The organism is Mycobacterium sp. RTGN5 (genome assembly GCF_033804465.1).
In the GTDB taxonomy this organism is placed as follows: Bacteria; Actinomycetota; Actinomycetes; order Mycobacteriales; family Mycobacteriaceae; genus Mycobacterium.
On record NZ_JAPZLA010000001.1, the window covers coordinates 461,374 to 516,506 of the forward strand.

A 55,133-nucleotide genomic window follows, 5' to 3' on the forward strand; every position below is an offset into this window, starting at 1 on the left:
GTGGCCCAGAACAGCTCACTATCGGGTCCGTCTGGCGTGAGCGTGCGGACTTCGCTGTCGGCCATCAGCAGGTCCAGTGACAGCACGTGATTGCCGAAGCTGCCCGCGCTGTGGTGGTTCTTGCCGTGGATATCGGATCCGATGGCGCCACCGACGGTCACCTGCCGGGTGCCCGGCAGAACCGGTACCCACAGACCGAACGGAAGTGCGGTCTTCATGAGTTGGTCCAGGCTCACCCCGGCGTCCACGTCGGCCACGGCGGTGTCGGCGGACAGGGAATGGATGCGGTTCAGCCGGGTCATGTCGACGACGATGCCGCCACCGTTGCCGGCTTGATCTCCATAGGAGCGGCCCAGCCCGCGCGCCACAATGCCCCGGCGCAGGTACGACGGGCTGGTGGAATCGGCGTCGGCAACCTGCCGGATGGCAGCGGCGATCACCTCCACGTCGGGAGTCGACAGCACCTGCGCCACGCTGGGTGCGGTCCGGCCGAACCCGGTGAGGGAACGCTGCGTCAGGGGGAGTTCGGTAGCCATGTCAGTGCCAAAGGTTACCCGGCGGGATTACCGCAACCGGAATATCACTGCTCGCTGGACCACGAAGTTAATGACGGTGGCGGTGCCCTGCGCGATCACGAAGGCCACCGGAACCTGCCAGGAGTGGCCGGCGAACTTCAGATAGAACAGGTAATTGATGCCGACCTGGACCGCATAGGTCAGCGCATAAAGGGCGACCACGGCGATGAACCGGGCCGTGCTGGGCGCTGCCTGGAACGTCCATCGCCGGTTGATCAGGTACGCGGTGGTGGTGCCCGCGATGAAGCTCAGCGTCTTGGCCACGTTGACCTGCAGTCCGAGCTTGAGGAACAGCACGTAGAGCCCGAAATCAACGATCGCCGACAGTCCGCCGGTGAGGATGAATCGCACCACCTGGGTTTTGAGGCTCAGGGGCGTCGACGGGGCTAGTTCGGCCACGCCGGAAGCTTATCCATTGTCCCGGGTCGCTTCGCTCCTGCCCGCCGGTGCACGATGGTGGGGTGCAGGATCTCATTGACGCCTGGGCGACGCTGCTGTCCCGGCATACCGACAACCCGGCGGCGGCCGCGGTGGGTCGGGCCCTGGTGGCCTCTTGGGAGGAACCACACCGCCGCTACCACTCCGTCGAGCACCTGCGCGACATCCTCGGTCACGTCGACGAGCTCGCCGCATTCGCCGACGACGCGGACGCCGTGCGCCTGGCGGCCTGGTACCACGACGCGGTGTACGCCGGCCGTCCCGACGACGAGGAACTCAGTGCCCGCCGCGCCGAGCTGGACCTGTCTCGGCTGGGACTGCAGCCGCAGTTGGTCGACGAGGTCGCGCGCCTGATCCGGCTGACGATCACGCATGAGCCCGCGACAGGCGACCACAACGGCGAAGTGCTCTCCGACGCCGACTTGGCGGCGTTGGCGGTGCCGAGGGACCGCTACGTCCGCAACACCGCGGCCATCCGTGCCGAGTACGACCACGTGCCAGGCGACGCGTTCCGTCGCGGACGCGTACAGGTTCTGGTGGCACTGCTTGGCGGCGCCGGGGTGTTCCGCACCGAGTACGCGCGCCGCGAATGGGAAGCGTCGGCACAGGGCAACCTGCGTGCCGAGTTGGCGACTCTGACTGAGTAACGAGTTTTCGGGCCGTTCGGCCCTACAGGCGGTCTGTACTCGCCGGGGAAAATCTGCACATGACAGGCGAACAGGACGCGATCACCGTACTCAGCGATGACGAGAGCTGGGATCGGCTGAAGAGTGTCGCGCTGGGGCGGCTGGTGACGAACGTCGGCGGTGAGCTGGAAATCTTCCCGGTCAACTTCGTGACCCAGGGTCACACGCTGCTATTCCGGACCGCCGAAGGCACAAAGCTTTTTGGCACGGTGATGAATGACAAGGTGCTCTTCGAGGTCGACGATCACAACGTCGTCGAGGGCTGGAGTGTCATCATCCGCGGGACCGCACGTGTGCTCACCGCAGCCGATGAAATCCACGAAGCCGACCGCGCGCAGCTCTTGCCGTGGATCGCTACCGAGAAGCTGCGCTACGTGCGCATCACGCCACATGAGGTGTCCGGCAGGCGTTTTGTCTTTGGCCCGGAACCTGAGCACGGGTCATACCCCAGCTGACGCACCAGGACAGCTCGAACGTCGACTTGTTGCGCCGGGATGGCCGTTTCTGCGACAACAACTCGACGTTCGGCAACCACCTAGACCCAGTACGGCACGCGGGCCCGGTACTGCCGCAACGCAAATGCCGCGACCACCCAGCCGATCAGCGTCAGCGCAATCACGACTGCCCAGTGCCGCAAGTGTTGGTCTGCGCCCAACAGGGGAGCGCGCAGGATGTCGAGGTAGTGCAGCAGCGGGTTCAGCTCGATGATCTTCGCCCACTGGCCGGCGCCCTGCTGCTGGAGTGTGGCGTCGTTCCAGATGATCGGCGTCATGAAGAACAGCAGCTGCACGACCGAGAACAGCAGGGGGCCGATATCGCGGTAGCGGGTGGCCAGGATGCCGAAGCAGAACGACACCCACACGCAGTTCAACATGATCAGCAGCAGCGCCGGAATCGCCGCCAGATCGGCCCACGACCATGGTTTCGGGAAGATGATCGCGATCACCACGTAGATGACGATGTTGTGCCCGAACAGAATCATCTGCCGCCACACCAGCCGGTAGACGTGCACGCTCAACGGCGTTGGCAGCTGCTTGATCAAACCTTCGTTGGCGATGAACACGTCCGAGCCCTCGAGGATCGCGGCGTTGATCATGTTCCAGATGATCAGTCCGAGCGTCACATAGGGCAGGTGCTCGGACAGTTCGAGGTGGAACAGCTGCGAGTACAGCCCGCCCATCGCGACGGCGGTGGTGCCGGTGGCGATCGTGATCCAGAACGGGCCGAGCACCGAGCGACGGTACTTCTGCTTGATGTCCTGCCAGCCCAGGTGTAGCCACAGCTCGCGCTTGCGGAACCCGTCGTGCAGGTCGCCCCACGCACGGGTGAACGTCTTCGACTGTGCCGCGGCGTCAATGAATGTCATCTGCTGAACCTTTCCCGCCTACCCAAGCGCCGCAATCGAATCCATTCGGCGAATCCCGCCGGATCTCGGCGCTGCACCAAGAAGAACCATCCGAATCGCAGCCACTCCTGCGGCACCAGCTTGCGTTGACCGCGCTGTGCCTGCAGGTAGCCGCGGTTGCGATAGGTGAAGTACCGCTTGGTCGGATCATCCGGATATTGGGTGTGCATCTTCCCGCCGAGGATCGGCTTGAACTCATCACTACCTTGAGGATGCAGGTACGTCGCATCCAGGCATGTTCCGAACGGTAGACCCGACAAGACCAGTCGTCGGTGCAGGTCGACCTCGTCGCCCCGGATGAACAGCCGAATATCCGGTACGCCAACAGCTTCCAAAGTCGCCGCGCGGAACAGCGCCCCGTTGAACAGTGACGCGATGCCGGGAAGCAGATCACCGGAGCCGTCGACGCGCAGTTCCGAGACTCGCCGGCGCCACACCAGGCCGCGACGCAGCGGGAAGGCCAGCCGGTCAGGATCGTCGATATCGCACACCATCGGCGACACCTCGGCCAGCCCGTGACGGTCGGCGCAAGCCAGCAGCGTGGCGAGGACCTCGGCGTCTTTGGGGCGCCCGTCGTCATCGGCCAGCCACACCCAGTCCGCGCCAAGCGTCAGTGCGTGCAGCATGCCCAGCGCGAATCCGCCTGCGCCGCCCAGGTTTCGGCGTGAGCCGAGGTACGTGGACGGAACCGGCTGCCCGGCGACCAGGTCGCGTACCCGTTCGTCGGAGTCGTTGTCGATGACGATCAGGTGGTCGACCATGCGGCTCTGCGTGCTCAACACGTCCAGCGACTTGGCCAGCTCATCGGGACGGCGATGCGTGACGACGACGGCGCACACCATGCCGGTCACGGGGTGGCGACCCCGTCCGACCAGTCGCTCTTGTGCTCCTCGAGTACCTCGCGGACATGCCGTGCGGCGTCCTCACCCTCGTACGCCCGCACCACGTCCTCGATGCCGCCGGTCATCTTGATGGTGCCATGGTCGATCCACATCGCGTTCTTGCACAACCGCGCCAGGAACTCGTTGGAATGGCTGGCGAACACCAGGATTCCGGACCGCTCGACCAGGCTCTGCAGACGCGTTTGCGCCTTCTTCAGGAAGTCGGCATCCACCGCGCCGATGCCCTCGTCGAGCAGAAGGATCTCCGGGTCGATGCTGGTGACCACACCCATGGCCAGCCGCACCCGCATGCCGGTGGAGTACGTCCGCAGCGGCATCGACAGGTACTCGCCGAGCTCGGTGAAGTCGGCGATCTCGTCGACCTTGGCCGCCATCTGCTTTCGCGTCTGGCCGAGGAAAAGGCCGCGGATGATGATGTTCTCGTAGCCGGAGATCTCCGGGTCCATCCCGACGCCGAGGTCGAACACGGGCGCCACCCGGCCGCGAACGGTGGCCGAACCACGGGTCGGCTCGTAGATGCCGGACAGCAGCCGCAACAGTGTCGACTTGCCGGCACCGTTGTGGCCGACCAGGCCGATGCGATCGCCCATCTTCAGCGATAGCGTGATGTCCCGCAGTGCCTCGATGACGACGACGTTCTCGGTGTTGCGTCCGATCGCGCCACCGGCCGCCCCCAGGAACGTCTTCTTCAGCGAGCGCGCCTTGGCATCGAAGATCGGAAACTCAACCCAGGCGTCGCGGGTTTCGATGAAGGGATCGTCGGCAGCCACCGTGAGTCTCTTGTTAGAGGTACTGCCCGGTGCCGTGACCGGGAGCTCCGGGCGGGCCGGCCTGCGCGATACCGGGCGGCAGCGCGCCCTGGCCGCCGCGCATTTGCTCCAGCTGGGCACGGGCGGCCATCTGCTGGGCGAACAAGGCGGTCTGAATTCCGTGGAACAAACCCTCGAGCCAGCCGACCAGCTGTGCCTGCGCGATGCGCAGCTCGGCATCGGAGGGGATGGTGTCTTCGGTGAACGGCAGCGCCAGGCGCTCCAGTTCGTCACGTAGCTCGGGGGCCAGGCCGTCTTCGAGTTCGCGGATAGACCTGGCGTGAATCTCGCGCAGCCGGCTGCGGCTCGCATCGTCCAGCGGCGCGGCCCGCACTTCTTCGAGCAGCTGCTTGATCATGGTGCCGATCCGCATCACCTTGGCCGGCTGCTCCACCAGGTCGGTAATGGAGCCCTGGTCGTCGTCATCGGCGTCGGGCGCGTTGATGATCTCGATGTTGTCGTCGTCTGTGTTCGTCGTCATACGGGTGAGCGTTCCCTCGTGTCCCACTGTTTATTGGGTGTCCGGCGGTGAAGATCCGCGCCATTCATAGATACGGGCCTCGCCGTTGTCGTAGATCTTCGCCCACGACTTGGACTTGTCTAGTGACACTAGCCCGTCGGGCATGACGAACCCGCGGACGACCGGCGTACTGGTCAACACATAGCGGATGTTCAGCGCCTTCACGGCCTCCGCGATTCGCGGATCATGGTCGGCGTCGTCGGCGTAGGCCCAGAAGATGAAGCGGTTATAGCCAGGCCCCTGTTGCACGGGGTAGTCGTAGTGCGTCCACAGCGGGTGCAGTCCCGCCACCGCGTACATCCAGGCGGTGCCGTCGACATTGGCATCGCCGATCACGGTGTCGCGGGCCCCGGGCAGGGTCGCCAGGTAGGCCATCGCCTCCAGGTCTTTGTTGTCGACGATCACCCGGTCGTACTTCTCGCCGATCAGGTAGCGGTGCCGCGGGAAGTAGAGCCAGGCCAGCCCGGCGGTGACGGCCACCAGCAGCACCGCGGTGGCGCCGAGCCAGAATCCGCGGTCGGGATCCCGGGTTGCGGCCCAGCGCTGCGTCAACCGGCGTGCGCCGGCGACCACCAGCAGTGCCGCGGCATACAGCGCGACCCCGGCCATCGCGGTCAAGAGCAGCGTCACGACCGCGGACAGCCGGCGCGGGTCGCTGTAGAACAGGTCGCTGTACTTGCCGATGATCGCCCCGAAGGGGCCGCCGAACGGCGCTCCGGAATGCACGATCGCCACCATCATCAGCAGCCATACCGCGGCCGGCCACCAGACGCGCTTGATCAGCAGCAGCACGAAGCCGGCCGCTGCCAGCGCGATGAGGATGTTCTGGATCGGGAAGTCGTTGAGGTGACGGGTGTGCTGGACGATCGCGTTGAACAGCGTCCGCTTGCGGCCCTGATAAGTCAGGAAGGCATGTCCGGCGATGACCTCGGCCTGCTGCAGCACTCCGAGGAATTGCGGCAGCAGCACGGCCAGGGTGGGCGCCGCGACGGCGGCCAGCGTGATGAAGTCGCGCAGCCGGCCCTGTACCGGTCGCCACAGTGCATCCAGTAGCCACCACGCCACCACGAACGTGACCACGACCACGCCGCCGGTGATGTGCACCGAGAACACCCCGACCAGCGCGATCACCGCCAGCGGAATGCGATCGCGGTGCCGCAGCGACGACGTGATCAGCACGAACGCCGGGACCGCGAGGCCGTAGGCCACCATGTTGGGCATCGAGGCGGTGTCGAATTCGACGTAGGGCAGCGCGGTGAACGACGCCGACAGCGCGCCCGCGGTGGCCGCGGCGCCGGCCGTACGCCACTGCGTCGTGCGCGGGCGCAGCAGCTGCCACGTCAGCAGCGCGGCGCTGAGCGGAAACAGCCACACCGCTGCCGCCAGCGAGCTCAACGTGTAGGCGGTCGTTGGCGCGGCCCCGATCAGCTGGGCCAGGACGGCGCCCAACGCATGAAACACCGAGGGGTAATAGAGGGCGGCGTGGGTTTCGACGTTGCGGAGCTCGCCCATGTGGGTCGACGACGCCTGGCCGGTTTCGAGGATCCATCGGACGGTGTTGGCGTGCCAGACCGAATCCCAGTTGCTGGGGATGGACTGCCAGTTCGGCATGCCCCGCCAAGCCGCGACGGCGATGAAGAGTGCGCCGAAAATCACCCCTGCCGCCACCGTCAGGGCGGGCCACACCGAGGGCGCTCCACCAGCCGAGTCGGTGGCCCGATACCGGGCGAGCAGAATCCGCAAACCGAACACCGCCGCCGTCACGATGGCCAGGGCCAGCAGCGCCGTCCAGGTATTCCACCGGATGCCGATCGCGCCGAACGGGATGATGGCCAGGCCCACAACGCCGTACGTCAGCACCGGTCCAACCCCGAGTGCGACGAACCAACGAAGCCGTGCGGCCAGTGCCACCACCGCACCGGGCAGGATCAGCAACAAGACCGCGATCATCAGTCCGAACGCGAAGCTCACTGGACTAGTATGGCTGGCCAGGTGATCCTGCCTTCGGGGACCGCAGGCGCCCTTGCTGTCTCGATAGCGCTATCACCAACGCTTTAAGGTGGTCTCCATGGCATACGACGTCGCCCGGGTGCGTGGTCTGCACCCAGCGCTGGGCGACGGGTGGATGCGCTTCGACGCTCAGGCGGGGATGTTGATCCCCGAGTCGGTCGCGACAACGGTCTCCACGGCGTTCCGCGGTTCGGTGCCCAACACGGCCAGCCCGCACCCGGCCGCCCGGCGCAGCGTGGCAGTCCTCGAGGCTGCCCGCCAGGCGGTGGCCGACCTCGTCAACGGCGATCCGGGCGGAGTGGTGCTCGGCGCCGACCGCTCGGTCCTGTTGACCTCGCTGGCCGACGCGTCGTCCTCGCGGGCCGGCATCGGCTACGAGGTGGTCCTCAGCCGCCTCGACGACGAGGCAAACATCGCGCCGTGGCTGCGCGCGGCCAACCGGTACGGCGCCAAGGTCAAATGGGCCGAGGTCGACATCGAAACCGGTGAGCTGCCGCCGTGGCAGTGGGAGAGCCTGATCACCCCGCCCACCAAGCTGGTGGCGATGACCTCAGCGTCGTCGACCCTGGGCACGGTCACCGACGTCGGCGCGGTCACCAAACTCGTACACGACGTCAACGGACTGGTCGTGGTGGACCATTCGGCCGCGGCACCGTATCGGCTGATGGACATCGACGAGATCGAAGCCGACGTCGTCGCGCTCAATGCGCCGGCTTGGGGTGGACCGCCGATCGGCGCGCTGGTGTTCCGTAACCCGTCGCTGATCGACACGTTCGGGTCGGTGTCGATGAACCCGTACGCCAGCGGGCCGGCCCGGCTGGAATTGGGCGGGCACCAGTACGGACTGCTGGCCGGTGTGGTCGCCAGCATCGAATACCTAGCCGGTCTGGACGAGTCGGCGCGCGGCACTCGCCGCGAAAGACTTGCGCTGTCAATGCAATCCGCGGGTTCTTACCTCGGCGGGCTGTTCGACTATCTGATGTCGTCGCTGCGGTCGCTGCCCTTGGTCATGGTGATCGGCCGGCCCGAGGCGCACATCCCGGTGGTCAGCTTCGCGGTCACCGGGGTCCCCGCCGAGCGGGTGGTCCAGCGGTTGGCCGACAACGGAATCCTGGCCGTTTCCAACGCCAATTCACGCGTCCTGGACCTGATCGGCGTCAACGACATCGGCGGCGCGGTCACCGTCGGGTTGGCGCACTACTCGACAATGGCCGAGGTCGATCAGCTGGTGCGCGCGCTGGCGTCGCTGGGCTGACGCTGCGCCGGCGCACTAATCCAGCGTCAGCAGAACCTTCCCGAACGTCTCACCAGAGGCCAGCACCCGGTGCGCTTCGGCGGCATCGGTAATGGGGAACCGGGCACCGATGATCGGACGGACCCGGCCGTCGCCGATCATCGGCCACACCCAATCCACCACCGCGTCGACGATGGCGGCCTTGCCGTTGGCGCCATCGACGGGCCGTCCTCGCAACGACGTCGCCATCACGCTCAGCCTCTTGGGGACCATCTTGGCAATGTTGAGTTCGGCTTTGATCCCACCCTGCATGCCGATGATGACGAGCCGACCGTCCGGCGCGAGCGCGTCGAGATTCCGATCGAGATAGGCCGCGCCCATGATGTCGAAGATGACATCGGCACCGCGACCACCCGTTGCGTTATTGACGCGCACGACGAAATCCTCGTCGCGGTAAGAGATTTGCGTGTCGGCGCCCAGTTCAGCGCACAGTTCGAGCTTGGATTGCGAGCCCGCGGTCACCGCGACCCGGTTGCCGAGCGCCGTGGCCACCTGGATCGCGTGAGTGCCGATACCGCTGGCGCCGCCGTGGACGAGGAGCAGTTCACCGGGCGCCAGGTGCGCGGTCATGACGATGTTCGACCACACGGTGCAGGCCACCTCGGGCAGCGCGGCCGCGTCGGTCACGCTGATGCCGGACGGAATGGGCATCACCTGACGGGCCGGCACCGCAACGTACTGGGCATAACCGCCACCGGCCAAAAGTGCGCAAACCTCTTGTCCGACAGCCCATTCCGATACGCCGTCCCCAACGGACTCGATCACGCCGGAGACCTCAAGGCCCAGGATGTCGCTGGCTCCGGGCGGCGGCGGGTAGTGCCCGGCCGCCTGCAACAGGTCGGCGCGGTTGACGCCCGCGGTGCCGATCTTGATCAACACCTCGCCAGGTCCGGGTGAAACATCAGGAACTTCCCGCCAGATCAGGCGGTCGGTGGATTCAGCGACGATGGCCAGCATCGAATCAGGTTACTCCCGAGTCATTTCGACGACGTACGGCGCTGTGTCGCTTACGATTGCGCTATGGGAGGGATTATCGCGGGGCGGACCGCCAGTGAGATGCCGGGGTTGGATATAGCCGAGCAGAGAGCTTGGCAGAACTTCCTCGACGCAGCACTGCGGCTGTACGGAACACTGAATCGCGGACTCGTCGACAAGCACAAGTTGAGCTTGGTCGACGTCCGCCTATTGGAAATATTGGACAACTCCGAAACCGGCGCGGCGCGGATGGGGGATTTGGCCGAGCAGTTGATGTCGCTGCCAAGCCGGGTGACCCGTCAGATCCGCCGTCTCGAGGCGGCCGGGCTGGTCCATCGGGAGGCCAGTCCCGACGACGGGCGCGGAGTCTTGGCCGGGATCACCGACCAAGGTCGTGCGGTCGTCGAGGAGGCGATGCTGACGTACGCGACAGGTGTCCGGGAAAACTTCCTGGGCCCGCTGTCGCGTCCGCAGATGGCGGCAATGGGGGAGAACTGTCGCCGAATCAGCGCCTCGCTGAAGGGCGGCGGCAACTCGACCAAGATCGGCCGCGTTTAACCGGTTCGGTGCGGGGTCGCTACGCTTGTCGGCGGTGGCGTGGCAGAGCGGCCTAATGCACTCGCCTTGAAAGCGAGAGACGGCTAACACCGTCCGGGGGTTCAAATCCCTCCGCCACCGCCATTGTGGTTTTGCCGGGGTGGGTCGGGCCGGTTGTCGAGGCTGCGGTGAAGTTCGGCGTTGATGGCCTGGGCTTCTGCGAGTTGGTCCTCGAGGATGATGATGCGGCACGCGGCATCGAGTGCGGTGCCGTGGTCGACGAGTTCGCGGGCTCTGGCCGCGATCCGCAGTTGATAGCGGGTGTAGCGGCGGTGCCCGCCCTCGGAGCGTTGCGGTGTGAGCAGTTTCGCCTCGTCGAGGCTGCGCAGAAATCCTGGGGTGGTTCCCAGGATTTGGGCGGCGTTCCCCATGCTGTATGCGGGAAAGTCCTCGTCATCGATCTTGTCATTCGGGTGACCGTCGGCAGGTCCGTTATTCGCTTGTTCCACAACGCCTTTCAAAATACCTTGCTGGGCCTTTCAAATACCTTGCTAGCTCATGAAGAAGGGCCGGCACCCCGGAGCGCATATCGCACCGGGGCCGCCGGCCCTGAGGAGATAACTACCATCTATCGACACTGCTGAAAAAACTGCGGCATCGACCCGACTGACAATCGCGGGCGATCCGACGGTGACTCCTCCCTTCTTCCACGATGTGCGAGACGTATTGCACTCGCTGGTATTGCACTTGCTGTCACGGGTAGTTCGTCTCTCCCGTGCCCCACACCCTCTGCTCTGTCTACGAGAGAAACTATAACCATGCTGACAGCGCATGTCTATCCCCGTCGGATGAGATTTTCTCCGTCAAGGTGGGGAAATGTTCTAAGATCCGGATATGACGACTTCGCAGGACGCCGGTGACGTCGGGACGGATGCGATCCTGCGTCACATCGACGCCGAAGCTGATTGCGTGAGCATCGAAGTGACGTTGTACCTGCCTTGGGGGGTGGTGACGGGAATAACGGTGCCCAGTAAGTACTTTGGGCACTACGTCGCGAACTTCTTCGCCAGAAACGAAGCCCGAGATGTCGCCGGGCGCTTAGAGGCGCTGGAGGCTGAGCAGGACAGGGTGTTTCTTCATCTGCGCAAAGCCCGCTGTTACGTCGCTGGCACCGTGGTCGAGCATGACTCGCTGCGCATCCGGCTTGCCGATGTGTCCGCGTGGACTGTCGCCGGTATCTCCGCACGGTCAGCCGGAACGCCGGTCCCGCGCTAAGCGCTCCTCCTGACCCCCGCCCCGATCGGAGCCACCTGTGGGGCTGGCTCCGGACTTCTGTGGATCCGCTGGGGACGCGTGCTTTTTGGGCCAGGTGGGGCATACAAAGGTAGAAAGGCGTACGAATGCTTGCCCGGACTCCTCATGACCAGGGGCCCGGCTAGCCGGTGTCGCCCCGAGATGTTCTGAAAGGTGCTGGTCAACATGTCCTCCCCCAAGAAGCTTCGGAAAAGCTTAGCTCTGGATAAGAGGTTGCTGGGTACCGTGGTGGGTGGCAGCGCTATCGCCATACTCGGCCTGTTCGGGCTGACGCATCCCGCCCCGGTCTCGATAACCGGAAACGTCACCGCCGACTCTGGCGACGAAACAAAGTTCCCGGCCTTCTCCTCGCCGGCGGTCCCCGCGATGAACGCTGGTGCGACGATCGTCACCCAGGCCACCGACGAACCGTCGGCGCTGGCGACGTCGAAAGCAGTGCCGGCCATCAAAGCCGGCAGTTAGCAGCCGCTATTCGCCGGTGAATTCCGGCTTCCGCTTGCCGAACATCGCCGAGATGCCCTCGGACAGGTCCTTGGACGGCAGGAACGCTGCGTTCCACGCGGCCACATAACGCAGGCTGGCCGCCACGTCGGCGGTGCGCTGCTCGTCGAGGACGTCCTTGATGCCGTGGGTGACCAACGGTGAGTTGGCGGCGATCTCTGCTGCCGTGGCGTGCGCGGCGGCCAGCGTGGCCTCGGCGTCTGAGTAGACGTCGTTGACCAGACCGATCTTCTCGGCGCGCGCGGCGTCGATGTCCTTGCCGGTCAATGCCAGTTCGCGCAGATGCCCGTCGGACAGGATGTAGGGCAACCGGGCCAGGCTGCCGACGTCGGCGACGATCGACAACTTGACCTCGCGCACCGAGAACTTCGCGTCGGCGCTGGCATAGCGGATGTCGACCGCGCTGATCAGGTCGACGCCGCCGCCGATGCACCAGCCGTGGATCGCGGCGATGGTGGGGGTCCGGCAATCCGCCACCGCGGTGATCGACTGCTGCATCCGCTTGAGCTTGGTGTGGAACTCCTTGCGCGGGCGGGCCGACACCTCGGTCGACATCGCGCCGCCGACGGTGTCACCCATGGCGACCAGGTCCAGCCCATAGCTGAAGTTGCGGCCCGAGCCGCTCAGCACGATCGACCGGACGTCGGGATCGGCGTCGAGGTCGGCGAAGACCACCGGCATCTCGGCCCAGAACTGCGGGCCCATCGCGTTGCCCTTACCCGGGCCGATCAGCGTGACGTGGGCGACGTGGTCCTTGACCTCGACAGTGAGGGATTCATACGGCTCGCTCATGACCATGAAGGCTACGGCGCGACGCCGCCTGCGTCACTCGAGGGTCACGTGCGGGCGCCGGGCCGCGATACCGGCACCGAGCGCGAAGAACGCGACCAGCAGGGCGACCACGCCGATGGCGATGGGCGTCGAGTTGCCGACCAGGCCGGGCAGGTTCTGCAGGATCAGCACGAAGGAGATCACCAGGCCGACCAGCCCCAGACCGGGGGCGATGAACGCGCGCCAGGTGGACACCTCCAGCTCACCGGCCCGCTTGCGCCGGGTGAAGAAGACGAGCACGGCGACGGTGGTCGCGATCAGCAGGGTGGTGACGCCGACCGTGGAGATGCCGGCCAGCCAGGTGTAGAACTGCGTCACCGGGTCGAGCTGGAACAGGATCGCCACTCCGATGGCCACCGCAACGACGATCGCGTCCACCCCGGACGCGATGTGCGGGGAGCCGTGGGTGGCGTGTGCCTCGCCGAACTGACCGGGGAACACCTTGCGGTTGGACAGCGTGAACACGTAGCGGGCGACGATGTTGTGGAACGACAGGATGCAGGCGAACAGGCTGGTGACGAACAGCACCTGGACGATGTGCAGCCCGGCCGTGCCGAGGTACTGCTCGGTGGCGTTGGGCAGCAGGGCGGACGGGTCGGCCTGTGCCTTCTCGACCGCCGTGCCGTCGCCGACGGCGGAGATCAGCGCCCACGTCGAGACCGTGTAGAACACCCCGATCAGGATGACGGCCAGGTAGGTGGCCTTGGGGATGGTGCGCAGTGGGTCGCGCGCCTCGTCGCGGAACACCGCGGTGGCCTCGAAGCCGATGAAGCTCAGGATCGCGAACAGCAGCGCGATACCCGGTGCGCCGGAAAGGATTTCGGACGGCGTCACGATCCCGGTGGACAGGCCGTCCTGGCCGCCGCTGAAGACGACGGCGGCATCGAGCGCCAGCACGATGGCCACTTCACCGATCAGCAGGACGCCGAGAATGTTGCGGGACAGGTCGATATTGAAGTGCCCGAGCCCCGTCACGATCGCGAACGCAACGAAAGCCCAAATCCCCCAATGGATACTGGGCAGGCCATACGAGGTGAACAGCGCTTGGGCGCCCTGGCCGATCAGGCCGTAGACGGCGACCTCCAACGTCAGGTAGGAGATCAGCGCGACGAACGCGAAGCCGAAGCCGGTCACCCGGCCCAAGCCCTTACCGATGTAGGAGTAGAACGCACCCGCGTCCGGGACGTAGGGCGTCAGTGCGGTGAAGCCGACCGCGAACAGCAGGATGATCAGCGTGCTGACCACGAAGATGGCGGGAAAGCCGATCCCGTTGCCGCTGGCGATGCCAAGCGGCACCGGACCACCCATGACGCCCAGTGGCGACGCGGCGGCCACGACCAAGAAGACGATGCCCCAGACACCAAGCGTCCCCCGAAGCTTGCGGTGTGGGCGGCCGCCGGCCGTATCCACAGCAGCGGGAGCGCTGCCAGATTCCTCGATTTGGTTCGACATGATGCCCTTTCACGCCCTTTCAGTGGGCTCGCGCCTGCAGACGCTAATCCCGAAGGGGGTTGGATCAGACACTTCGGATCAGCCGGATTCGATGCGCGAGCCCAAGCGATCCCGCTGGTCCCAAACCTTGCTGGAACTCGCGTTCTCGCGTATCCCCAATTAGGTGAGTGGAACAGCGCCGTCGCCGGCCAGCGCGACATTCGGCGCGGAGGAGGAGTTCTTCCTCGTCGACGCGGTCTCGGGGGCGCCGGTCGGGCACAACCTGGCGGTCATTGACGCGGCCCGTGCCGAAGGGCTGCGACTGACCGCCGAGTTTGCCAGTTGCCAGGTGGAGACCGACACCTCTGTGCACACCTCGTCGGCAGAGCTTCGGACGGAACTGACGGAGTTGCGTAACCTTGCCGCCTTGGCGGCGGCCGGTGTCGGCGCCAGACTGCTGCCCGCTGGGGTGCCTCCGGTCGGCACGCCGCCCTTCACGCTCACCGACAGCAGCCGCTTCGAGTGGATCACCGAGTCGTTCGGCAGCCTGACCTATGGTCAGCCGATCTGTGGCTGTCACGTGCATGTTGGGATGCCCGACCGTGAAACCGCCTTGCAGGTAGGCAATTACCTCCGGCTGTGGCTACCCGCGTTGTTGGCGCTCACTGCGAACTCAGCGTTCTACGCCGGTTTCGACACCGGCTATGCGAGTTGGCGTGCGGTACAGCAGACGGGGTGGCCGGTGTCGGGACCGCCGCCGTACTTCCGCTCGGTGGAGCACTTCGACGAACTATTCGCGGTGCTGCAGGAGACCGGGGCGGTCCTCGATGAGCGGATGCTCTATTGGGATGTTCGTCCGTCCAGCCACCTGCCGACGGTCGAAGTGCGGGTCGGCGATGTGGCGGCCACCGTCGAGGAGGCCGTCACCCTGGCGACGATGATCCGGGCGTTGGCCATCACCGCGCTCGGCGAACTCCAAAGGGGCCGCACGGCACCGGATATCGGCACCGAAACGGTGGTGGCCGCCAAGTGGAGGGCCGCGCACGACGGGCTGACCGGTCATGGGTATGACCTTGTGCACGGCCGGATCGCGACGGCGCAGTCGGTACTGGAGTCGCTGGTCGAGTGGGCCGCGCCCGCGTTGGAGGATCTCGGCGAACTCGGCAGTGTCAGGCAGTCGTTGCAGCGCCGGTTCGTCGACGGCAACGGCGCGGTGCGGCAGCGTCGCGCGGGTGGCCTGGACGCTCTGGTGGCGCAGCTGGCGGTGACACCTGTTGCGGTGGGCGCGCTTTAGATCGAGAAGTCCTCGCCGTGCCAGACCCCGGCCTCCGGGGGACGGATCACGCGTTCGGTTCCCGGGCCGTCGGCCTTAGCCTCCAGCTTCGAGACGCGGCTGAGCAACGTATGCAGGCTGACGCCGAGCGGGTCGGGAAAGTTGGATTGATCAGTGCCGGAAGGTGTTCCACCCGGGTGCCCGATGATCTGTCCGGGGACCCCGACCACCACCGAACCTGGTGGCACTGCCTTGACCACGACGGAGTTTGCGCCTATCTGACTGCCCTCGCCAATCGTGATGGCGCCCAGCACTTTTGCGCCCGCACCGATGATCACGTTGTCTTCGACGGTGGGATGACGCTTGCCCTTGTCGAGGCTGGTGCCCCCGAGGGTGACACCGTGATAGATCGTGACGTCGTTGCCGACGACCGCGGTTTCGCCGATCACCACACCGGTGGCGTGGTCGATGAACACGCCGGTGCCCAGCACCGCGCCGGGGTGGATCTCAACCCCGGTCAGGATGCGGCCGATCTCGGCGAGTACCCGCGCGGGAAGTTTGGCGCCGCGCTGCCACAGCCGATGGGTGATGCGGTGGGTCCACACCGCGTGCAGTCCCGGGTAAACCAGGATGATCTCCAGCGTCGAGCGCGCGGCGGGATCGCGTTTTTTGACGGACCGGACGTCGCTGAGGATCTTCCAGGGCATGGGTCAGTCGGCCAGGTCGGAAAACAGCACGGTGCTCAGGTAGCGCTCGCCGAAGTCGGGCAGGACGACGACGATGAGCTTGCCTGCGTTCTCCGGCCGGCGGGCGATCTCGCGGGCGGCCCAAACCGCCGCGCCCGAGGAGATGCCGACCAGCAGGCCTTCTTCGCGAGCCAGGCGCCGGGCCAGCTCGAGTGCGTCGTCGTTGCCGACGGTGACGATCTCGTCGACGATGTCGGTTTCCAGCACGGGCGGGACGAACCCGGCGCCGATGCCCTGGATCGGGTGCGGACCCTTCTGCCCACCGGACAGGACCGGTGACGCGGCCGGCTCGACGGCGACGATCTGCACCGACGGCTTGCGTTCCTTGAGGACATCGCCGACGCCGGTGATGGTGCCGCCTGTCCCGACCCCGGCGACGAAGATGTCCACTTTCCCGTCGGTGTCCGCCCAGACCTCCTCGGCGGTGGTGGCGCGGTGGATGGCCGGGTTGGCCGGGTTCTCGAACTGCTGCGGGACGAAGTAACGCTGGTCGGACTTGGCCAGCTCCTCGGCCTTGGCGATCGCTCCTGGCATGCCCTCGGGGCCGGGCGTGAGAACGAGTTCGGCGCCGTAGGCGCGCAGCAACATCCGGCGTTCGATGCTCATCGTCTCCGGCATCGTCAGCACACATTTGTACCCGCGGGCGGCGGCCACCATCGCCAGCGCGATGCCGGTGTTGCCACTGGTCGGTTCGAGGATGATGGTGTCCGGCTTGATCAGGCCGGCCTTCTCGGCGGCGTCGATCAGCGCAACCCCGAGGCGATCCTTGACGCTGCCCGCCGGGTTGAAGGATTCCAGTTTGGCGACCACATCGGCCACCGCGCCATCGGTGACCCGACGCAGCCGCACCAACGGGGTCTTACCGGTCAGCTGAGTGATGTCATCGGCGATGCTCATGAACCTTCTCCAATGAATTGACGCAAGGACCGCCGGTCCGCTTGGCCGCAGCCTAACAGGTAGCCGCTATGGGAGCCGTGGTGTCTGCGCGGGATCGAATCACGCCGATGAAAACCCTTGAGCGTCGTTGCCATTCGCGGTCTAGTCGTTTCCCTATTCGAAGGCATGGCCGTGAAGTTCCTACTCCTAACCCTCATCACCCATCACCCGGATCCCGCTACGGGGGAGAAGGCGAGCGCCGCTGACCGGCTGCGTGCGGTCGTCGATTCCGCGGTGCTCGCCGAAGAGCTCGGATTCGACGGTTTCGCGGTGGGCGAACGACATGAGGACCCGTTCATTTCGTCCTCGCCGCCGGTGGTGCTGAGCAATATCGCGGCGCGGACGTCGAAGATCGGATTGTTCACCGCGGTAACGACGTTGAGCCTGCTGGACCCGGTGCGGGCCTTCGAGGACTACTCGACGCTGGACAACCTGTCCGACGGCCGGCTGGAGCTGATGATCGGCAAGGGCAACGGGACCGCACAGGCCGAGCTGTTCGCCGTCACCACCGACGACCAGTGGGATCGAAACCGCGAGGGGTACGAGCTGTTTCGATTGTTGTGGGACAGCGACACGGTGACGTGGTCCGGCCGGTTTCGGCCCCCGCTGGTCGATGCGAAAGCTCTGCCGCGGCCGCTGCAACCCCGGATCCGGATCTGGCACGGCAGTGCGACGAGCGCGGACTCGGTCGATCTCGCCGCACGCTACGGAGACCCCATATTCTCGGCCAACGTGACGTACCCGGTCGAGCCCTACGCCGAGCTGGTGCGCCACTACCGGCAGCGATGGGAGTTCTACGGGCGTGATCCGCAGGATGCCCTCGTCGGTGCGGGCACTGCCGGGTTTCACATCGCCCCGACGTCCCAACAGGCGCTGGCCGAATACCGGCAGGCCTTCGAGACGCGGCTGGCGTTCCAGCGGCGGGTGGGGTTGCCGGTGGTCTTCGAGTCGATCGAGGATTTCGTGGAGCGCAGTTCGGCGCTGATTGGCAGCCCGCAGCAGGTGATCGACAAGGTCGGTCGCTATCACGAGCAGCTCGGCCACGAGGTGATCCACCTCAGTGCCGACAACGACGGCGTCACCCCCGCTCAGAAACGGCGCACGCTTGAGTTGTTCCAGTCCGAGGTGGCACCTGCACTACGTACCCAGATACCAAGCAGGCCATTGGCATACGGCAAACAGGGTGTCGGGTGTCGGTGAGCGGTCGTACGGTGGGGGCATGGAAGCTCCTCCGACCGATGAACTGGACAGTGCCGAAGCATCGCTGAAAGTGCTACAGCAGGTGGTGCACGGTATCGCGACCGCCGACCTGACGAAGCAGACTCCGTGCCGCGAGTTCGATGTCGCCGGGCTGACCGATCACCTGTTGAACTCGATCACCCTGTTGGGCGGGGCGGCCGACGCGGAATTGCCGGAGCGCAACCGCGACGACTCCGTCGAGGAGCAGATCATCGGGGCCGCTCGGGCGACGCTGGATGCCTGGCATCGGCGGGGGCTGGACGGCAGGGTTCCGTTCGGCACCAACGAGGCGCCCGCCCAGTTCATGGTCGGCATCCTGTCGCTCGAATTCCTGGTTCACGCTTGGGATTACGCGTCAGCGGTCGACCGAACGGTCGATGCGCCGGACGTGCTGACCGAGTACGTGACGGAGTTGGCGCGGCGCATCATCACCCCGGAGGGGCGGGTCAGGGCGGGCTTCGACGATCCCGTCGACGTCGCCGCGCACGCCTCCAAGCTGGACCGACTGGTTGCGTACACCGGCCGGGTGCCTGTCAGCGGGTCGTGATCCAGGTCCGGGCGAAGGCCAGGAACGCGTCGTTCTCCTCAGGGGCGCCGATGGTGACCCGCACGCCGTCGGTGCCGTACGGGCGGACCAGCACGCGCGCGTCGGCGGCCTGCTCGACGAAGTCGGGCGTCTGCTCGGGGGACAGGGGCAGCCAGACGAAGTTGGCCTGCGACGGCGGGAAGGCGTAGCCCAGCTCGGCCAGCGCGGCGCAGACCCTGCGGCGTTCCTCGACCACGGCGTCGGTGCGGGCCAGAAGCTCGTCGGCGGCGTGCACCGAGGCGATCGCGGCGGCCTGCGAGATGGTGGTCGCGGTGAACGGCACGTAGACCTTGCCCAGCGCGGTAATGATGTCGGGATCGCCGACGGCGTAGCCGATGCGCAGGCCCGCCAGGCCGTAGGCCTTGGAAAAAGTGCGCAGCACAACGACATTGGGGTGGCTTCGGGCCAGGCCGAGACTGTCGGGCAGCATTCCGTCGCGGATGTACTCGACGTAGGCCTCGTCGATGGCGATGAGGATGTCCGACGGCACTGCGGCCACGAAGCGGGCCAGCTCGTCGGGGTCGACGACGGTGGAGGTCGGGTTGTTCGGGTTGCAGACGAAAATCAGCCTGGTGCGGTCGGTGATCGCAGCCAGCATGGCGTCCAGGTCGAAGGTGTAGTCGCGCAGCGGCACCTGAACCGCGGTGGCGCCGGCCACCCGCACCTGTAGGGGATAGATCTCGAAGCTGCGCCAGCCGAAGACGACCTCGTCGCCGACCGACGAGGTGATCTGGATGAGCTGCTGGCACAGGCTCACCGAACCGGAGCCGACGGCGATGTGCTCGGGGGCGAAATCGACGTGCTTGGCCAGCTGCTCCTTGAGCTCCACGTAGCCGTTGTCGGGGTAGCGGTTGATGGTCTCGGCGGCCGCGGCGATGGCGGCGCGCACGCTGGGCAGCGGCCCGTCCACGGTCTCGTTGCTGGCCAGCTTGATGGCGCCCAGCACCGTCTTACCCGGGGTATAGGCCGGTAGATCGGCCAGTTCGGGGCGCAGGCGGGCGGTCATTCCGTCAAGTCTAGGGGGCAGTGCGTGCTGCTTTGCCAGGACCTATGGCGCCTGTGTACTCTCATCCATCGGCGGTTCGGGGCATCAATCAGGCTCCGGTACGCTCAGGTAGTTCAGGAGGCGTGCCAGAGCGGCCGAATGGGACTCACTGCTAATGAGTTGTCCCTCTTAAAGGGGACCGGAGGTTCAAATCCTCTCGCCTCCGCCGCGGCTGATTCGTCAGCCACGAACAATTGAAGATGTACGGCGCCCGTAGCTCAACGGATAGAGCATCTGACTACGGATCAGAAGGTTGGGGGTTCGAATCCCTTCGGGCGCACTTTGCGGTACCAGAGCCCCGGCCCTCGGCCGGGGCTCTTTCTGTCGGCGGCCCCCGGTGGGCGGCCCGTTGCTCCGCTGTTGGGACGGGTGCCCTCCACGCCGCGAGTGATGGATTCTGGCAACTTGGTATTAATTTGCCATCCATCGATGAGGGCGGCGTCTTTGCCAAGAACGACAATGTCGGATATCCAGAAGGGGACGTCATCGCCCGAAGATATCGCAGCGTATCGAAGTACACGCTTTTCCTCGACCGAAGGCGCAGCGGCATTTGATCGTGGATCGAGAATGCTCAAAAGCGTTGCTGAAATAGAACGCCAACGAGAGGTCTCGCGCACAAGTCCGGTGACGCTGGCGTTAGCTGCTGGACGAGTTCGTGAAAACTGGCTCAGTTCAACGACTTCACGCATCTTGTTGCGCAGTTATGGATGTGCGTACCACCCCGCGGTGAGTCAACGCCATCCCTTCTTGTCGCTGCTGATCCCTGCCAGCCAAGTAGTGGCTGCGATTTGAATTCATTTATCCGGCGTCGTTAACGCGACTTGGCCGAATACAGGCCCGCGTTCGCTTCGAGGTGTACTTTCATGAACTAGCTTGACTTGTCGGGGAGGACATCTGAAATGGAAATTCGACCTATCTATCTCACAACGGGGATGGCAGCAGCCTCGGCAGTGGGGATTATCCTTGCTGCCGCCTTGACGGCCAGCCCGGTATACGCCGATGTTGGGTCCTTCGGGCCCCGCCCGGAAGCGCCGGGCCCCAATATTCCTGGCCCCAATATTCCCGGACCGGACATCAACGTCCCCAACGTTGATGTTCCCAACGTCAACTTGCCGAACGTCCCTGGCAATATCAACATCCCCAACGTTGATGTTCCCAACGTCAACTTGCCGAACGTCCCTGGCAATATCAACATCCCCAACGTTAATGTTCCCAACGTCAACTTGCCGAACGTCCCAGGCAACGTCAACGTCCCCAACGTCAACGTCCCAGACGACATCGTGAATCTTGACATCCCAGATGTCGACATCCCGGACCTCAACGTCCGAGATGACATCGCGGACATAGTCCCGAATTTCAACCCTCCGAATGTCAATGTCCCGAATGTCCGTGGCGGTGGTGGTGGCGGCGGCGGCCGCGGTCGCCGGTAGATCCCGTCCCACGCTGATCGCAGTATGTGCTGCCGCACGGCAATAAACCCTGCTGGCAATGGATCTTCGTCCCTAATTGATCAAAGGAGTCCGTCATGTTGCTCAATGCCCGTCTGGCCCGCCGCGCTGTTGTCGGTGCGCTCGGCACCGGCGCAGTCGTCGGTGCGATGTTCGCCGCTGCTCCGTCTGCGCTGGCCGATCCCCCCAATTGCACTGCCGGTGATCTTGCACAGGTAGCGGCGGGTGTCTCAGCGGGAACGTCGGTTTACCTGTTCAGTCACCCGTGGGTGAACGACTTCTTCACCGGCCTGCAAGGCCAGCCCCGTGACCAGATCCGGACCCAGGCGCAGGACTACCTTGACGCCAATCCGCAGGAGAAGGCCGAACTTCAGGCCATCCGCCAACCACTGGTCGACCTGAAGGCCCGCTGCGGCTCTGGCACCGACGCCGCCACGTCTTGAGCTGGTTTCCACTCGGGTGACGAACGCCGGAGTAACCTTCCTGGCTGCGGGCTCGCCGACGAACGCATACGAAATTGAGAGACTGCGACTCGGCCTGGAATGACTTCTGGCGCAAGCGGTTGCCGTCACTACTCGTTTCCACGAGCGCTTGCGACCCGACATCACCGCCGTCCCCATGGAAGGCGTCGAGCCCTGTCATGTCGTTGTGACGAGCCGCGCCGGTGACCGCAGCCATCTGGTGGCGGCATGTCACAGACTCGCCGCGGTACACCTCGACGCCCCAGCGCTCTACTAGCGTCGCCGCGACACCGTGAGGACAGATTGCTACCGTAGAGCGGTTCTTCTCATTCGAAGCTAATTTTCTGCGCCGTTTAGACGGGGGTGCTGGACGGGCGGCTCAACGACGGGCCGCTTGCAGGGACTGCTAATAGGGGCAACGCCTTGCCGGCATATTTGGAAGCTTCCGCCGTGTTCAGCCGCCATCTCCGTGACTGGTGGAGCGAGCCGGTCGACTACCCCGCGCAGGTGCAGTACTTCACCAAGCGGGTGATGTCCGCGCCGATCAAATTGGGGATCGGCGTGGGCACCGGGATCAACGGGGTGATCTCGCTGCTGATCCTGCTTCCCTCGGCACATACCGTCGCCGCGCGAGCCGTCGTCGCCATGTTCGCCGTGCTGCAGCTGTTCTGGGGGTGGGTATGGTGCAGCCGACCGTGGCCGTCGCGGCGCACCTCTCTCGCGTTCGTCATCTCCGCCGACATCGGCATTGCCGCAGCTGCGGTGGTGGGCGCAAGTTGGCTGTTGGGCTTGTTCGCGTTCAATGCCTTCGCGATGATCTCGGTGTATCTGCTGTTCTTCGACGGACCGAAAGTCCTTGCCGGGCACACATTGTGGATACTGCTGTCGACGACAGCCTTTGCCGTGCAGTTCAGCAGCGGCGCCCACCTGGATGGTATTGCTTTCACGGCAAAGACACTCGCGTCGGTGTCGCCGGTGGTGGCGACTTCCCTTGGCATCCAGTTCGGGATCTGGGCTCTTCGCAACGACGCCAATGATTCGGTCACCGATCCCCTGACCGGCTTGCTGAATCGACGTGGCCTGCACCTGAATGTCGGCGATCTGTTGCGCGACGCCACCCCGATGGCTACCGAACTGGCGGTGGTGGTCGTCGACCTGGATCGCTTCAAGGAAATCAACGACACGTTCGGCCACGCAATCGGTGACCAGGTGTTGATCCGCACCGCGCGATGCATCACTGCTGCGGTTAGCAGCAGCGCCTTGGTAGCCCGCACCGGCGGAGAGGAATTCGTCACCGTCGATCTCGTCGGTCCCGGACAAGCACAGGGGGTCGCCGATCGCGTGAGGGATGCGATCGCCGCGCCGACCGATCACGCGGTCACCGCCAGCGTCGGCGTCACCAGCGTTCCCGTTGTGAGCTTCGCCCCGGGAGTCGATCCCGTGGCATTGCTCGAGTCGATTGTCCAGCGCGCCGACCACGCGATGTTCGAGGCAAAACGCAACGGCGGCAACGCAACAATTCACGCGCCGTCAGTCGGCGAAAAGGGATTGCGCTAAGCGCACTTTGTGCAACTGCACCGACTCCTCGGTCGGCAGCCACTCCGCGAGAACATCCCGCCACTCGGTGTCGGTCGAATCACCCGTCCACGCGATGTAGCCGTCGGGCCGAGCCAGCGCAGCAGGCCCGTCGTCGGTGCGCTCGGTCTGCAACACCCCGGAGACCTCGACGGGTGCTGCACCGCGCTCGCGGATCAAGACGAACCACGGGGTGCGCTGCAATTCCGTCAGCCGCTCCTCACCAAGTGGGATCTGGGTGGCCCGGGTGCCCACCGGCCCCCGCCGCCCGTAGCGCAACCCCGTACCCGCGAAACTGCCGGCCACCGCGTCCCGCACGAACGGCACACGAAGCAGCCTGGGCGCCAGCAGGTTCCGCATCGCCCGCGCCACCCGGGAATGCAGCGTCACCCCGCGGGCCATCAGTCCCGATTGGCGCAGCACCCGTCGGCCGATCGGATGACGTTCGTCCTGATAGCTGTCGAGCAGACCGTCGTCGGCACCACCGAGCACCGCGTCCAGTTTCCAGGCGAGGTTGGCCGCATCCTGGATACCGGTGTTCATGCCCTGCCCGCCAATCGGGGTGTGCACGTGCGCGGCATCGCCGACGAGGAACACGCGGTCGTGCCGATACTGCGCGACTTGTCTTTCATCGCAATGGAATCGGGACTTCCAGCTGATCTCGCGCACACCCATGTCGGCCTGCATGGCGCGATTCAGAACGTCGATCACCTCGGCGGAATCCACCGATTCGGTATCGGGCACCTGGTGGTCGCGATCCCACACCATCGCGCGATACCAGGTGCCGTCGGCGTCGCTGCGCCCGTAGGGCGCCAGGAACCCGAACACCTGCTCCGTGCTGCCCAGCTTCAAGCCGCCAGCCGGCCCGTGCGCAAGCTTCACATCGGCCAGTACCACCGACGACAGGACCGTCTTGCCAGGGAAATTCGCACCGACCAGTCTGCGCACCGTGCTGTGCGCGCCGTCGGCTCCGATCACGTACTTGGCGCGCCAGTGGCTCACCGGGCCGTCGCCGCCGTGCGCTCGTGCGGTGACGATCACCGCGTCGGCGTCCTGCGCCAGGCCCACGACCTCGATGCCGCGGCGGATGTCGGCCCCCTGCGCGTCGGCATAGCCGGCCAACTCCGCGTCGACATTGGTCTGCGGCGTGATCAACACGAACCGGTACGGCGAATCCAGATGCGTGAGATCGAGGCGCGCACCGCCGAAGATCGACACCCGCTCCGCGCGTTGCCCCTGCGCCAACAGGCCGTCAGCCAGCCCGCGGGCGTCGAGCACCTCCAGCGTGCGAGCCATCACGGCGAACGCGCGGCTCGACGGATTGGTCGTGGCCCAGCGTTCCAGCACGGTCACCGAGCGCCCGACCCGCGCCAGGTCACCGGCGACGGTCAATCCCGCCGGGCCCGCGCCCACCACCAGCACATCAACGTCATAGTCAGTCATCGGACCGCTCCTTCCGGGTCGGGGTACCAGCGTCGGATGTCGTCGGGCGTGGCCTTGGCCGCCTGGTTGAACACGAACCGGCAGTCCGGCTGGGCGACATGGGCGGCGTTGACGATCGACTCGAACAACAGCGTGTTGTCCGCGACCAGACGCACCCCGGCGCCGATGAGCACGGCGTCGTAGCGCTTGGCATCCAGCCACTGGCGGGCCTTCTCGGCGCCGGCTCCGCCGAAGTCGATCAGGCAGTTGTCGACCTGGTAGCCGGCCGCGCGCAGCGCCGCCACATTCTCGTCGTTGGCGGCCCGCAGCGCGGTCTTCGACAGCCCGCGGAACTGCGCGAAGTCTGGCGATGAGTAGTCGATCACGTCGGGATCGAGACCGATCTGGATGGCAGTGACGGTCATGACGAACACCTCCTCAACAGTTGTTGAATTCGACGTTAGAGCGAAGTCCTAGGTCTGTCAACAGTTGTTGAATACACTGGCCGTCATGACGGCGAAAACGCGCGACGGCGAGGCGACCCGGGCGCGAATCCTGGCCGAGGCGCGGTCGCAGTTCGGCGAGCGGGGTTTCGAGCGCACGACCATCCGCTCGATCGCGTCGGCGTCCGGCGTGGACCCCGCGCTGGTGATGCACTACTTCGGCAACAAGGCCGAGCTCTTCGCCGCTGCCTCCCGAGCCGCGATCACCTTCCCCGATCTGACCGGCGTGACGCCCGACCGCGTCGTCGACCAGGTGTTGCCGATGTTCGTCGAGGTGTGGGGGCCACACGGACCGTTCCTGCCGCTGTTGCGCTCAGCCGCTACCAACCGGGTGGCCGCCGAAGCACTACTCAGCGTCTTCGTCGACCAGGTGGCCCCGGCGCTGGCCGCCGTGGTGCCCGACCGGCCGGCCGAGCGAGCGGCCCTCGTCGGCTCGCAGATGCTCGGTGTCGCGGTGGGTCGCTACGTACTCGGGATACCGCCGTTGGTGGCCATGGACGACGCGACGCTCGCCGAATGGCTACGCCCCGTCCTCGCCCATTACCTCAGCGATCCGGCACCGTGACGGAGATCAAATTGACGAGGCCCTTCCCATGGCCCAGAGTTAACAGAGTGGGAAACGTAAGTGAAGTTATGTTGATCGAGCAGCTGGTGGATCGCCTGGCGGCGGCCTACTCCGACGTACCGCGTAACGACGTAGCCCAAACGGTTGCCAACGCGCACAATCATTTCCAGCGCAGCACGATTCGCGAATTCATCCCACTACTGGCCGAGCGTCGCGCTCGCGCTGAACTCGCGCGCCGAGAATCGCTGCTGGTCTGGTCGTCGTAGCCGGCCGGAGCTAGACAGCCCCGGCGTTCTCGCCCTCATCGGTGTACTCAGGACCGCTCGGCTGGGGCGCATTGCCCGTGCCGCCGGCGTCCTGGCCTTCTTTCCAGTACAGATCGTCGGTCGGCAGCGGCGCGGGGCCGGTACCGCCGGCATTCTCATTGGCGTCCCAGTAGTACGGCTCGTTGGGATCCGGCCACAACAGGCCGCTGCCCGAGTCATCAGCAGAGGCCGTCGCGGCGGCCGAGAGCGTGATTGCGGTCATCGCCAGGGCCGCAAGCCCCACCGATGCCAGTTTTGCGCGCACCACCACGAACGGATCTCCTCCTCGTTAGGCGTCAATAGTCGCCGATTTCGCCCTGCGGCAGGAGAATTCTGCACCAATTCGGGGGCGAGGGGAACCCGATGTGCGCTAGGGACGCAAGCTGACGTCGTGCAGCGCGGCGCGCGGAGCCAGATGCATGTCCGCGGAGTGGGTGGGGCGCAGGCGCCGCGCGACGTAGCGGACGGCGAAGATCTGAGCCGCTCCGATGACAACGAAGGGCCACAGCGCACCGGCCGCGGCCGATAAGAAGCCCCGCGCGATGTCACCGGGTGGGTCATAGGACTGAAAGTGTGGGCTGACCAACCACACGGCGACCGCGACGAGCAACGCTGCCACCACGTACATGTCCATCCACATGACTTGAGAGTCCCAGAGACTTCTTAAAGGGAGGTGTCCCAATCGTGTGAAGGTACTGAGAGGCACCCAATCGGCACGTGATCGTTATCACTACGTGATGGTCAGGCCGCCGTCGACGACAATTGTCTGTCCCGTCACATAACCCGCGGCCGGAGACGCCAGCCATATTGCGGTAGCGGCCAATTCGGCGGGATCGCCGAGTCTGCCCACTACGATCCGTGGCAGCTTCTCTTCCAGATAGCCGGGCTGGTATTCGTCGGTCATTTCGCTCTTGAAGAAGCCCGGCGCCAGAGCGTTGACGCGAATTCCCTTGCGGGAACCCCATTGTTGGGCCAAATCCCTGGTCAACCCCATCACCCCGGCCTTCGACGCGCTGTATGCGGCTTGCGGCAGACCACCCGTCGTGAGGCCAAGAATGCTGGCAATATTGATGATTGAGCTTCCGGGCTGCATCACCCGCCCACACGATTGGGCCATCCAGTACGAGCCATTGAGGTTGACGTCGATCACCTTGCGGAACTCGTCAGGAGTTTCACGGGTGGCCGGCACCGCGGTGCCGACCCCGGCGTTGTTGACGAGCACATCAACCCGGCCGAACTCGTTGATCGCCGCGTCGACCAGCTGTTGGCATTGCTCCGGGTCGGCGACGTCGGTCTTGTGGATGTGCACCTTGCGGCCGGCCTGTTCGACGAGGGCCGCCGTGCTGGCCAGCTGCTCTACCCGCCGGGCGCCGAGCACCAGGTTGGCGCCCGCTTCGGCGAATCCCTGCGCGAACGACACGCCAAGTCCCGACGAGGCGCCGGTGACGATGACGACCTTGTCGTCGAGGCGGAAGGAATCCAAGATGGTCATGACGGGTTCCTCAGCACTTGGCGGGCAATCGCATACTTGTGCACCTCGGTCGGGCCGTCGTAGATGCGGAACGCCCGCATGTCGGAAAAGATCATGCCGACCGGGGTTTCGTCGGAAATGCCCATACCGCCGAGGACCTGCACGCAGCGGTCGGCGACCTTGAACAACTCCTCCGACACGTACGCCTTGACCATCGAACTCTCATGGCGGCCCTTGGCCCCGGTGTCCAGCGCCCAGCAGGCCCACCAGATCGCCAGCCGACATTGCTGCAGCGCAATCTCGTTGTCCGCCAACATGAAACCGACGCCCTGATGCTCACCTAGTGGCCTGCCGAAACCGGTGCGGGTGCGGGCATGCTCGATCGCGATCGAGTGGGCCCGCGAAGCGGCGCCCAACCATCGCATACAGTGCGTCAATCGCGCTGGCGTGAGCCGCAATTGGGCGTAGCGCAACGCCTGGCCGACCTCACCGAGTACTGCTGACGCCGGCAACCGCAGGTTGTTGAACTGGATCACTCCGTGACCCTCGACGTAGTTGCGGTCCATCGTGTCCATCACGCGTTCGAGCTCGATGCCCGGTGTCTGTCCGTCACAGAGAAACAGCGTCGGGCCGTCCGCGCCATGGGAATTCGGCGCGACCCGCGCCATGATGATCCAGGTTCGGGCCTTGTTGGCCCCGGTGATCAGCCACTTGCGCCCGTTGATCACATAGTCGGTGCCGTCGAAAACCGCTTCGGTGGCAAGCTGATTCGGGTCGGAGCCGGCCCCGCCGGGCTCGGTCATCGCGAACACCGACCGCTGCCTGCCGTCGATCACTGGAACCAGGAACTCCTCGGCCTGCTCCTCGGTGGCGATCTTGGACAGCACGAACATGTTGCCCTCGTCGGGGGCCGCACAGTTCAGCGCGACCGGCCCGAGTGTCGACCAGCCGGCGGCTTCGAACAGGACCGCCTGGTCGCGGTGCGACGGCTCGCGACCGCCGAATCGGTGTGGCGCCTGGAAGGTCAGCAGGCCGGCGTCGCGGGCCAACCCGACGAGCTCGGTACGCAGCTCCTCATTGGGCCCGTGCCGGGTGACACGCGGATCTCGTTCGTAGGGAACGATTTTGTCGACGACGAACGCGCGTATCTCGTCGCGTTGCGCCGCCAAGTCGCTGGGAATCTCGAAATCGATCATCGTTGTCCCTCCATCAGTGCCAAAGCCCGCTCGAAGAGGCGCACGGTCGCGATGTGTAGTTGGTCCCCAATTTCCTTGGGCGCCAACCCTGCAGCAGCGCGAGCATTCGATCCCTCCAGGATGATGCCGAGCTTGAAACAGGCCATCACCGTGTACCAGTCGATCTGGGACAGGTCGCGGCTGGTGTTCTGCGCGTAGCGCTCGACCAGTTCGTCGGGGGTGGCCAGTCCGCCGACGCCCATCATGACGTTGTTCAGTACCGTGTCGCGGCCGGGCGCATACCAGGTGGCCAACATCCAGCCGAGGTCCAGTAGGGGATCGCCGATGGTGCACATCTCCCAGTCGACGATGGCCACCACCTCGGGACCGGTCGGCGAGAACATCACGTTGGCGGCGTGGTAGTCGCCGTGCATGATGCCCGGCTGCCAGTCAGCGGGCTGGTTCTGTTGCAGCCAGGTGGCGACGGCATCGACGTCGCCGATGTCGGGGCCCGGGTAGTTCTCGATGCCGCTGTAGGACTCCAGCTCGGAAAGCCACCGCGGCACTTGACGTTCCAGGAATCCTTCCGGCTTGCCGAAGTCGGCAAGGCCGACCGCGACATGGTCGATGGCGCCGAGCTTGGCGACCGCCTCGGCCATCGACAGGCCCATCTCGTGGCGGATGGCGGCGTCGCCGGCGTGCAGAGCTGGCAACTCGGCGCCGGCGTTGAAGCCCTCGATCGGCTCCATCAGATAGAACACCGCGTCACCGAGCACCGCGGTGTCCTCGCACGCCGCGATCAGCCGGGGGTGCGGGACGTCGGTGCCGGACAGGGCATGCAGGACACGGGTCTCGCGCAGGATCACTTTGTTGCTCACCGGCCGCAGGTGGCGGGGCCCGCGGCGGAACACGTACTCACGGCCCGAACGGGTGAAGCGGAGCATGACGTTCTGAGTGCCGCCGGTGACCTCGGAGACGTTGGCCAGGGGGCCGTCACCCAGCCCCTGCTCCGACATCCACGCGCTCACTGCGCTCAGGTCGTCCACCCCGGTGAACCTACCGTACGGTTGGTTGAGCCAGTCCCTTCGGCCACGGCAACCGGCTGTCGATGGTGTGGAACACGCTCCAGCCGATCACCGTGCCCAGCGCGATCGACAGGATCGCCGCGCCGGTGGCCCCGAGGCTGGCCACGCCGATGTTGCCGCCCGTCGCGGCCTGGCTCGCCGACTCGAAGCTCAGCGCACCGGGAACCAGCGCCCAGAACGCCGCCAGCATCATCACGATCGCTGGGGGAGAGGTCCTGATCCGGGAAGCCAGCATCGCGAACGGGACGGTGAGGAACGCGCCGATGAAGCCGGAATAGGCTGCGTCAACAAACTTTCCAGCGATCGCCTGGCCGACCAGCGCGACAGCAATCGCGGCGAATAGCCACATCAGTGACCCGCGCGGCGCGGAGAGGTACACGTACAGCCCGATCGCCACCACGATGATCGCCACGTACAGCGACCAGGGGCCCATCTGTGCCGATGGCGCCTGCGGCTGGACTTCTCCCGCGATGCGCACCCCCAACGCCACCCCGAACACCAGCAGCGCCAGCTGGGCGATCCCGTAGACCAGCCGGCTGGTGCCGCCGATCAGCTGGTTGCTGGCCAGCTCCATTGCGCCGATGGTCAATGCCATCCCGGGCAGCATCGCCACGAGTACTGGCGCGATGACCCGCAGCAGCCCGTCGTTGGCGGTATCGGCGACGAACCACGTCGCCAGGACCGTCACCACTGTCGCCGCGAAGGTGGGCAGCACTGGACTGAGCGACGGGAACGGGCGGCCCAGTTGGGCGATGGCCCCGACCACCAGCCCAAGAAACAGGTACCCCGGCAGCGATGCCCACGTGGGGTTGATGACCATGCCGAATCCGACTGTCGTGACGGCATATCCGAGGGTTGTCGTGACGGGCCCGAAACGCGGACGCATGGTGCGCGCCAGCCCCGTCGCCGCGATCGCATCGGTGGGCGTGATGGCGCCGACGGAGGCCAGGGTCGCGATGTCGTCGATGCGCCCGGCCATGTTCAGCTGCGCGGAGTACGTCGTGGACGTGTCGACTTCGTAGCCGACGGTGCCCACCTGGATCATCAGGACGGTGGGCAGCACGACAATGCGCACCGGCTGGGTGGTGTACTGCGCGGCGATCTCCAACAACCGCGCGGTCACCAGCTGAGTCGGCTGCTCGACCTCGAGCAGGGCGATGCCGATCTCCCGCAGCATCGCCGCGACCTCGGCCTGGTCGTGGGAGTCGGGCGGACCAAGCGACTCCGGGGGCGTCTTGCGGATCTTGTCGAGGATCCGAGTACGCCGGGCCCGTCGTTTTTCGTCCATACCCGCATCATTGCGGATGCGGGGCTGCCCCTGGCGTCGGCTCGGCGGGGTCTGGCGTTGCTTGCGGCTGGCGGTTTTTCTGCCACGGCCAATACCCGGTGATCTCCAGCTCGAGCGAGAAACTGAGGAACGTCCGGATCAACACGATCCCCGCCAGCACGGCCACGCTGCGGGCGTCGGGCGTGACGGCCACGGTGCGGATGATGTCGGCGGCCACCAGTAATTCCAGGCCGATCAGGATCGAGCGGCCCAGCTGCTGGCGAAAGGCCCGGTAGGCGTCGTCGCCCTTGCGCAGCCGCCGAAGGACGGCCACGGCTGAGAGCAACGCGCCGAGCGCGATCACCGCAACCCCGACAGCGTCGATCGCTTTGCCGACTGTCTCGATGACCTCGTAGAAGCTCACCGAAGAATTATCGGGCCGGCATCACCGCAGTCGCCGTTGCCGCGCCGCCCTGTTGACTCGCCCGCACCGACACCTGGTCACCCGTCTTCAGCGGCTGCGGCGGTTTGCGGGTGTCGGCACCGAGCACGTAGGTCTGGCTGAAGCCGTCCTGGCTGCGGATGGTGACCGAGGTGTCGGAGGCGGCGGTGACGTCGCCGGTCTGGGTCAGCTCGGTGTTGAATCCGCCTTCGCCGTCGGAGACGACGTTCTGGCCGTGCAACGACCGCTGGAAGCCACCGGGACCGCCGGGGCCACCGGGCCCACCCCAGCCGGGCGGACCGCCCGCGTGCCCCTGACCCTCACTACCGCCGGTGGCGGCATAGACCACCACACCACCGACCGCAGCCAGGACGGCGGCAATGCCGACGGCAGCCACCGTCGTACGGGTTGACCAGGTCTTCGGGCGGTCCGTGGGAGCGCCCCACACGGGTTGCTGTTCGACACTCATGCCACCACGGTGGTGAGCCAACCTGGGCATCCGCTGTGCGTGCGATCAGCGCGCACTGTGCACGCTGTTTCACAGCCGACACATAGCGACGCCATAGGAATGACTCATCGACGCTCCCATACTGGAGAACATGACCTCTTCAGCGGCTGAACGTGTGGTGATGCGGCGAGCCGACGGAAACCCGATCACGGTTCTTGTCGTCGATGACGAAACTGTGCTCGCCGAGATGGTGTCGATGGCACTGCGCTACGAGGGCTGGAACATCTCCACCGCCGCCGACGGCGCTTCGGCGATCGCGGCGGCTCGCGGGGCGCGCCCGGACGCGGTGGTGCTCGACGTCATGCTGCCCGACATGAGCGGGCTGGACGTGCTGCGCAAGCTTCGTGAACAGAACCCCCAGTTGCCGGTGCTGCTGTTGACCGCCAAGGACGCCATCGAGGACCGCATCGCCGGCCTGACCGCAGGCGGCGACGACTATGTCACCAAGCCGTTCTCCATCGAGGAGGTCGTGCTGCGGCTGCGCGCGTTGCTGCGCCGCACCGGTGTCACCACCGAGGACAGCGGCGCCCAGATCGTCGTCGGTGATCTGGTGCTCGACGAGGACAGCCACGAGGTGACTCGCGGCGGCGAAGCTGTCGCGCTCACCTCGACCGAATTCGAGCTGCTCCGATTCCTCATGCGCAACCCCAAGCGGGTGTTGTCGAAAGCCCAAATCCTGGACCGGGTTTGGAGCTACGACTTCGGCGGTCGCTCCAATATCGTCGAGCTCTACATCTCCTACCTGCGCAAGAAAATCGACAGTGGGCGCGATCCGATGATCCACACATTGCGCGGCGCGGGCTATGTTCTCAAGCCTGCGAGCTAGCACCCGGTCGCTCAGCGCCCGGCTACTTATCGGTCAGGTCTGCCTGCTGCTGGCGGTCTGTATCGGCGTCGGCTCGGTGACGGTGCTGGTCCTGCACCAGTACCTGATCGGTGAGGTCGACAATCAGCTCCGGGAGATAGCGCACCGGTCGGCGATCATGTACGGCGAACCGCCACCCCCGCCACTGCCGCCCTCGATGCGGGACAACCGACCGCCGTGGCCACGGCCCGGACCCGGCCCCGAATTCCTCGATGCCCCCGGCCAGCCCATCGGCATGGTCGCGGCCGTCATCAGCAACGGCACCGCGGGCAACGCCGGCGTGCTCGGACCCGGCGGGGTGCGTGCGGCGGTACCGACCAGCGCGCTGGGGCAATTGGCGCAGAACGACGGTCTACGCCATCCCGTGACACGCAGCCTGGACGGTCTTGGCCGGTATCGGGTGGTCGCGGTGCGCAGCAGGCTGACCGGCGAGACCCTGGTCATCGGGCTGAGCATGGACAACGTCGACGCGACCCTGCTGCGGGTGGAGCTGACCTTCGTGGTGGTGACCGCGTTGGCGCTGGCCGTGGCCACGACCGTGGGCATCGTGATCAATCGCCGTGCGCTGGCGCCGCTGACCCGGGTGGTGGCGACCGCCGGGGAAGTGGCGAATCTGCCGCTGGATCGCGGTGAGGTGGAGTTGCCCGTGCGGGTCGCCGAAACCGATCCTGACACCGAAGTGGGCCGGCTGGGCCTGGCGCTGAACCGGATGCTCGATCACATCTCGACCGCGCTGTCGACGCGGCAGGCCAGTGAGAGCAGGGTGCGGCAGTTCGTCGCCGACGCCAGCCACGAACTACGCACGCCATTGGCCGCGATTCGCGGCTATACCGAACTGGCACAACGGAAAAGGGACGAGGTGCCCGACGACGTCGCGCATGCGATGGGCCGGGTGGAGTCCGAAGCCGTACGGATGACCCACCTCGTCGAGGACCTGCTGCTGCTGGCGCGGCTGGACTCCGGCCGCCCGCTGGAAAGCGAACCGGTCGATCTGTCCCGACTGTCAGCCGATGTCACCAGCGATGCCCACATCGCAGGGCCGGAGCATCAGTGGAACCTGGACGTGCCATCGGATCCGATCTATGTCACCGGCGACGATGCCCGACTGCATCAGGTGGTGGCCAACCTGCTGGCCAACGCCCGCACCCACACCCCGCCAGGGACGTCGGTGACGCTGTCGCTGCATGCCGAACCGGACCAGGCGGTGCTGCGGATTGCCGACGACGGGCCGGGAATTCCGGCCGAGCTGCAATCCGAGGTGTTCGAGCGCTTCGCCCGCGGTGACACGTCGCGCTCCCGCAAGGGCGGGTCGACCGGACTGGGTCTGGCGATCGCGTCGGCGGTGGTGCGGGCGCACAGCGGCAGTATCGAACTGCGCAGCGTGCCCGGCTCGACCGAGTTCACGGTGCGATTACCGCTGGCCGCCGAATCATGATCCGCGCCCGACATTACGGCGGGCTGGCGGTGCTACTGCTCGCGACGGCCGTGCTCTACGTGTGGAATCTCGGTGCCAGCGGATGGGCCAACGCCTTCTATTCCGCTGCGGCCCAGGCTGGTTCGGAGAGCTGGACGGCCTGGTTGTTCGGGTCGAGCGACGCCGGCAACGCGATCACCGTCGACAAGACGCCCGCGGCGCTGTGGGTGACGGGCTTGTCGGCGCGGCTGTTCGGCGTCAATCCGTGGAGCATTCTGGTGCCGCAGGCGCTGGCCGGGGTGGCGGCGGTCGCGGTGTTGTACATCGCGGTGCGACGGGTCAGCGGGCCGTGGGCGGGCCTGCTCGCCGGTGCGGTGCTGGCCCTGACCCCGGCGGCGGCGCTGATGTTCCGGTTCAACAATCCCGATGCGCTGCTGGTGCTTTCGCTCGTCGCCGCCGCCTACTTCACCCAGCGGTCCCTGGACCGCAACGCGGCGTGGTGGTGGCCGCCGCTGGCCGGCGCCGCGGTCGGGGTCGGCTTCCTGGCCAAGATGCTGCAGGCGTTTCTGGTGCTGCCCGCGCTGGGGGTGGTGTTTCTGATCGCCGCCGACGCGCCGGTGCGGGCCAGGGTGGCGCGGCTCGCTGCCGCGGTGGGCGCCTTGGTCGTCTCGGCCGGTTGGTATCTACTGCTGGTCGCGCTGTGGCCGGCGAGTGCGCGGCCCTACATCGGTGGTTCGCAGCACAACTCCATCGTCGAACTGGCCTTGGGTTACAACGGTTTGGGCCGTCTCACCGGCGACGAGACCGGTGGGCTTGGCAACCTCAACCAGGACGTGGGCTGGGCGCGGTTGTTCGGCGCGGAGATGGGCACCTACATCGCGTGGCTGATCCCCGCAGCCGTCATCGCGATCATCGCGGGCCTGGTCATCACCCGGCGGGCACCGCGCACCGACGCCACTCGGGCGGCGCTGCTGCTGTGGGGTGGGTGGCTGGCGGTCACCGCGGTGGTGTTCAGTTTCGCCAACGGAATCCTGCACTCGTACTACACCGTGGCGCTGGCCCCTGCGATCGGTGCCGGCCTGGCGATCGGCACCACCCTGCTGTGGCGGCACCGCGCCGATATCCGGGCCGCCACCACGCTGTCCGGGATCGTCGTCATCACGACGATATTGGCTTATATTCTGCTGCAACGGGATTCGCAGTGGCTGCCCTGGCTCCGGGTCGCTGTCGTGGTCGTCGCCATCGCCTGCGCTCTCCTGCTGCTGGTGGTGGTGCGCCTGCCCCGGCGGGTGGGTACAGCGGTGGGCGTGCTGGCACTGGCCGCCGCCATGGCCGGACCGATCGCCTTCTCCCTGGCCACTGTCGCCGCACCGCACAGCGGTGCCATGCCGTCCGTCGGCCCGTCTGACGGGCGCGGTGGCCCGCCGGGCGGAATGTTCGACGCACCCAAGCCTGGCGCCGCGTTGACCACTGCGTTGAGCCAGGACGCCGACGAATACACCTGGGCCGCGGCCGCCGTCGGATCGAGTAATGCCGCCGGATACCAACTGGGCACGGGATTGCCGGTGATGGCCGTCGGCGGCTTCAACGGCACCGACCCCGCCCCCACCCTCGAGCAGTTCCAGTCCTATGTCGCACAGCGTCGCATTCACTGGTTCGTGAAGAGCGCCATGCCTGGATTCGGGTTCGGCAACCGGTCGGGCAGCGACGCCGCCCAGCAGATTCAGAGCTGGGTCAGCGCCAATTTCACCCCGCGCGACATCGACGGCGTCACCGTCTACGACCTGTCGCAACGATTCACAGCGGCCACATAGCAAACACAAATTCCCCGCCCACCGCGGCAGCCGACGATCTAGGCATGACCATCACCGACGTCCGCGTGGCACGCCGACGCAACGCAGCCTTCATCGCCGCCGAGCGCGGCGTTCCCGTGCTCGATGTCGTCGTGCCGGTGTACAACGAGCAGGCCGCGCTGGCCGACTCGATTCACCGGCTGTACCGCCACTTGCGCGAGGACTTCCCGTTCTCGTTCCGCATCACCATCGCCGACAACGCCAGCATCGACGCCACCCCCGAGGTCGCCGCCGCGCTGGCCGCGGAACTGCCCGAGGTGCGCATCGTGCGCCTGGAGCAGAAGGGCCGGGGGCGGGCGCTGCACGCGGTGTGGTCGACCTCGGACGCGCCGGTGCTGGCTTACATGGACGTCGACCTGTCGACCGACCTGGCCGCGCTGGCCCCGCTGGTGGCCCCGCTGGTGTCCGGGCACTCCGACCTTGCCATCGGCACCCGGCTGGGCCGCGGCTCGCGGGTGGTGCGTGGGGCGAAGCGGGAGATCATCTCGCGCTGCTACAACCTGATCCTGCGCTCGACGCTGTCCGCGAAGTTCAGCGACGCCCAGTGCGGATTCAAGGCGATCCGGGCCGACGTCGCGGCCGAGTTGCTACCCCACGTTGAGGACACCGGCTGGTTCTTCGACACCGAGCTGCTGGTGCTCGCCGAGCGCAGCGGCCTACGCATCCACGAGGTTCCGGTCGACTGGATCGACGATCCCGACAGCCGGGTCGACATCGTGGCCACTGCTGTTGCTGACTTGAAGGGAATCGCACGCTTGCTCAAGGGTTTCGGTACCGGCCAGATCCCGGTCCAGGCGATCAGCGCCCAGTTTGGCAACCAGGCCGGCGCGCCTAAGTCGCTGCTCAACCAGGGCGTGCGGTTCGGGGCCATCGGTATCGCGTCGACACTGGCCTACCTGGTGTTGTTCCTGCTGTTGCGCCCGATCGGGCCGCAGGGTGCCAACCTGGTCGCCCTGTTGGTGACCGCGATCGCCAACACCGCGGCCAATCGGCGGTTCACCTTCGGCGTGCGCGGCAGTACCGGTGTCGCGCGACACCAGTTCGAGGGGTTCGTCGTCTTCGGTATCGGGCTGGCCCTGACTAGTGGCGCGCTGGCTCTGCTGCACACACTCGGGGAGCCGGCCCGCATCGTCGAACTGCTGGTGCTGATCGCGGCCAACCTGTTGGCCACCGTGGTCCGTTTCGTGCTGCTGCGCGGCTGGGTGTTCCACCCCCGTCGCACCGGCCAGATTGTCGAGGTCGCAGAATGACCGTCCTCGCTGAAAACGTAGAAGGGCCGGTACTGGTGGATCCGGAGGAAGCACCCCGCGCGGCACGGCCGCGATGGGTGCGCCCGGCGCTGTTCGGACTCCTGGCTCTGACCGCCGTGCTCTACGTGTGGGGCCTGAGTGCCGCCGGGTGGGCCAACGAGTACTACGCGGCCGCCGTGCAGGCCGGCACGCAGAGCTGGAAAGCCTTGCTGTTCGGTTCGATCGACGCCGGCAACGCGATCACGGTGGACAAGCCGCCGGCCTCGTTGTGGGTGATGGCGTTGTCCGGACGGCTTTTCGGATTCGGCACGCTGTCGATGCTGGTGCCCGAGGCCCTGATGGGCGTGGCTTCCGTCGCGCTGGTCTACGGCGCGGTGCGCCGGGTCAGCGGTTACGGGGCCGGGCTGCTGGCGGGTGCGGTGCTGGCGCTGACGCCGGTGGCGGCGTTGATGTTTCGCTTCAACAATCCCGACGCACTGCTGGTGCTGCTCATGGTGGTCGCCGGCTACTGCGTGATCCGTGCGCTGGACGGCAAGCCCACCCGCTGGATCGCCCTGGCCGGTGTCGCCATCGGGTTCGCGTTCCTGGCCAAGCTGCTGCAGGCTCTGCTTGTCACCCCGGCGTTGGCCCTGGTGGTGCTGGTCGCGATTCCGGGCAGCGTGTGGCAGCGGCTGCGTGACCTGGCGGTCGGTTTGGTGGCGATCGTGGTCTCGGCCGGCTGGTATCTGGCACTGGTCAGCTTGTGGCCCAGTGACTCTCGGCCCTACATCGGCGGATCCACCAACAACAGCCTGCTGCAGCTGGCCCTGGGCTACAACGGTCTTGGCCGGGTGTTCGGCGGCGACGGCAACCCCGGTGGCAGCTCGGATTCCGGCGGCGGCGCGGGCGAGGGTGGGGGCCCGATGGGTGGCGGGATGTTTGGCGGGTCCACCGGCATCACCCGGATGTTCGACGCCTCGATGGGCACCGAAATCAGCTGGCTGCTGCCGGCCGCGCTGATCGGATTGGTCGCCGGCCTGTTGTTCACCCGGCGTGCGCCACGCACCGACCGCACTCGCGCGGCGCTGCTGTTGTGGGGCGGCTGGTTGCTGGTCACCGTTGTGGTGTTCAGCTTCATGAAGGGGATCATGCACCCCTATTACACGGTTGCCCTGGCGCCGGCGATCGCCGCAGTCATCGGCATCAGCGTTCGAGAACTGTGGCGTGGCAAGCAGTTTGTGTCATCCCGGGTGGTGCTCGCGGCGATGCTGGTGAGCACCGGGGTGTGGGACTTCATCCTTTTGGATCGCACGCCCGAGTGGCTGCCCTGGCTGCGCTGGGTGGTGCTGGCCGGCTCGATTGTAGTGGCCGCCGTGTTGCTGGCAGGCGGACATCGCCTCGGTCGCTGGACGGTTGCGCTGGCCGCGGCGGGTCTGCTCGTCGGTCTTGGCGCGACGGCCGCCTACACGGTGGAGACCGTGGCGGGCAACCACAACGGACCAATTCCGACCTCGGGTCCGGCCCGTTCCGACGGGGGTATGGGCTTCGGTGGCCCCGGTGGTATGGGTGGACAACGGGCATCCGACAACGCCGAGCTGAAGAGCATGCTCACCAAGGCCGACAACCGTTGGGCTGCAGCCACTATCGGGTCGATGAGCGCGAGCCCGCTGGAGCTGGGCACGGGCGCCTCGATCATGTCGATCGGCGGCTTCGGTGGTGGTGACAACTCGCCGACGTTGGAGCAATTCCAGGCCTACGTCGGTTCGGGGCAGGTCCACTACTTCATCGTCAGCGAAGGCCCCGGTGGCGGCCACCACGGGCCGGGCGGCGACTCGGGCGCGGGCACTCAAATCACCAAGTGGGTGCAGCAGCACTTCACGGCGACCGATGTGGGCGGCACCGAGGTCTACGACCTGACCGCGCCGAACTGATCGGAGCAATCGCCTCCCAGGGCGGCCCGTACTTCGTACCATCTGATGTATCGGGTGGCGGGAGTACGGGTCATGGGCAACGCAGCACACATCGGTCGACTCGGAGCACTGGCGGTGGCGCTCGGGGTAGGTTCGGCAATCGCGAGCATGCCGTGCATCGCCGCAGCTCAACCGTCGGATTCGCCGTCGTCCACGTCCGGGGCAACCGCGGGGCCACACACCGGTAAGCCGGCGCGCGCAGGGGGCGGAACCACCCGCACCGCGGCGAAAGCGACTGCGCCGAAAGTGACAATAGTCAGGCCCATGCGTAGCGGCGTGCCGGTCCTATCGGGCGCAGCCAAGCTTCCCACCCCCGATCAGGCTCTGCAGACGTTGACGTCCGCACTGGAGTTGGTGGGCAGCGAACTGCAGCGCATCGGGCGCGGTCGGCCCACCGGCTCCGTGTCCGGGACCGCGGCCACCCCGGCCACAGGCCCGAACCTTCTGGCGAATCCAGGTGCTGAGCTCGGCGACACGGCCGGATACGGGAACAGCACGGTGAGCGTGCCCGGTTGGACGGCGACCGGTACTCCGACGGTGGTCAAGTATGGCGAACTCCGCAACGCGTGGCCGGTCGGTCTGAGCTTCGCCTGGCCCAATCTCCCAGCGATCGTGTCATTCCCGAGCGTCCATGCCGCACCGCCCGGTGGCGGGAACCAGTTCTTCGGTGGTGGCGATGTGGCCAGTTCGGCGCTCTCCCAGACGGTGGACCTCAGTGCCTCGAGTGCGGAGATCGACGGCGGCGCGGTGCCGTTCAATCTCAGTGGTGAACTGGGTGGCTACTTGCTGGACCCGTCCTTCGCCACGGTGAAAGTCACGTTCCTGGACCAAAATCAGCTCTACCTCGGAAGTTCTTCGATCGGACCGGTGTCCAACCTGGATCGCTTGGGACAGACCGGCTTCCGCCAGCGCGCCGCCACCGGGACGGTCCCGGTGGGCACGCGGAGCGCGATCGTGACTCTCACCATGCACGACCTGAATCCGGTCGTGATCGGTTTCACCGCCAGATACAACAACGCGTACGCCGACAATCTGTCCTTCAGCATCGGCACAAACCAGCCTGCGCCGCCCGCACCGCAGCCGCCGGCGTCCAACGTCGGGCAGCTCGACCACGTGTTCCTGGTCTACATGGAGAACAAGGGCTACAACGACATCGTCGGAAGTCCCAATGCGCCGTTCCTCAACAGCCTGATCAACGCATACGGCTTCGCCGACAACTACTACGCCGTGACCCATCCCAGCTTGCCGAACTACTACGCGATCGCCGGCGGGCAGGTCTTCGGAAAGACCTACAACTGCGAGTCGGTGTGCATCAACGACCCGAACAATCTCGCCTTCACCATCGACAACGCGGGTAAGACATGGGCGGCCTACGCGCAGGGCATGACGCCGGGCCAACCACTGGTGTCGACTGCTGCCTATTCGACGGACCAGACCCCCTGGCCGGCCTTCGCCGGAATCGGCGACAACCAGGCCTACGCGGCCGCGCACATGTTCCCGTTGACCCAGATGGCCGTCGATCTTCAGTCGGACGCCACCACACCGGACTTCGTCTGGTTCGCCGCCGACGAGGACTCCAACGGTGAAGGTCCGGTCGACACCTTGGCGGGCGCCGGTCACTTCCTGGTCTCCCAGATCGACCCGCGCCATCAGTACAACGTCCCGGCGCTCGATGAGTTCTTGCAGGAGAACGTGCCGACGATCCTCAACTCGCAGGTCTGGCAGACCACGAAGTCGGTGCTGATCGTCACGTTCGACGAGGACAACAACAACATCACGCTGGGCTTCGGTAACGAAGGCAACCACGTCGTCACCGTGGTGATCGCATCACCGCTGGCGGTCAGCGCGGGCGGCATGAAAGGCGGCGCCTTCGTCGTCACTGACCGCTACGACCACTACAGCACGCTGCGCACCATCGAGGATGCACTCGGGTTGCCGACGATGACCAACAACGACGAGTACGCCACGCCGCTCAACGGATTCTGGACCTGAGGCTGTCGCTCTAGGCAAGGATTGTGGGTATGGAGCATAAGCCGCCCACCGCTGTCATCGAGGCCGCGCACGCTGAGCATCTGACGTCCCTGCCTTTCGAAGACACCGCTGATTTCGCCGACGCCGATCGCGGCTTCATCGCCGCGTTGACGCCGTGCTTGGTCAAAGCCGCCGACGGGCGGGTGGTGTGGGACAACGACGCCTACGGGTTCCTTGCCGGTGACGCGCCGACGTCGGTCCACCCGAGCCTGTGGCGGCAGAGCACACTCGTCGCCAAACAGGGCCTCTACGAGGTGGTCGAAGGCATCTACCAGGTGCGTGGGCTGGACCTGTCCAACATCAGCTTCATCGAGGGTGACACCGGCATCGTGGTCATCGACCCGCTGGTGTCCACGGAGACCGCCGCCGCAGCGCTGGCGCTCTATCGCGCGCACCGCGGTGACCGGCCCGTCGTCGCCGTGATTTATACCCACTCCCACGTCGACCACTTCGGCGGTGTTCTCGGGGTGACCAGCCAGGCCGATGTCGACGCGGGCAAGGTCGCGGTCCTGGCTCCGGAGGGGTTCACCGAGCACGCGGTCCAGGAGAACGTCTACGCCGGTACCGCGATGGCTCGCCGGGCCGGCTACATGTACGGCGCGGTCCTCGACCGCGGACCGCAGGGTCAGGTCGGCTGCGGGTTGGGGCAGACACCGTCGACCGGTGAGGTCGCGATCATCGTCCCCACCGTCGACATCAAAACCACCGGTGAGACGCACACCATCGACGGCATCGAGATCGAATTCCAGATGGCCCCCGGCACCGAGGCGCCGGCCGAGATGCATTTCTACTTCCCGAAATTCCGGGCCCTGTGCATGGCCGAGAACGCGACGCACAACCTGCACAACCTGTTGACCCTGCGCGGTGCTCTGGTCCGCGATCCGCACGGCTGGGCGGGGTATCTGACCGAGGCCCTCGACACGTTCGCCGACCGCGCCGACGTGGTGTTCGCCTCGCATCACTGGCCGACCTGGGGACAGGACAACATCGTCGAATTCCTGTCCCTGCAACGTGATCTCTACGCCTACCTGCACGACCAGACGCTGCGTCAGCTCAACCAAGGCTTCACCGGGATCGAGATCGCCGAGACCTTCCAGATGCCGCCCGCGCTGCACAAGGCGTGGCATGCACACGGCTACTACGGGTCGGTCAGTCACAACGTCAAGGCCGTCTACCAGCGCTACATGGGCTGGTTCGACGGCAACCCCGCACGGTTGTGGGCGCATCCGCCGGAAGCGATCGGACCCCGCTACGTCGAGGCCATGGGTGGCGCCGACAGGGTGGTCGAACTGGCTCGGACGGCGGCGGATTCCGGTGACTACCGTTGGGCGGTAACGTTACTCGATCACGTCATTTTCACCGACGAGAACCATGCCGGTGCCCGAGAGCTCTACGCGGACACGCTTGAGCAGCTGGCGTACGGCGCCGAATGCGCGACGTGGCGCAATTTCTTTCTCTCCGGGTCCACCGAGCTGCGCGACGGTAACTTCGGCACGCCAACCCAATCGGGGTCGGCGACGCTGCTCGCCCAGCTCACGCCGGAGCAGATGTTCGACGTTTTGGCGATCAGTGTGAATGGGCCGCGGGCCTGGGATCTCGACATCGCGCTCGATGTGACCTTTGCCGACCTCGGCGCCAATTACCGGCTCACCCTGCGCAACGGTGTGCTGGTCTACCGCGAGGCTCCGGCCGACGAGTCGACAGCGACCGCCACCATTCGGCTGGCCACCAAATTACGGTTATTGGCCGCTGCGGCAGGCGATTTCACCTCGCCGGGCCTGGAAACCGCCGGAGATGCCCAGGCGCTGCAGGCGCTTCTCGGTGCACTGGATCAGCCCAATCCGGGCTTCAACATCATCACGCCGTAGCCCTAGGGAGACTCGCGGGGCTACGTGAGTGGCTAGGCCACGTCGATGACGACCTTGCCGATCGCTTTGCGGTCGGCAACGTAGCGCAGCGCGGTGGCCGCCTGCTCCAGTGGGAACCGCGCACCGAGGTACGGACGGAGGCGTCCGTCGGCGAACAACTGCGCCAGCTCGGCATCGTCGCGCGCGATCTCCTCGGGGTAATCGGTCATGAAGGTCCGGATCTCCATGCCCTGCACGGTGATTCCCTTCAGCAGCACCAGGTTCAACGGGATCGCCGGTATCGAGCCGGCCGCATAGCCCAGCGTGACGAACTTCCCGCCACGGCCCAGGCTGCGCAGCGCGGGCTCGGAATAACGACCACCAACCGGGTCGACCACAATCTGGGCGCCACCCTCCCCGGTGATCTCCTTGAGCCGGGCCTTCAGATCCTCGGTGTCGTAGTCGACGACGGCCTGCGCCCCGCGCTGACGGCACACCTCGAGCTTCTCGGCACCCGAGGCCGCGGCAATCACCTTGGCGCCCATCAGAACCGCGATATCGACAGCGGCCAGGCCCACTCCGCCGCCGGCGCCGAGTACCACCACCCAATCGCCGGGAGTGACCGGTGCGACCGTGCGCAGGGTGTAGTACGCCGTCCGGTTGGTGACCCCGAATGCCGCGGCGTCGGCATAGTCGACGCCGTCGGGGATGCGGGCCAGACCTCGGGCGTCCACCAGCGCCTGCTCGGCGAAGCCACCCACGAAGGTGGTGGCCGATACTCGATCACCGATCCGGTAGTCGACGCCATCGCCGACAGCGAGTACCTCGCCCGCCAACTCGCTGCCCGGGCTGAACGGTGGTGGCACCTTGATCTGGTACTTGCCGGCAATCAGCAGCACATCGGGGTAGTTGACCGCCGCGGCGCGCACCCGGACCACCACCTGCCCGGGACCCGGTGTGGGGTCGGGCAGTTCGTCCAGGACAAGGTCTTCCGGGGTGCCGTACTCGCGGCAGACGACGGCGCGCATCAGCGCTCTCCTTCCGGCACGCCGAGCCCGCGCAGGCAGAACCCGACGAGGTGGCTGATGTCCTTGCGACCCGGCTGGTCGGTGGAGTCCACATAGCGGCGCATCGTGCCGACGGTACACACGAACACCGCGTCGGCATCACGCCGGGGATCGGCACTGCCCAGATCGCGGATCGGCTCGATCAGCAGCTCGCGCATCGCGGCCATGGTCTCCTCCTCACCAAGGCGTCTCTTGTCCGAGTCCGACATCTGGCCGACCAATGCCCGGCTCATCCCGATCAGCTCGGGGTCGGCCACCTGCGCCAGCGCGCCGCTGATCCATCGGCTGATCTTGCCCGCCGGCGTGCTCTCCTTGGCCATCTGATGCTGGAGATACGAAACCACTAGGCCCACACCGCGTTCCATGACCGCCAGCATCAGGTCGTCCTTGCCGGCGAAATATCGGTAGAACGCCTTGTTCGACACCCCGGCCGCGGCGACGATATCGCTGACCCGCGGGGCATCGGGGGAGACCCGCTGCATCACCGAGATGGCAGCGGACAGGATGCGCTCCACCTCCTCGGTGGCCTCCCGCTGCCGATCGTCTAGGGCCCGCCCCACGGCGGCCGCGGCGCGGCTGGTCACGGCGAAACAGGCAGCGCGGGAATGCGATCGATCAAATGGCCGTACTTCTCGCGGGCCCGCTCGATGCGGTTGGGAAGGAACTCGCTTGGCCAGATCGGGTCTTCGGCCTCGTACCCCTTGAGGATCTGTCGAGCCAGGTTCACCTTGTGTGCCTCGGTGGGCCCGTCAGCCAGGCCCAGCGTGATGCCGCCCAACAGCACATTGGTCAACGGCATCTGGTCGGTCAGCCCGAGCCCGCCGTGGACCTGGATCGCTCGCAGGCCAATGGACTTCAGCACGTTGGCGGTCTGGATTTTGCAGGCCGCGATCTCCTCGCGGGCGGCACGTTCTCCAGCGGTGTCGACGAGCCAGGCGGCGTGCAACACCATCAGGCGGAACTGGGTCAGCTCGACGAAGGAATCGGCGACCATCTCCTGGATCAGCTGTTTGTCGGCCAGCACACTGCCTTGGGTGAAGCGGCTTTTCGCGCGGCGTGCCATCATGTCGATGGCGCGCTGGGCCACCCCGATCGAGCGCATCGCGTGGTGCAGTCGGCCGCCGGCCAGGCGGGACTGCGCGACGTGGAAGCCCTGCCCCTCCCCGCCCAGCATCGCCGAGGCGGGTACCCGGACGTTGTCGTAGTGCACCAGGGAATGGCCGGGGTCGTGGGGGTACGAGCCGACCAGGTGGTGCGTGGCCTCGATGGTCACGCCTGGGGCGTCGGCAGGCACCAGGAACGTCGACGCCCCGGTGTGCACCGGCACGTCGGGATCGGTGATCGCCACGACGATGAAGAACGACGCCACCGACGCATTGGACGACCAGTACTTGCGGCCGTTGATGATCCAGTCGTCACCGTCACGCACCGCGCGGGTGGTGAACACCCGCGGATCGGAGCCGCCCTGCGGTTCGGTCATCGAGAACGTGGAGAAGATCTCGCCGGACAGCAGGCCGGTCAGGTAGCGGTCCTTCTGCTCCTGGGTGCCGAACCGGGCCAGGATCTCCGCATTACCGGTGTCGGGTGCCTGGGTGCCGAAGATGATCGACGACCACGTTGCGCGACCGAGGATTTCGTTGATCAGTGTGAGCTTGACCGCCCCGAAACCCTGCCCGCCCAGGTCCGGCCCGAGGTGCGGCGCCCAAAGGCCCTGATCGCGGACGCGCTGCTTGAGCGGGTCGACGATGCGGCGGCGCTCCTCATCGAGCGGCAGGAATTCGCAACTGGGGAAGATCACTTCGAGCGGTTCGATGTCCTCGCGGACGAAGTTCCGGATCCACTCGAGCTTCTCCTCGAACTCCGGTTCGGTGGAAAAGTCCCATGCCATGTGTTGACTCCTTAGGGGATGCCGCCGTCGGCCCGAAGGATCGAGCCGGTGGTGAAGCTGGATGCGTCCGACATCAAGAACAGTGCGGCGCCGATGATTTCGGACGGCTCGCCGGCCCGTTGCAGGGCATGCCGGCGGAACGGGTTGTCGGCAGACATATCCCAAGCCTTGCTGATATCGGTGAGGAACGGCCCGGGCATCAGGGTATTGACCCGCACCGTCGGCCCGAACGCCGCGGCCATCCCCTCGGTCATCGCGTTCAGGCCGGCCTTGGCCGCCGCGTAGGGGAGGAACGCCGGATCCGGCCGCAACGATCCGTGGGTGCTGACGTTGATGATCACTCCGCCGCCGTCGGCGACCATGCGTTCACCCACCAGCGCCGAAAGCCGGAACGGCCCTTTCAGATTGAGGTTGACCACGGTGTCGAACAACTTTTCGCTGACGTTGCTCAACGTGTCGTAGGTTGGCGACATGCCGGCGTTGTTCACCAGCACGTCGAGCTTGCCGAACCGGTCGTAGACCGCCGCCACCAATCCGTCCAGCTCATCCCAGCGGCCGACATGCACGCCGTACGGCATTGCGGTACGGCCGGTTTCGTCCTCGATCTCCTTGGCGGTGGCCACACACGCGTCGTACTTGCGGCTGGCGATGACGACGTCGGCACCGCAGCGCGCGGCGGCCAGTGCTATCTCGCGTCCCAGGCCCCGGCTGCCGCCGGTGACCAGCACCACGCGGCCGGTCAGGTCGAAAAGAGTATCTGCGTAACCCATTTAAGCCTCGCCGGACTGGGCCAGCTCGGCGGCGGTGGCGATCAGGCCGGGCACCATGGCGCCGAATGCCTCAGTCATCGTCGGGTCGCCCTTGCCGCTGGTGACCGCGGCGGCGTAGGTCTTCTCCAGCACGATGCCGAGCTTCCAGTTGGCCAGCACCAGGTAGTAGTGGATGTTTTCGGTCGACAGGCCACTGATCTTCTCGTAGTGCGCCAACAGCTCACCGCGCGTTGGCATGCCTTCCATCGGTAGGTAGAAGCCGGTGTCCTTGGGCTGCTCGCCGTCGTAGCCGAGCAACGCCCACGCGACGTCGAGCAACGGGTCGCCGATCGTGGTCATCTCCCAGTCCACGATCGCGGCCAGCCGGCCGGGCGCTCCGTGGGCATACATCACGTTGGCGAACTGGTAGTCGCCGTGCATGATCCCGGGGGTGAAGTGCGTGGGCCGGTTGTTGCGCAGCCACTCCGCGGCCGTATCGAGGCCGGGCAGTTCGCGCACCTGGAACGACGCGAGGAACGCCAGCCAGCGATCCACCTGGCGGTCGTGAAACCCGTCAGGCTTGCCGAACCCCTCCAGGCCCTGAGCCTTCCAATCCAACCGGCCGAGTTTGGCGGCGCCCTCGATCAGCTGGAAGGCCAGGTCGCGACGGGCGTCGAGGTCGGTGTCGAAGGGGGCCTCCCAGCCGCCGTCCATCGGGCTCCAGCCGTCCACCTCTTTCATCAGGTAGAAGGGCTTGCCCAGCACCTCACCGCTCTCGTCGGCGGCGATCAGCTCGGCGTGCGGCACATCGGTGCCCTTGAGCGCGCGTTCCAGGCGGATCTCGCGGAGCAGCTCGCCCAGCCTGCGCTCATCGGCGCGGGGCCCGGGCATCCGCAGCACCATGCCCTGACCACCGCGATTGATGCGGTAGAGCATGTTCTGCGATCCGCCCTTGAGAACCTCGGCGGAGGGTTCTTCGCCGGCACCGGGGGCGTCCTGGGTGTCGAGCCACCGACCGAGTAGGGCGGTGTCCAGGTCTACGGGGTTTTCCGTTCTCGTCATGGAACTCCTCAATCTCCATTCGGAGAATAGCATTCTCCGAGCGTCGAGCCACTAGCGTTGGCGGACGCAGAACGAAAGGGGCGACGATGGCCGGTCCGCTGGATGGCATCAGAGTTGTCGAGCTTGGCGTGTGGGTCGCCGGACCCGCCGCCGGAGGAATCCTGGCGGACTGGGGCGCGGACGTCGTCAAGATCGAACCACCCACCGGCGACCCCGCCCGTCTGTTCGGCCGGATGCTCGGCCTCGACGACGGCAGCAACCCGCCGTTCGAGATGGACAATCGGTCCAAGCGCAGCATTGTGCTCGATCTGACCACCGACGGCGGCCTGGCGACCGCACGCCAATTACTGGCGGGCGCAGATGTTTTCATCACCAACGTGCGCCCCGATGCCTTGAGCCGGCTCGACCTGGACTATCCGAAGGTGGCCGCGCTCAACCCCGCTCTGGTGTACGGCCTGATCACCGGGTACGGCGAGAAGGGGCCGGAAGCCAACCGCCCGGCCTACGACGTCGCGGCCTTCTGGGCCCGTTCCGGGGTGGCCGACCTGCTCACCCGTCCTGGCGACAGCCCGCCCTTCCAGCGCGGTGGCATGGGCGACCACATGACCGGGATGACGCTGGCCGCCGCCATCAACGCCGCACTCGTGGCGCGTGCCCGCACCGGCGAGGGGCAGCTGGTCACCACGTCGCTCTACCGCCAGGGCACCTACACCGTGAGCTTCGACCTCAACACGTTCCTGCTGAGCGGGCGGCCCATCGCGATCGGCCAGCGCGAGACGATGTTCAACCCGTGCATGAACAACTACCTGACGGGGGACGGGAAGCGGTTGTGGATCGTCGGGTTGGAAGCCGACCGGCACTGGCCGTCGTTGTGCCGGGCAGTGGGTCATCCAGAATGGTTGGAGGACAGCAGGTTTACCACCGCCCGGGACCGTGCGATCAACTCCCGCGAGCTCATCGCGACACTCGACGAGATCTTCGCGACCAAGACGAGGGATGAGTGGGCGCAGGCGTTCGAGGCCGAGCCTGAACTGTTCTGGTCGCCGGTGAACTCGATGGAAGACGTCCTCGGTGACGAGCAGTTCCACGCCGCGGGCGGCTTGGTCGATGTGCCCGACGACGGCGGGTCGCTGCCGATGATTGCCACACCTGCGGATTTCCACGGCACTCCGTGGGCGCCGCGGTCGGCCGCCCCAAAGCTGGGTGAGCACACCGAGGAGATCCTGGCGGAGTTACAACAACGCTGAGTACTGTAACGGTCATGGATTTCTCCCGGGTCGAGCTGTCCGCCGAGGACGAGGAGTTCCAGCGCCAGGTGCGCGCGGATCTGGGCCGCCTGGTGACCGAGGACGTCATTGCCCACGATCGGGAGACCGGCGAGAACTTCCACGACGGCCTGCATCTCGCGCTTGGCGATCTCGGGTATCTGGCCAAGGACTTCAACAGCGAGGCCGACGGCGGCTTCAGCGCCGTTCAGCGCAGGATCTTCGACCTCGAGATCGGCCGCGCGCACGCGCCGTGGTTCCACTGGCCGACCACCATGATGGTGGCAAGGACCCTGGTCAAATTCGCGGACCCGGGCCTGCTCGCCGAGATCCTGCCGTCGATGCTGTCGGGCCACACCCGGCTGTGCCTGGGCTACACCGAGCCCGAGGGCGGGTCCGACGTGGCGACAGTCAAGACCAGGTCCGTCCGCGACGGGGACGCGTGGATCATTAACGGCGCCAAGATGTTCACCTCCAACGCGCACAACGCCCAGTACGTCTTCCTGATCACCAACAGCGATCCGGAGGGCCCCAAGCACAAGAACCTGACGATGTTCCTGGTGCCGCTCGACTCCGCCGGGATCGAGATACAGGGAATTCGCACCGTCGATGGGGACCGCACCAACATCACGTACTACAGCGACGTCCGCGTCGACGACAAATACCGCATCGGTGAGGTCAATGGCGGCTGGGCGGTCTTACGTGACGCCCTCAACTCCGAACACGGCACCGTCGAACGCAATAACGAGGGGCTGCAAAAGCTGGCGACGATGAGCGAGCACATCCTGTTGACGGCTGAAGCCGTCGACCGGGTGGCCGCCGTGGCACGGATCGACGACGACTCCGTCGCCTACCGACTTGGGCGCGCGGCCGCGCGTCTGGAAGCCGCGTTGAGCGCCCCGGCGATGTCGGGGCGCGTATTGATTGCCCAGACGATGCGCGACACCGCACCGGATCTGATGGACATCCTGGGTATCGCCGCCAGCCTGCCTGTCGGTACCAAGGGCGCCGCCGATGACGGCGGCGCGGAGTATGTCTTCCGATTGGCTTCGCCCGTAGGCATTTACGGCGGAACGCTGGAGATCTTCCGCAATATGATCGCCCAGCAGATCCTTGGCCTCGGCAGGCCCGCCTACGCGCCGCCGGTCAAGCGCTAGCCGACTCCCGCACCACGGTGTGGACGAACCCGAGCTTGTCGACCACCGGTGGGCTGATCTCGAACGGGTAGAGCGGACCCTTGCCCATCGCGGTGTTGACCCGGTTGAAGAACAGCGAGATCCACTTCCAGTCGTCGAGCAGTTGGTCGATTGTGGCCACCGCGTAGGACTCGAGCGGAATGACGTCGCGCGGCGCGGCGAAGCGCACCCGGTCGGCGTGCAACACCATGCCCGCCTCCCGGCTGGTGTCGATGGTGTCCGTGATGTGCAGGTAGTGCGCGAAGCACTCGGCGAAGTCCTCCCACGGATGCATGGTGGCGTACTCCGAGATGAACGAGGACCGCCAGTCGGCCGGTGCGCCGAATTCGTAGTGCCGGGTGATGGCATCGGCGTAGCTGGCCCGCTCGTCGCCGAACAATTCCCGGCAGCGCCCCAGGTAATGATCCGCGCCCGCGCCCGTTTCGACGAGGACGTTCTGGTAGTAGTGGCCTGCTTCGTGGCGGAAGTGTCCCAGCAGCGTGCGGTATGGCTCGCCCAGTTGCACGCGCAGCGATTCCCGGTATGCGTCAAGGGATTCCACCAGATCGATGGTGATCACTCCGTTGGCGTGGCCGATCGTGATCCGCTCGCTGGTGCTGTAACTCGACAACAGATCGAACGCAAGGCCGCCCTCGCGGCGCCAGTACGGTTCGACCGGCAGGCCGAGGTCGTCGAGTTGGTAGACCAGCCGGCGTAGCGCCAGGGTGGCCGTCGGGAGCTTCTCGCGGGCGATGGTGTCGTCGGGATCAGGTTCGCGCCGGATCAGCGAATGAGCCAGGCAGCGCCCGCGGGCCGCGACGCCCACGGACTCCGACGTCAGCCAGTTGCAGGCCAGCGGTCCGGACTGGGTGCAGAGCGTCCACGCGGCACCGTCGACCACCGCGGCTTCGTCGTTCAAGGCCACCATCGACCTGCTCGGCAGGTGAAGGCCCACCGGGGTGCCGCACGACTGACACGTGCCGCCCTCAAACGGAACGAAGTTGTGGCACACCGGACAGACGAAGGCGCGCATGGGCTTTATCGTTGCACGGGCGCCAGTACGAAAGGACCATCTCACTCATGCAGTTGCTGCTTGTCAGGCACGCGTTGCCGCACCGGACCGAGGCCGGCGAAGGAGCCGATCCCGAATTGTCCGAGGAAGGCTGGCACCAAGCCCGGCGGCTGCCCGACGCGCTGGCGCGATTCCCGCTCACCCGCCTGGTCAGCAGCCCGCAGCGCCGCGCGATCCAGACTGCCGAGCCCGTCGCGCAGGCGCGCGAGCTGACCCTCGACATCGACGAGCGGCTCGCCGAGTACGACCGCGGCCTGTCCCACTACGTGCCCATTGAGCAGGTGCGCACCGAACGGCCTGAGGAGTGGGCCCGCATGGCCGAGGGCAGGCTGCCCAGCAGCGTCGACGAGGGCGAGTTCCGGGGACGGGTGGGCGCGGCGCTCTCCGACATCGTCGCCGCCGCCGAGCACGACGACACGGTGGCCGTGTTCAGCCACGGCGGGGTGATCAACGTGATCCTGCACGAGCTGCTCGGCACCACACGGCTGCTGTCATTCCCGATCGACTACGTGTCGATCACACGCCTGCTCTATGCGCGCAACGGGTTCGCCACCGTGGCCGCGGTGAACACGACCGAGCATGTCTGGGACCTGTTGCCGCGCAACCAGCGCTATTAGCTATACATAGCTGGTGACTTCACTCGACGGGCTCGACCTGGCGGCATTGGACCGGCACCTGCGTGCCGTGGGTATCCCGCGCACTGGTGAGCTGCGCGGGCAGTTCATCTCCGGCGGTCGTTCCAATCTGACCTTTCTGGTCTTCGACGACGCCTCCAAGTGGGTGCTGCGCCGCCCGCCGCTGCACGGCCTCACCCCGTCGGCCCACGACATGGGGCGCGAATATCGGGTGGTGGCCGCGCTGGCCGGCAGCGCGGTGCCGGTGGCGCCGGCCGTCACCTTGCGTGACGACGACTCCGTATTGGGTGCGCCGTTCCAGATGGTCGAATACGTGGCGGGCAACGTCGTTCGCAGCCGCGTCGAACTGGACGCCCTCGGTGGTCCCGACGTGGTCAGCGCGTGCGTCGACAGTCTGATCCGGGTGCTCGTCGACCTGCATGAGGTCGACCCGGATGCCGTGGGCTTAAGCGACTTCGGCAAGCCCAGCGGCTATCTCGAACGGCAGGTGCGGCGCTGGGGTTCGCAGTGGCAGCATGTCCGGCTGGACGACGACCCGCGCGACGGCGACGTCGAGCGGCTGCATGCCAAACTGGCGGACACGGTGCCCGAGCAGAGCCGCACCTCGATCGTGCACGGCGACTACCGGATCGACAACACCATCCTCGATGCCAACGACCCGACTGTTGTTCGCGCTGTGCTGGATTGGGAAATGTCCACCCTCGGCGACCCGCTCTCGGATGCGGCGCTGATGTGCGTGCACCGCGATCCGGCGCTCGATCTGATTCTCAACGAGGAGACAGCCTGGACCGCACCGCAGATGCCGTCGGCTGAGGAGCTCGCGCACCGATACGCGGTAGCATCGGGACATCCGTTGGCGCACTGGGATTTTCAGATGGCGCTGGGATACTTCAAGCTGGCGATCATCGCGGCGGGCATCGACTTCCGCCGGCGGATGGCAACCGAGCGCCCCGACGGCGACGACCGTGCCGGGCAGGCCGTAGCCGTCCTGATCAGTCGCGGCCTGGAGACGCTCGCCTAGTTGTTCCTGGCGGCCTTGAGGTTCTTCTTCGCCGCACGGCGCAGCTGGAAGATGCGCGCCGCCCCGGCAAGGACGGTCACCAATCCGCCGGACACGGCCGCCATGAGGATCGCCACCCCGGCAGGCAGCGACCAGCGCCAGCCCAGGAACGCAAACGATGTCGACTCGGTGTTCTGGGCGATGAAGATCAGCAAGATCGTCAGGATCAAGAATCCGACGATCAGCGAGGACCACAGGGCTGCGGTACGGGTGAACTTGACTTCGGACACCGACAGCGGCGGGCTGGGCGCGGGCGGCTCAGGAGCCGGCGGCGCCGGCGGAACCGGCAGCGTCGGTTCGTAGCGCGGGCCTGGAACTTCACTGGTCATCACTCCATCTTTGCCCCTTCTGAGCCATAAGGAAACAACCGGGGTTTAAACCTGGGCGGGTGGCGGTCACTGCCGTTACTGTCTGTGAAACAGGTCGGGGTGAAAGGACGCTCAATGAGCGCGTCGCGGGGCGGAAAGCGACTGTGGTTGGTAGCGGCTCTGTTCATGCTCGTCCTGCCGGGGGCAGCGGCGTGCGGCAGTGCCAATCCACTCGGCGGCGGATCGGCATCGGCTGACCTGAAAACTCTCGTCGTCGGCTCCGCTGACTTCCCGGAATCGAAGATCATCGCCGAGATCTACGCCCAGGCATTGGAAGCCAACGGTTTCACGGTCGGACGGCAATTCGGCATCGGCAGCCGCGAGACCTACATTCCCGCAGTGCGCGATCATTCGATCGATCTGGTGCCTGAGTACACCGGAAACCTGTTGCAGTACTTCGATCCCAAGACCACGGTGACCACACCCGACGAGGTGGAGCTGGCGTTGTTCCGGGCACTCCCGGGTGATCTGTCGATCCTGAACCCCTCGCCGGCCAACGACACCGACACTGTTGCGGTTTCCGAATCCACCGCACAGAAGTGGAATCTCAAGACCATTGGTGATTTGGCGGCGCACTCCCCGGAAGTCAAGTTCGGTGGTCCGTCGGAATTTCAGAGCCGCACCGAGGGGTTGCCCGGGCTCAAAGCCAAGTACGGACTGGACATCAAGCCGGACAACTTCGTTTCGATCAGTGACGGCGGCGGCCCCGCCACGGTGCGCGCGCTGGTGGACGGCACCGTCACTGCCGCCGACATTTTCAGTACCTCACCGGCGATCCCGCAGAACAAGCTGGTGGTGCTGGAGGATCCGAAGAACAACTTCCTGGCCGCCAACGTGGTGCCGGTCGTCAGTTCGCAGAAGAAATCCGATGAACTGAAGAAGGTGCTGGATGCGGTGTCGGCCAAGCTCACCACCGAGGGCCTCATCGAACTCAACACCGCCGTGTCCGGAAACTCCGGGGTCGACCCCGACGAGGCGGCACGGAAGTGGATCCGCGACAACGGTTTCGACAAGCCGATCGGGAAATAGATGATCACCTTCGAGACGGTCACCAAGACGTACCCGGATGGCACCATTGCCGTCGACAGCCTGAGCATGGAGGTGCCGACCGGCACCCTCACGGTCTTCGTCGGTCCCTCGGGCTGCGGCAAGACCACCTCGATGCGAATGATCAACCGGATGATCGAGCCCAGCTCGGGGACGATCACGGTGGACGGCCGCGACATCGCAGGAGTCAACCCGAACAATCTGCGACTCGGCATCGGCTACGTCATCCAGAGTGGCGGCTTGATGCCGCACCAGC

General features: G+C 66.2%; 58 protein-coding genes and 3 tRNA genes (2 of these 61 only partly in view). 30 read left to right on the plus strand and 31 right to left on the minus strand.

The window, feature by feature from the left end:
• Positions 1 to 536 carry the start of an FAD-binding oxidoreductase gene (locus tag SLQ31_RS02105; protein WP_319429233.1) on the minus strand. It extends 865 nt beyond the left edge of the window, so 536 of the gene's 1,401 nt are visible here — the first part of the coding sequence; its start codon is at positions 534 to 536; its stop codon lies beyond the left edge, outside the window.
• A gap of 27 nt (positions 537 to 563) precedes the next feature.
• Positions 564 to 974 (minus strand): GtrA family protein, encoded by a 411-nt coding sequence (locus SLQ31_RS02110; RefSeq protein ID WP_319429234.1) that lies wholly within the window; start codon positions 972 to 974, stop codon positions 564 to 566.
• A 62-nt stretch (positions 975 to 1,036) separates the two neighbouring features.
• On the opposite strand from SLQ31_RS02110, the gene SLQ31_RS02115 reads away from it, so the two are divergent.
• Both SLQ31_RS02115 and SLQ31_RS02120 read left to right on the plus strand, forming a co-directional pair.
• Positions 1,037 to 1,660 carry a metal-dependent phosphohydrolase gene (locus tag SLQ31_RS02115; protein ID WP_319429236.1) on the plus strand — a complete coding sequence of 208 codons (624 nt, stop codon included), beginning with the start codon at positions 1,037 to 1,039 and terminating at the stop codon, positions 1,658 to 1,660.
• Between the two features lie 59 nt (positions 1,661 to 1,719).
• Entirely contained in the window at positions 1,720 to 2,154 is a 435-nt protein-coding gene (locus tag SLQ31_RS02120) for a pyridoxamine 5'-phosphate oxidase family protein (protein WP_319429238.1), read from the plus strand.
• A gap of 80 nt (positions 2,155 to 2,234) precedes the next feature.
• Here the strand turns inward: SLQ31_RS02120 and SLQ31_RS02125 are convergent, their stop codons facing one another.
• Genes SLQ31_RS02125 through SLQ31_RS02145 form a run of 5 tightly spaced genes read right to left on the minus strand, consistent with a single transcriptional unit; the run spans position 2,235 to position 7,306 of the window.
• Positions 2,235 to 3,065, minus strand: a complete 831-nt coding sequence (locus SLQ31_RS02125) for an ABC transporter permease (protein ID WP_319429240.1) — start codon at positions 3,063 to 3,065, stop codon at positions 2,235 to 2,237.
• Positions 3,062 to 3,955, minus strand: a complete 894-nt coding sequence (locus SLQ31_RS02130; RefSeq protein ID WP_319429242.1) for a glycosyltransferase family 2 protein — start codon at positions 3,953 to 3,955, stop codon at positions 3,062 to 3,064. The genes SLQ31_RS02125 and SLQ31_RS02130 overlap by 4 nt, the downstream gene beginning before the upstream one ends.
• Positions 3,952 to 4,776: an ABC transporter ATP-binding protein gene (locus SLQ31_RS02135; protein WP_319429243.1), complete on the minus strand. Its 825-nt coding sequence runs from the start codon at positions 4,774 to 4,776 to the stop codon at positions 3,952 to 3,954. Before SLQ31_RS02135 ends, SLQ31_RS02130 begins: the two co-directional genes overlap by 4 nt.
• A gap of 13 nt (positions 4,777 to 4,789) precedes the next feature.
• Complete coding sequence (locus SLQ31_RS02140; RefSeq protein ID WP_319429244.1) at positions 4,790 to 5,296, minus strand: bacterial proteasome activator family protein; 507 nt, start codon at positions 5,294 to 5,296, stop codon at positions 4,790 to 4,792.
• 30 nt (positions 5,297 to 5,326) lie between these two features.
• On the minus strand, positions 5,327 to 7,306 hold the full coding sequence (locus SLQ31_RS02145) for a DUF6541 family protein (RefSeq protein ID WP_319429246.1): 1,980 nt from the start codon (positions 7,304 to 7,306) through the stop codon (positions 5,327 to 5,329).
• Between the two features lie 97 nt (positions 7,307 to 7,403).
• On the opposite strand from SLQ31_RS02145, the gene SLQ31_RS02150 reads away from it, so the two are divergent.
• Positions 7,404 to 8,600, plus strand: a complete 1,197-nt coding sequence (locus SLQ31_RS02150) for a cysteine desulfurase-like protein (protein ID WP_319429247.1) — start codon at positions 7,404 to 7,406, stop codon at positions 8,598 to 8,600.
• Between the two features lie 15 nt (positions 8,601 to 8,615).
• On the opposite strand, the gene SLQ31_RS02155 is transcribed toward SLQ31_RS02150, so the two are convergent.
• Positions 8,616 to 9,596 carry an NAD(P)H-quinone oxidoreductase gene (locus SLQ31_RS02155; protein WP_319429249.1) on the minus strand — a complete coding sequence of 327 codons (981 nt, stop codon included), beginning with the start codon at positions 9,594 to 9,596 and terminating at the stop codon, positions 8,616 to 8,618.
• Between the two features lie 63 nt (positions 9,597 to 9,659).
• Here SLQ31_RS02155 and SLQ31_RS02160 point away from each other — a divergent pair, with 63 nt between their 5' ends.
• Both SLQ31_RS02160 and SLQ31_RS02165 read left to right on the plus strand, forming a co-directional pair.
• Complete coding sequence (locus SLQ31_RS02160) at positions 9,660 to 10,172, plus strand: MarR family winged helix-turn-helix transcriptional regulator (RefSeq protein WP_319429251.1); 513 nt, start codon at positions 9,660 to 9,662, stop codon at positions 10,170 to 10,172.
• Positions 10,173 to 10,205: 33 nt separating this feature from the next.
• A tRNA-Ser gene (locus SLQ31_RS02165) sits at positions 10,206 to 10,295 on the plus strand.
• On the opposite strand, the gene SLQ31_RS02170 is transcribed toward SLQ31_RS02165, so the two are convergent.
• Positions 10,274 to 10,660, minus strand: a complete 387-nt coding sequence (locus SLQ31_RS02170; RefSeq protein ID WP_319429253.1) for a MerR family transcriptional regulator — start codon at positions 10,658 to 10,660, stop codon at positions 10,274 to 10,276. The genes SLQ31_RS02165 and SLQ31_RS02170 overlap by 22 nt on opposite strands.
• Positions 10,661 to 11,045: 385 nt before the next feature.
• Here SLQ31_RS02170 and SLQ31_RS02175 point away from each other — a divergent pair, with 385 nt between their 5' ends.
• Positions 11,046 to 11,426 carry a hypothetical protein gene (locus SLQ31_RS02175; protein WP_319429255.1) on the plus strand — a complete coding sequence of 127 codons (381 nt, stop codon included), beginning with the start codon at positions 11,046 to 11,048 and terminating at the stop codon, positions 11,424 to 11,426.
• Between the two features lie 267 nt (positions 11,427 to 11,693).
• Complete coding sequence (locus SLQ31_RS02180; protein WP_319429257.1) at positions 11,694 to 11,927, plus strand: hypothetical protein; 234 nt, start codon at positions 11,694 to 11,696, stop codon at positions 11,925 to 11,927.
• A gap of 6 nt (positions 11,928 to 11,933) precedes the next feature.
• Here the strand turns inward: SLQ31_RS02180 and SLQ31_RS02185 are convergent, their stop codons facing one another.
• Both SLQ31_RS02185 and SLQ31_RS02190 read right to left on the minus strand, forming a co-directional pair.
• Positions 11,934 to 12,758 (minus strand): crotonase/enoyl-CoA hydratase family protein, encoded by an 825-nt coding sequence (locus SLQ31_RS02185; RefSeq protein ID WP_319429259.1) that lies wholly within the window; start codon positions 12,756 to 12,758, stop codon positions 11,934 to 11,936.
• Between the two features lie 33 nt (positions 12,759 to 12,791).
• Positions 12,792 to 14,249, minus strand: coding sequence for an APC family permease (locus SLQ31_RS02190; protein ID WP_319429260.1), 1,458 nt, complete (start codon positions 14,247 to 14,249; stop codon positions 12,792 to 12,794).
• A 163-nt stretch (positions 14,250 to 14,412) separates the two neighbouring features.
• On the opposite strand from SLQ31_RS02190, the gene SLQ31_RS02195 reads away from it, so the two are divergent.
• Positions 14,413 to 15,522, plus strand: coding sequence for a glutamate--cysteine ligase (locus SLQ31_RS02195; RefSeq protein WP_319429262.1), 1,110 nt, complete (start codon positions 14,413 to 14,415; stop codon positions 15,520 to 15,522).
• Here the strand turns inward: SLQ31_RS02195 and cysE are convergent.
• Together cysE and cysK are read right to left on the minus strand one after the other, a co-directional pair.
• Positions 15,519 to 16,208 carry a serine O-acetyltransferase gene (gene cysE / locus SLQ31_RS02200; RefSeq protein WP_319429264.1) on the minus strand — a complete coding sequence of 230 codons (690 nt, stop codon included), beginning with the start codon at positions 16,206 to 16,208 and terminating at the stop codon, positions 15,519 to 15,521. The genes SLQ31_RS02195 and cysE overlap by 4 nt on opposite strands.
• Positions 16,209 to 16,211: 3 nt before the next feature.
• Positions 16,212 to 17,144 (minus strand): cysteine synthase A, encoded by a 933-nt coding sequence (cysK, locus tag SLQ31_RS02205; protein ID WP_319429266.1) that lies wholly within the window; start codon positions 17,142 to 17,144, stop codon positions 16,212 to 16,214.
• Positions 17,145 to 17,315: 171 nt separating this feature from the next.
• Here cysK and SLQ31_RS02210 point away from each other — a divergent pair, with 171 nt between their 5' ends.
• Both SLQ31_RS02210 and SLQ31_RS02215 read left to right on the plus strand, forming a co-directional pair.
• Positions 17,316 to 18,383 (plus strand): LLM class flavin-dependent oxidoreductase, encoded by a 1,068-nt coding sequence (locus SLQ31_RS02210; protein WP_319429268.1) that lies wholly within the window; start codon positions 17,316 to 17,318, stop codon positions 18,381 to 18,383.
• Between the two features lie 19 nt (positions 18,384 to 18,402).
• Positions 18,403 to 18,969 carry a TIGR03086 family metal-binding protein gene (locus tag SLQ31_RS02215; RefSeq protein ID WP_319429270.1) on the plus strand — a complete coding sequence of 189 codons (567 nt, stop codon included), beginning with the start codon at positions 18,403 to 18,405 and terminating at the stop codon, positions 18,967 to 18,969.
• On the opposite strand, the gene hisC is transcribed toward SLQ31_RS02215, so the two are convergent.
• Positions 18,956 to 20,014 carry a histidinol-phosphate transaminase gene (gene hisC, locus SLQ31_RS02220; RefSeq protein ID WP_319429272.1) on the minus strand — a complete coding sequence of 353 codons (1,059 nt, stop codon included), beginning with the start codon at positions 20,012 to 20,014 and terminating at the stop codon, positions 18,956 to 18,958. The genes SLQ31_RS02215 and hisC overlap by 14 nt on opposite strands.
• Positions 20,015 to 20,130: 116 nt before the next feature.
• Between hisC and SLQ31_RS02225 the strand changes: the two genes are divergently transcribed.
• The 5 genes from SLQ31_RS02225 to SLQ31_RS02245 all read left to right on the plus strand — a co-directional run bounded on the left by SLQ31_RS02225 (position 20,131) and on the right by SLQ31_RS02245 (position 23,519).
• Positions 20,131 to 20,219, plus strand: a tRNA-Ser gene (locus SLQ31_RS02225).
• Positions 20,220 to 20,260: 41 nt separating this feature from the next.
• Positions 20,261 to 20,333 (plus strand) — tRNA-Arg (locus tag SLQ31_RS02230).
• A gap of 619 nt (positions 20,334 to 20,952) precedes the next feature.
• Positions 20,953 to 21,483, plus strand: a complete 531-nt coding sequence (locus SLQ31_RS02235; RefSeq protein WP_319429273.1) for a hypothetical protein — start codon at positions 20,953 to 20,955, stop codon at positions 21,481 to 21,483.
• Between the two features lie 95 nt (positions 21,484 to 21,578).
• On the plus strand, positions 21,579 to 21,944 hold the full coding sequence (locus tag SLQ31_RS02240; RefSeq protein WP_319429276.1) for a heme-binding protein: 366 nt from the start codon (positions 21,579 to 21,581) through the stop codon (positions 21,942 to 21,944).
• Positions 21,945 to 22,412: 468 nt separating this feature from the next.
• The gene (locus tag SLQ31_RS02245; RefSeq protein ID WP_319429278.1) at positions 22,413 to 23,519 is read left to right on the plus strand and encodes a GGDEF domain-containing protein; all 1,107 of its coding nucleotides are present in this window, start codon (positions 22,413 to 22,415) and stop codon (positions 23,517 to 23,519) included.
• Here the strand turns inward: SLQ31_RS02245 and SLQ31_RS02250 are convergent.
• Together SLQ31_RS02250 and SLQ31_RS02255 are read right to left on the minus strand one after the other, a co-directional pair.
• Positions 23,493 to 24,980 (minus strand): FAD-dependent monooxygenase, encoded by a 1,488-nt coding sequence (locus SLQ31_RS02250; RefSeq protein ID WP_319429280.1) that lies wholly within the window; start codon positions 24,978 to 24,980, stop codon positions 23,493 to 23,495. The genes SLQ31_RS02245 and SLQ31_RS02250 overlap by 27 nt on opposite strands.
• On the minus strand, positions 24,977 to 25,384 hold the full coding sequence (locus SLQ31_RS02255) for a hypothetical protein (protein WP_319429282.1): 408 nt from the start codon (positions 25,382 to 25,384) through the stop codon (positions 24,977 to 24,979). The genes SLQ31_RS02250 and SLQ31_RS02255 overlap by 4 nt, the downstream gene beginning before the upstream one ends.
• An 85-nt stretch (positions 25,385 to 25,469) precedes the next feature.
• On the opposite strand from SLQ31_RS02255, the gene SLQ31_RS02260 reads away from it, so the two are divergent.
• Both SLQ31_RS02260 and SLQ31_RS02265 read left to right on the plus strand, forming a co-directional pair.
• Complete coding sequence (locus tag SLQ31_RS02260; protein WP_319429284.1) at positions 25,470 to 26,027, plus strand: TetR family transcriptional regulator; 558 nt, start codon at positions 25,470 to 25,472, stop codon at positions 26,025 to 26,027.
• Between the two features lie 68 nt (positions 26,028 to 26,095).
• Positions 26,096 to 26,293 (plus strand): three-helix bundle dimerization domain-containing protein, encoded by a 198-nt coding sequence (locus tag SLQ31_RS02265; RefSeq protein ID WP_319429286.1) that lies wholly within the window; start codon positions 26,096 to 26,098, stop codon positions 26,291 to 26,293.
• 10 nt (positions 26,294 to 26,303) lie between these two features.
• Here SLQ31_RS02265 and SLQ31_RS02270 read toward each other — a convergent pair whose 3' ends face one another.
• The 8 genes from SLQ31_RS02270 to SLQ31_RS02305 form a co-directional block, all read right to left on the minus strand.
• Positions 26,304 to 26,576 (minus strand): hypothetical protein, encoded by a 273-nt coding sequence (locus SLQ31_RS02270; protein ID WP_319429288.1) that lies wholly within the window; start codon positions 26,574 to 26,576, stop codon positions 26,304 to 26,306.
• 126 nt (positions 26,577 to 26,702) lie between these two features.
• A complete protein-coding gene (locus tag SLQ31_RS02275) occupies positions 26,703 to 26,972 on the minus strand; it encodes a hypothetical protein (RefSeq protein ID WP_319429290.1) in 270 nt (89 codons plus the stop codon).
• A 90-nt stretch (positions 26,973 to 27,062) separates the two neighbouring features.
• Entirely contained in the window at positions 27,063 to 27,824 is a 762-nt protein-coding gene (locus tag SLQ31_RS02280) for a 3-oxoacyl-ACP reductase family protein (RefSeq protein WP_319429292.1), read from the minus strand.
• Positions 27,821 to 28,999, minus strand: a complete 1,179-nt coding sequence (locus SLQ31_RS02285; RefSeq protein ID WP_319429295.1) for an acyl-CoA dehydrogenase family protein — start codon at positions 28,997 to 28,999, stop codon at positions 27,821 to 27,823. Before SLQ31_RS02285 ends, SLQ31_RS02280 begins: the two co-directional genes overlap by 4 nt.
• A complete protein-coding gene (locus SLQ31_RS02290; protein WP_319432769.1) occupies positions 28,996 to 29,994 on the minus strand; it encodes a phosphotransferase family protein in 999 nt (332 codons plus the stop codon). Before SLQ31_RS02290 ends, SLQ31_RS02285 begins: the two co-directional genes overlap by 4 nt.
• A gap of 40 nt (positions 29,995 to 30,034) precedes the next feature.
• Complete coding sequence (locus SLQ31_RS02295; RefSeq protein ID WP_319429297.1) at positions 30,035 to 31,351, minus strand: threonine/serine ThrE exporter family protein; 1,317 nt, start codon at positions 31,349 to 31,351, stop codon at positions 30,035 to 30,037.
• 7 nt (positions 31,352 to 31,358) lie between these two features.
• Positions 31,359 to 31,754, minus strand: a complete 396-nt coding sequence (locus SLQ31_RS02300; RefSeq protein ID WP_319429299.1) for a DUF1622 domain-containing protein — start codon at positions 31,752 to 31,754, stop codon at positions 31,359 to 31,361.
• A 7-nt stretch (positions 31,755 to 31,761) separates the two neighbouring features.
• A complete protein-coding gene (locus SLQ31_RS02305; RefSeq protein WP_319429301.1) occupies positions 31,762 to 32,241 on the minus strand; it encodes a hypothetical protein in 480 nt (159 codons plus the stop codon).
• A 160-nt stretch (positions 32,242 to 32,401) separates the two neighbouring features.
• Here SLQ31_RS02305 and SLQ31_RS02310 point away from each other — a divergent pair, with 160 nt between their 5' ends.
• From SLQ31_RS02310 to SLQ31_RS02340, 7 genes are all read left to right on the plus strand, one after another.
• Positions 32,402 to 33,106, plus strand: coding sequence for a response regulator transcription factor (locus SLQ31_RS02310; RefSeq protein WP_319432771.1), 705 nt, complete (start codon positions 32,402 to 32,404; stop codon positions 33,104 to 33,106).
• Positions 33,084 to 34,580, plus strand: a complete 1,497-nt coding sequence (locus SLQ31_RS02315; RefSeq protein ID WP_319429303.1) for a HAMP domain-containing sensor histidine kinase — start codon at positions 33,084 to 33,086, stop codon at positions 34,578 to 34,580. Before SLQ31_RS02310 ends, SLQ31_RS02315 begins: the two co-directional genes overlap by 23 nt.
• Positions 34,577 to 36,373, plus strand: coding sequence for an ArnT family glycosyltransferase (locus SLQ31_RS02320; protein ID WP_319429304.1), 1,797 nt, complete (start codon positions 34,577 to 34,579; stop codon positions 36,371 to 36,373). The genes SLQ31_RS02315 and SLQ31_RS02320 overlap by 4 nt, the downstream gene beginning before the upstream one ends.
• 44 nt (positions 36,374 to 36,417) lie before the next feature.
• Entirely contained in the window at positions 36,418 to 37,662 is a 1,245-nt protein-coding gene (locus tag SLQ31_RS02325; RefSeq protein ID WP_319429306.1) for a glycosyltransferase, read from the plus strand.
• Complete coding sequence (locus SLQ31_RS02330; protein WP_319429308.1) at positions 37,659 to 39,572, plus strand: ArnT family glycosyltransferase; 1,914 nt, start codon at positions 37,659 to 37,661, stop codon at positions 39,570 to 39,572. Before SLQ31_RS02325 ends, SLQ31_RS02330 begins: the two co-directional genes overlap by 4 nt.
• A gap of 303 nt (positions 39,573 to 39,875) precedes the next feature.
• Entirely contained in the window at positions 39,876 to 41,603 is a 1,728-nt protein-coding gene (locus SLQ31_RS02335) for an alkaline phosphatase family protein (protein WP_319429310.1), read from the plus strand.
• A gap of 23 nt (positions 41,604 to 41,626) precedes the next feature.
• A complete protein-coding gene (locus SLQ31_RS02340) occupies positions 41,627 to 43,510 on the plus strand; it encodes an alkyl/aryl-sulfatase (RefSeq protein WP_319429312.1) in 1,884 nt (627 codons plus the stop codon).
• Between the two features lie 32 nt (positions 43,511 to 43,542).
• Here the strand turns inward: SLQ31_RS02340 and SLQ31_RS02345 are convergent, their stop codons facing one another.
• Genes SLQ31_RS02345 through SLQ31_RS02365 form a run of 5 tightly spaced genes read right to left on the minus strand, consistent with a single transcriptional unit; the run spans position 43,543 to position 48,255 of the window.
• Positions 43,543 to 44,517 (minus strand): NADPH:quinone oxidoreductase family protein, encoded by a 975-nt coding sequence (locus tag SLQ31_RS02345; protein WP_319429314.1) that lies wholly within the window; start codon positions 44,515 to 44,517, stop codon positions 43,543 to 43,545.
• Positions 44,517 to 45,140 carry a helix-turn-helix domain-containing protein gene (locus SLQ31_RS02350; protein ID WP_319429316.1) on the minus strand — a complete coding sequence of 208 codons (624 nt, stop codon included), beginning with the start codon at positions 45,138 to 45,140 and terminating at the stop codon, positions 44,517 to 44,519. The genes SLQ31_RS02345 and SLQ31_RS02350 overlap by 1 nt, the downstream gene beginning before the upstream one ends.
• On the minus strand, positions 45,137 to 46,444 hold the full coding sequence (locus SLQ31_RS02355; RefSeq protein WP_319429317.1) for an acyl-CoA dehydrogenase family protein: 1,308 nt from the start codon (positions 46,442 to 46,444) through the stop codon (positions 45,137 to 45,139). The genes SLQ31_RS02350 and SLQ31_RS02355 overlap by 4 nt, the downstream gene beginning before the upstream one ends.
• Positions 46,445 to 46,455: 11 nt before the next feature.
• Complete coding sequence (locus tag SLQ31_RS02360; protein ID WP_319429318.1) at positions 46,456 to 47,214, minus strand: SDR family NAD(P)-dependent oxidoreductase; 759 nt, start codon at positions 47,212 to 47,214, stop codon at positions 46,456 to 46,458.
• The gene (locus SLQ31_RS02365) at positions 47,215 to 48,255 is read right to left on the minus strand and encodes a phosphotransferase family protein (RefSeq protein ID WP_319429320.1); all 1,041 of its coding nucleotides are present in this window, start codon (positions 48,253 to 48,255) and stop codon (positions 47,215 to 47,217) included.
• An 86-nt stretch (positions 48,256 to 48,341) separates the two neighbouring features.
• Here SLQ31_RS02365 and SLQ31_RS02370 point away from each other — a divergent pair, with 86 nt between their 5' ends.
• Together SLQ31_RS02370 and SLQ31_RS02375 are read left to right on the plus strand one after the other, a co-directional pair.
• Positions 48,342 to 49,502, plus strand: coding sequence for a CoA transferase (locus SLQ31_RS02370; RefSeq protein WP_319429322.1), 1,161 nt, complete (start codon positions 48,342 to 48,344; stop codon positions 49,500 to 49,502).
• A 14-nt stretch (positions 49,503 to 49,516) separates the two neighbouring features.
• Positions 49,517 to 50,677 (plus strand): acyl-CoA dehydrogenase family protein, encoded by a 1,161-nt coding sequence (locus SLQ31_RS02375; protein WP_319429323.1) that lies wholly within the window; start codon positions 49,517 to 49,519, stop codon positions 50,675 to 50,677.
• On the opposite strand, the gene SLQ31_RS02380 is transcribed toward SLQ31_RS02375, so the two are convergent.
• Positions 50,667 to 51,728: a putative zinc-binding metallopeptidase gene (locus SLQ31_RS02380; RefSeq protein ID WP_319429325.1), complete on the minus strand. Its 1,062-nt coding sequence runs from the start codon at positions 51,726 to 51,728 to the stop codon at positions 50,667 to 50,669. The genes SLQ31_RS02375 and SLQ31_RS02380 overlap by 11 nt on opposite strands.
• Positions 51,729 to 51,775: 47 nt before the next feature.
• Here SLQ31_RS02380 and SLQ31_RS02385 point away from each other — a divergent pair, with 47 nt between their 5' ends.
• Together SLQ31_RS02385 and SLQ31_RS02390 are read left to right on the plus strand one after the other, a co-directional pair.
• Entirely contained in the window at positions 51,776 to 52,384 is a 609-nt protein-coding gene (locus SLQ31_RS02385) for a histidine phosphatase family protein (RefSeq protein WP_319429327.1), read from the plus strand.
• Between the two features lie 13 nt (positions 52,385 to 52,397).
• The gene (locus SLQ31_RS02390) at positions 52,398 to 53,423 is read left to right on the plus strand and encodes a phosphotransferase family protein (protein WP_319429329.1); all 1,026 of its coding nucleotides are present in this window, start codon (positions 52,398 to 52,400) and stop codon (positions 53,421 to 53,423) included.
• On the opposite strand, the gene SLQ31_RS02395 is transcribed toward SLQ31_RS02390, so the two are convergent.
• Positions 53,420 to 53,791, minus strand: a complete 372-nt coding sequence (locus SLQ31_RS02395; RefSeq protein ID WP_319429331.1) for a lipopolysaccharide assembly LapA domain-containing protein — start codon at positions 53,789 to 53,791, stop codon at positions 53,420 to 53,422. The two genes, SLQ31_RS02390 and SLQ31_RS02395, sit on opposite strands and share 4 nt — an antisense overlap.
• A gap of 114 nt (positions 53,792 to 53,905) precedes the next feature.
• Between SLQ31_RS02395 and SLQ31_RS02400 the strand changes: the two genes are divergently transcribed.
• Both SLQ31_RS02400 and SLQ31_RS02405 read left to right on the plus strand, forming a co-directional pair.
• A complete protein-coding gene (locus SLQ31_RS02400; protein ID WP_319429333.1) occupies positions 53,906 to 54,859 on the plus strand; it encodes an ABC transporter substrate-binding protein in 954 nt (317 codons plus the stop codon).
• A protein-coding gene (locus SLQ31_RS02405) for an ABC transporter ATP-binding protein (protein ID WP_319429335.1) crosses the window boundary here: on the plus strand, positions 54,860 to 55,133 show its beginning. The gene runs 857 nt beyond the window's last position; only the first 274 of its 1,131 coding nucleotides appear in the window; it begins with the start codon at positions 54,860 to 54,862; its stop codon lies off the right edge, out of view.

Excerpts from the sequence above, each read along its gene's own strand:
- SLQ31_RS02120 (WP_319429238.1), top strand. The coding sequence starts at position 1,720 with ATGACAGGCGAACAGGACGCGATCACCGTACTCAGCGATGACGAGAGC.
- SLQ31_RS02125 (WP_319429240.1), bottom strand. The coding sequence starts at position 3,065 with ATGACATTCATTGACGCCGCGGCACAGTCGAAGACGTTCACCCGTGCG.
- SLQ31_RS02140 (WP_319429244.1), bottom strand. The coding sequence starts at position 5,296 with ATGACGACGAACACAGACGACGACAACATCGAGATCATCAACGCGCCC.
- SLQ31_RS02150 (WP_319429247.1), top strand. The coding sequence starts at position 7,404 with ATGGCATACGACGTCGCCCGGGTGCGTGGTCTGCACCCAGCGCTGGGC.
- SLQ31_RS02155 (WP_319429249.1), bottom strand. The coding sequence starts at position 9,596 with ATGCTGGCCATCGTCGCTGAATCCACCGACCGCCTGATCTGGCGGGAA.
- SLQ31_RS02160 (WP_319429251.1), top strand. The coding sequence starts at position 9,660 with ATGGGAGGGATTATCGCGGGGCGGACCGCCAGTGAGATGCCGGGGTTG.
- SLQ31_RS02175 (WP_319429255.1), top strand. The coding sequence starts at position 11,046 with ATGACGACTTCGCAGGACGCCGGTGACGTCGGGACGGATGCGATCCTG.
- SLQ31_RS02185 (WP_319429259.1), bottom strand. The coding sequence starts at position 12,758 with ATGAGCGAGCCGTATGAATCCCTCACTGTCGAGGTCAAGGACCACGTC.
- SLQ31_RS02190 (WP_319429260.1), bottom strand. The coding sequence starts at position 14,249 with ATGTCGAACCAAATCGAGGAATCTGGCAGCGCTCCCGCTGCTGTGGAT.
- cysE (WP_319429264.1), bottom strand. The coding sequence starts at position 16,208 with ATGCCCTGGAAGATCCTCAGCGACGTCCGGTCCGTCAAAAAACGCGAT.
- cysK (WP_319429266.1), bottom strand. The coding sequence starts at position 17,144 with ATGAGCATCGCCGATGACATCACTCAGCTGACCGGTAAGACCCCGTTG.
- SLQ31_RS02215 (WP_319429270.1), top strand. The coding sequence starts at position 18,403 with ATGGAAGCTCCTCCGACCGATGAACTGGACAGTGCCGAAGCATCGCTG.
- hisC (WP_319429272.1), bottom strand. The coding sequence starts at position 20,014 with ATGACCGCCCGCCTGCGCCCCGAACTGGCCGATCTACCGGCCTATACC.
- SLQ31_RS02235 (WP_319429273.1), top strand. The coding sequence starts at position 20,953 with ATGGAAATTCGACCTATCTATCTCACAACGGGGATGGCAGCAGCCTCG.
- SLQ31_RS02240 (WP_319429276.1), top strand. The coding sequence starts at position 21,579 with ATGTTGCTCAATGCCCGTCTGGCCCGCCGCGCTGTTGTCGGTGCGCTC.
- SLQ31_RS02250 (WP_319429280.1), bottom strand. The coding sequence starts at position 24,980 with ATGACTGACTATGACGTTGATGTGCTGGTGGTGGGCGCGGGCCCGGCG.
- SLQ31_RS02255 (WP_319429282.1), bottom strand. The coding sequence starts at position 25,384 with ATGACCGTCACTGCCATCCAGATCGGTCTCGATCCCGACGTGATCGAC.
- SLQ31_RS02260 (WP_319429284.1), top strand. The coding sequence starts at position 25,470 with ATGACGGCGAAAACGCGCGACGGCGAGGCGACCCGGGCGCGAATCCTG.
- SLQ31_RS02265 (WP_319429286.1), top strand. The coding sequence starts at position 26,096 with ATGTTGATCGAGCAGCTGGTGGATCGCCTGGCGGCGGCCTACTCCGAC.
- SLQ31_RS02275 (WP_319429290.1), bottom strand. The coding sequence starts at position 26,972 with ATGTGGATGGACATGTACGTGGTGGCAGCGTTGCTCGTCGCGGTCGCC.
- SLQ31_RS02280 (WP_319429292.1), bottom strand. The coding sequence starts at position 27,824 with ATGACCATCTTGGATTCCTTCCGCCTCGACGACAAGGTCGTCATCGTC.
- SLQ31_RS02285 (WP_319429295.1), bottom strand. The coding sequence starts at position 28,999 with ATGATCGATTTCGAGATTCCCAGCGACTTGGCGGCGCAACGCGACGAG.
- SLQ31_RS02290 (WP_319432769.1), bottom strand. The coding sequence starts at position 29,994 with ATGTCGGAGCAGGGGCTGGGTGACGGCCCCCTGGCCAACGTCTCCGAG.
- SLQ31_RS02295 (WP_319429297.1), bottom strand. The coding sequence starts at position 31,351 with ATGGACGAAAAACGACGGGCCCGGCGTACTCGGATCCTCGACAAGATC.
- SLQ31_RS02305 (WP_319429301.1), bottom strand. The coding sequence starts at position 32,241 with ATGAGTGTCGAACAGCAACCCGTGTGGGGCGCTCCCACGGACCGCCCG.
- SLQ31_RS02310 (WP_319432771.1), top strand. The coding sequence starts at position 32,402 with ATGCGGCGAGCCGACGGAAACCCGATCACGGTTCTTGTCGTCGATGAC.
- SLQ31_RS02315 (WP_319429303.1), top strand. The coding sequence starts at position 33,084 with ATGTTCTCAAGCCTGCGAGCTAGCACCCGGTCGCTCAGCGCCCGGCTA.
- SLQ31_RS02320 (WP_319429304.1), top strand. The coding sequence starts at position 34,577 with ATGATCCGCGCCCGACATTACGGCGGGCTGGCGGTGCTACTGCTCGCG.
- SLQ31_RS02325 (WP_319429306.1), top strand. The coding sequence starts at position 36,418 with ATGACCATCACCGACGTCCGCGTGGCACGCCGACGCAACGCAGCCTTC.
- SLQ31_RS02330 (WP_319429308.1), top strand. The coding sequence starts at position 37,659 with ATGACCGTCCTCGCTGAAAACGTAGAAGGGCCGGTACTGGTGGATCCG.
- SLQ31_RS02335 (WP_319429310.1), top strand. The coding sequence starts at position 39,876 with ATGCGTAGCGGCGTGCCGGTCCTATCGGGCGCAGCCAAGCTTCCCACC.
- SLQ31_RS02345 (WP_319429314.1), bottom strand. The coding sequence starts at position 44,517 with ATGCGCGCCGTCGTCTGCCGCGAGTACGGCACCCCGGAAGACCTTGTC.
- SLQ31_RS02355 (WP_319429317.1), bottom strand. The coding sequence starts at position 46,444 with ATGGCATGGGACTTTTCCACCGAACCGGAGTTCGAGGAGAAGCTCGAG.
- SLQ31_RS02360 (WP_319429318.1), bottom strand. The coding sequence starts at position 47,214 with ATGGGTTACGCAGATACTCTTTTCGACCTGACCGGCCGCGTGGTGCTG.
- SLQ31_RS02365 (WP_319429320.1), bottom strand. The coding sequence starts at position 48,255 with ATGACGAGAACGGAAAACCCCGTAGACCTGGACACCGCCCTACTCGGT.
- SLQ31_RS02370 (WP_319429322.1), top strand. The coding sequence starts at position 48,342 with ATGGCCGGTCCGCTGGATGGCATCAGAGTTGTCGAGCTTGGCGTGTGG.
- SLQ31_RS02375 (WP_319429323.1), top strand. The coding sequence starts at position 49,517 with ATGGATTTCTCCCGGGTCGAGCTGTCCGCCGAGGACGAGGAGTTCCAG.
- SLQ31_RS02380 (WP_319429325.1), bottom strand. The coding sequence starts at position 51,728 with ATGCGCGCCTTCGTCTGTCCGGTGTGCCACAACTTCGTTCCGTTTGAG.
- SLQ31_RS02385 (WP_319429327.1), top strand. The coding sequence starts at position 51,776 with ATGCAGTTGCTGCTTGTCAGGCACGCGTTGCCGCACCGGACCGAGGCC.
- SLQ31_RS02395 (WP_319429331.1), bottom strand. The coding sequence starts at position 53,791 with ATGACCAGTGAAGTTCCAGGCCCGCGCTACGAACCGACGCTGCCGGTT.
- SLQ31_RS02400 (WP_319429333.1), top strand. The coding sequence starts at position 53,906 with ATGAGCGCGTCGCGGGGCGGAAAGCGACTGTGGTTGGTAGCGGCTCTG.